Annotated in this window: 38 protein-coding genes (2 of these 38 only partly in view); 16 read left to right on the top strand and 22 right to left on the bottom strand. The window is 61.5% G+C overall.

The window, feature by feature from the left end; genetic code table 11:
* Both ACQKEN_RS02075 and putA read right to left on the bottom strand, forming a co-directional pair.
* On the bottom strand, window positions 1-271 hold the 5' portion of the coding sequence (locus ACQKEN_RS02075; RefSeq protein ID WP_427683304.1) for an acyl-CoA dehydrogenase. The gene continues 1,532 nt to the left of window position 1, outside the view; only the first 271 of its 1,803 coding nucleotides appear in the window; its start codon is at window positions 269-271; its stop codon lies off the left edge, out of view.
* A gap of 218 nt (window positions 272-489) precedes the next feature.
* Complete coding sequence (gene putA, locus ACQKEN_RS02080) at window positions 490-4,443, bottom strand: trifunctional transcriptional regulator/proline dehydrogenase/L-glutamate gamma-semialdehyde dehydrogenase (RefSeq protein ID WP_427683306.1); 3,954 nt, start codon at window positions 4,441-4,443, stop codon at window positions 490-492.
* A 431-nt stretch (window positions 4,444-4,874) separates the two neighbouring features.
* On the opposite strand from putA, the gene putP reads away from it, so the two are divergent.
* Window positions 4,875-6,359 carry a sodium/proline symporter PutP gene (gene putP, locus ACQKEN_RS02085; protein ID WP_427683308.1) on the top strand — a complete coding sequence of 495 codons (1,485 nt, stop codon included), beginning with the start codon at window positions 4,875-4,877 and terminating at the stop codon, window positions 6,357-6,359.
* A gap of 57 nt (window positions 6,360-6,416) precedes the next feature.
* Here the strand turns inward: putP and ACQKEN_RS02090 are convergent, their stop codons facing one another.
* Window positions 6,417-7,088, bottom strand: coding sequence for a polysaccharide lyase family 7 protein (locus ACQKEN_RS02090; RefSeq protein ID WP_427683310.1), 672 nt, complete (start codon window positions 7,086-7,088; stop codon window positions 6,417-6,419).
* Between the two features lie 315 nt (window positions 7,089-7,403).
* Between ACQKEN_RS02090 and ACQKEN_RS02095 the strand changes: the two genes are divergently transcribed.
* From ACQKEN_RS02095 to ACQKEN_RS02105, 3 genes are read left to right on the top strand one after another with little or no spacing between them, the layout of a single operon-like run.
* Window positions 7,404-9,545, top strand: a complete 2,142-nt coding sequence (locus ACQKEN_RS02095; protein WP_427683311.1) for a putative bifunctional diguanylate cyclase/phosphodiesterase — start codon at window positions 7,404-7,406, stop codon at window positions 9,543-9,545.
* A 57-nt stretch (window positions 9,546-9,602) separates the two neighbouring features.
* The gene (locus ACQKEN_RS02100) at window positions 9,603-10,103 is read left to right on the top strand and encodes a YgjP-like metallopeptidase domain-containing protein (protein ID WP_427683791.1); all 501 of its coding nucleotides are present in this window, start codon (window positions 9,603-9,605) and stop codon (window positions 10,101-10,103) included.
* 31 nt (window positions 10,104-10,134) lie between these two features.
* Entirely contained in the window at window positions 10,135-10,431 is a 297-nt protein-coding gene (locus tag ACQKEN_RS02105) for a winged helix-turn-helix domain-containing protein (RefSeq protein ID WP_427683313.1), read from the top strand.
* Between the two features lie 79 nt (window positions 10,432-10,510).
* On the opposite strand, the gene ACQKEN_RS02110 is transcribed toward ACQKEN_RS02105, so the two are convergent.
* Complete coding sequence (locus ACQKEN_RS02110; RefSeq protein ID WP_427683314.1) at window positions 10,511-10,969, bottom strand: GNAT family N-acetyltransferase; 459 nt, start codon at window positions 10,967-10,969, stop codon at window positions 10,511-10,513.
* 205 nt (window positions 10,970-11,174) lie between these two features.
* Here ACQKEN_RS02110 and ACQKEN_RS02115 point away from each other — a divergent pair, with 205 nt between their 5' ends.
* Window positions 11,175-11,912, top strand: a complete 738-nt coding sequence (locus ACQKEN_RS02115) for a substrate-binding periplasmic protein (RefSeq protein WP_427683316.1) — start codon at window positions 11,175-11,177, stop codon at window positions 11,910-11,912.
* Here ACQKEN_RS02115 and yccS read toward each other — a convergent pair.
* The 12 genes from yccS to ACQKEN_RS02175 form a co-directional block, all read right to left on the bottom strand.
* Window positions 11,893-14,100, bottom strand: coding sequence for a YccS family putative transporter (gene yccS / locus ACQKEN_RS02120; RefSeq protein WP_427683318.1), 2,208 nt, complete (start codon window positions 14,098-14,100; stop codon window positions 11,893-11,895). The two genes, ACQKEN_RS02115 and yccS, sit on opposite strands and share 20 nt — an antisense overlap.
* 257 nt (window positions 14,101-14,357) lie before the next feature.
* A complete protein-coding gene (locus ACQKEN_RS02125; protein WP_427683319.1) occupies window positions 14,358-15,536 on the bottom strand; it encodes an NAD(P)/FAD-dependent oxidoreductase in 1,179 nt (392 codons plus the stop codon).
* 213 nt (window positions 15,537-15,749) lie between these two features.
* Window positions 15,750-17,129 carry an ATP-dependent RNA helicase DbpA gene (gene dbpA, locus ACQKEN_RS02130; protein ID WP_172610483.1) on the bottom strand — a complete coding sequence of 460 codons (1,380 nt, stop codon included), beginning with the start codon at window positions 17,127-17,129 and terminating at the stop codon, window positions 15,750-15,752.
* An 86-nt stretch (window positions 17,130-17,215) separates the two neighbouring features.
* Window positions 17,216-18,658, bottom strand: a complete 1,443-nt coding sequence (gene mdtD / locus ACQKEN_RS02135; RefSeq protein ID WP_427683321.1) for a multidrug transporter subunit MdtD — start codon at window positions 18,656-18,658, stop codon at window positions 17,216-17,218.
* Between the two features lie 197 nt (window positions 18,659-18,855).
* Window positions 18,856-20,181, bottom strand: a complete 1,326-nt coding sequence (locus ACQKEN_RS02140; RefSeq protein ID WP_427683793.1) for a TldD/PmbA family protein — start codon at window positions 20,179-20,181, stop codon at window positions 18,856-18,858.
* Window positions 20,181-21,623 carry a TldD/PmbA family protein gene (locus tag ACQKEN_RS02145; RefSeq protein WP_427683323.1) on the bottom strand — a complete coding sequence of 481 codons (1,443 nt, stop codon included), beginning with the start codon at window positions 21,621-21,623 and terminating at the stop codon, window positions 20,181-20,183. Before ACQKEN_RS02145 ends, ACQKEN_RS02140 begins: the two co-directional genes overlap by 1 nt.
* A gap of 258 nt (window positions 21,624-21,881) precedes the next feature.
* Entirely contained in the window at window positions 21,882-23,585 is a 1,704-nt protein-coding gene (gene betA, locus ACQKEN_RS02150) for a choline dehydrogenase (protein ID WP_427683325.1), read from the bottom strand.
* Window positions 23,586-23,771: 186 nt separating this feature from the next.
* On the bottom strand, window positions 23,772-25,244 hold the full coding sequence (gene betB / locus ACQKEN_RS02155; protein ID WP_427683327.1) for a betaine-aldehyde dehydrogenase: 1,473 nt from the start codon (window positions 25,242-25,244) through the stop codon (window positions 23,772-23,774).
* A 74-nt stretch (window positions 25,245-25,318) separates the two neighbouring features.
* The gene (gene betI / locus ACQKEN_RS02160) at window positions 25,319-25,912 is read right to left on the bottom strand and encodes a transcriptional regulator BetI (protein WP_122533875.1); all 594 of its coding nucleotides are present in this window, start codon (window positions 25,910-25,912) and stop codon (window positions 25,319-25,321) included.
* Window positions 25,913-26,278: 366 nt separating this feature from the next.
* The gene (gene choV / locus ACQKEN_RS02165) at window positions 26,279-27,460 is read right to left on the bottom strand and encodes a choline ABC transporter ATP-binding protein (RefSeq protein WP_427683328.1); all 1,182 of its coding nucleotides are present in this window, start codon (window positions 27,458-27,460) and stop codon (window positions 26,279-26,281) included.
* Window positions 27,457-28,305: a choline ABC transporter permease subunit gene (choW, locus tag ACQKEN_RS02170; protein ID WP_172613019.1), complete on the bottom strand. Its 849-nt coding sequence runs from the start codon at window positions 28,303-28,305 to the stop codon at window positions 27,457-27,459. Before choW ends, choV begins: the two co-directional genes overlap by 4 nt.
* 64 nt (window positions 28,306-28,369) lie before the next feature.
* Window positions 28,370-29,317 carry a choline ABC transporter substrate-binding protein gene (locus tag ACQKEN_RS02175; RefSeq protein WP_427683330.1) on the bottom strand — a complete coding sequence of 316 codons (948 nt, stop codon included), beginning with the start codon at window positions 29,315-29,317 and terminating at the stop codon, window positions 28,370-28,372.
* Between the two features lie 476 nt (window positions 29,318-29,793).
* Between ACQKEN_RS02175 and ACQKEN_RS02180 the strand changes: the two genes are divergently transcribed.
* On the top strand, window positions 29,794-31,170 hold the full coding sequence (locus ACQKEN_RS02180; protein WP_427683332.1) for an L-serine ammonia-lyase: 1,377 nt from the start codon (window positions 29,794-29,796) through the stop codon (window positions 31,168-31,170).
* A 459-nt stretch (window positions 31,171-31,629) separates the two neighbouring features.
* Entirely contained in the window at window positions 31,630-32,733 is a 1,104-nt protein-coding gene (locus ACQKEN_RS02185; protein ID WP_074892165.1) for a GlxA family transcriptional regulator, read from the top strand.
* A 37-nt stretch (window positions 32,734-32,770) separates the two neighbouring features.
* On the opposite strand, the gene ACQKEN_RS02190 is transcribed toward ACQKEN_RS02185, so the two are convergent.
* Window positions 32,771-33,037 carry a hypothetical protein gene (locus tag ACQKEN_RS02190; protein ID WP_427683333.1) on the bottom strand — a complete coding sequence of 89 codons (267 nt, stop codon included), beginning with the start codon at window positions 33,035-33,037 and terminating at the stop codon, window positions 32,771-32,773.
* Between the two features lie 331 nt (window positions 33,038-33,368).
* On the opposite strand from ACQKEN_RS02190, the gene ACQKEN_RS02195 reads away from it, so the two are divergent.
* A complete protein-coding gene (locus ACQKEN_RS02195) occupies window positions 33,369-34,208 on the top strand; it encodes a 23S rRNA (adenine(2030)-N(6))-methyltransferase RlmJ (protein WP_427683335.1) in 840 nt (279 codons plus the stop codon).
* Between the two features lie 235 nt (window positions 34,209-34,443).
* Here the strand turns inward: ACQKEN_RS02195 and msrA are convergent, their stop codons facing one another.
* The 4 genes from msrA to aceE all read right to left on the bottom strand — a co-directional run bounded on the left by msrA (window position 34,444) and on the right by aceE (window position 42,751).
* Window positions 34,444-35,106: a peptide-methionine (S)-S-oxide reductase MsrA gene (gene msrA, locus ACQKEN_RS02200; RefSeq protein WP_427683337.1), complete on the bottom strand. Its 663-nt coding sequence runs from the start codon at window positions 35,104-35,106 to the stop codon at window positions 34,444-34,446.
* Between the two features lie 131 nt (window positions 35,107-35,237).
* Window positions 35,238-37,931, bottom strand: coding sequence for a putative bifunctional diguanylate cyclase/phosphodiesterase (locus ACQKEN_RS02205; protein WP_427683338.1), 2,694 nt, complete (start codon window positions 37,929-37,931; stop codon window positions 35,238-35,240).
* Window positions 37,932-38,300: 369 nt separating this feature from the next.
* On the bottom strand, window positions 38,301-39,959 hold the full coding sequence (gene aceF / locus ACQKEN_RS02210) for a dihydrolipoyllysine-residue acetyltransferase (protein WP_427683339.1): 1,659 nt from the start codon (window positions 39,957-39,959) through the stop codon (window positions 38,301-38,303).
* A gap of 146 nt (window positions 39,960-40,105) precedes the next feature.
* A complete protein-coding gene (gene aceE, locus ACQKEN_RS02215) occupies window positions 40,106-42,751 on the bottom strand; it encodes a pyruvate dehydrogenase (acetyl-transferring), homodimeric type (RefSeq protein WP_108119093.1) in 2,646 nt (881 codons plus the stop codon).
* A gap of 384 nt (window positions 42,752-43,135) precedes the next feature.
* On the opposite strand from aceE, the gene glnE reads away from it, so the two are divergent.
* From glnE to ACQKEN_RS02255, 8 genes are all read left to right on the top strand, one after another.
* Window positions 43,136-46,087 (top strand): bifunctional [glutamate--ammonia ligase]-adenylyl-L-tyrosine phosphorylase/[glutamate--ammonia-ligase] adenylyltransferase, encoded by a 2,952-nt coding sequence (gene glnE, locus ACQKEN_RS02220; RefSeq protein WP_427683342.1) that lies wholly within the window; start codon window positions 43,136-43,138, stop codon window positions 46,085-46,087.
* A gap of 247 nt (window positions 46,088-46,334) precedes the next feature.
* Window positions 46,335-47,369 (top strand): lipopolysaccharide heptosyltransferase II, encoded by a 1,035-nt coding sequence (gene waaF, locus ACQKEN_RS02225; protein ID WP_427683343.1) that lies wholly within the window; start codon window positions 46,335-46,337, stop codon window positions 47,367-47,369.
* A gap of 1 nt (window position 47,370) precedes the next feature.
* On the top strand, window positions 47,371-48,435 hold the full coding sequence (waaC, locus tag ACQKEN_RS02230; protein ID WP_427683344.1) for a lipopolysaccharide heptosyltransferase I: 1,065 nt from the start codon (window positions 47,371-47,373) through the stop codon (window positions 48,433-48,435).
* A complete protein-coding gene (locus tag ACQKEN_RS02235; protein WP_427683345.1) occupies window positions 48,435-49,559 on the top strand; it encodes a glycosyltransferase family 4 protein in 1,125 nt (374 codons plus the stop codon). Before waaC ends, ACQKEN_RS02235 begins: the two co-directional genes overlap by 1 nt.
* On the top strand, window positions 49,556-50,362 hold the full coding sequence (gene rfaP / locus ACQKEN_RS02240; protein WP_074892189.1) for a lipopolysaccharide core heptose(I) kinase RfaP: 807 nt from the start codon (window positions 49,556-49,558) through the stop codon (window positions 50,360-50,362). Before ACQKEN_RS02235 ends, rfaP begins: the two co-directional genes overlap by 4 nt.
* On the top strand, window positions 50,362-51,096 hold the full coding sequence (locus ACQKEN_RS02245; RefSeq protein WP_427683348.1) for a lipopolysaccharide kinase InaA family protein: 735 nt from the start codon (window positions 50,362-50,364) through the stop codon (window positions 51,094-51,096). Before rfaP ends, ACQKEN_RS02245 begins: the two co-directional genes overlap by 1 nt.
* Entirely contained in the window at window positions 51,093-51,848 is a 756-nt protein-coding gene (locus tag ACQKEN_RS02250; protein WP_427683350.1) for a lipopolysaccharide kinase InaA family protein, read from the top strand. Before ACQKEN_RS02245 ends, ACQKEN_RS02250 begins: the two co-directional genes overlap by 4 nt.
* 79 nt (window positions 51,849-51,927) lie before the next feature.
* Window positions 51,928-53,379, top strand: a complete 1,452-nt coding sequence (locus tag ACQKEN_RS02255) for a lipopolysaccharide kinase InaA family protein (protein WP_427683352.1) — start codon at window positions 51,928-51,930, stop codon at window positions 53,377-53,379.
* Between the two features lie 4 nt (window positions 53,380-53,383).
* On the opposite strand, the gene ACQKEN_RS02260 is transcribed toward ACQKEN_RS02255, so the two are convergent.
* A protein-coding gene (locus tag ACQKEN_RS02260; protein WP_427683354.1) for a dermonecrotic toxin domain-containing protein crosses the window boundary here: on the bottom strand, window positions 53,384-57,671 show its 3' portion. Its footprint extends 1,763 nt past the window's final position; 4,288 of the gene's 6,051 nt are visible here — the last part of the coding sequence; its start codon lies beyond the right edge, outside the window; it ends in the stop codon at window positions 53,384-53,386.

Raw genomic sequence — 57,671 nt, forward strand, 5'->3', positions numbered from 1 at the left:
GAAAACCGGCTTCCAGAAAGGCATCCACGGCGGGTTTCACTTCCGGGATCAGCACCGCTGCGCCGTTCTCATAGCGCGGCTCGTTCTCGTCGTTTTTACGGTTGTGGGGGGCGAAGTATTTCTCTGCAATGCTGCGCGCTGTGCTGATCGCCGCATCGAAGGTTTCCCGGCTGTGCTCGGCAAAACGCTCGCGTTGGGTCAGCGCCTCGGCGTCCAGCACCTCATACAGCTCGAAAGCCAGATTGCGGGAACTGAGCAGCGTCTCGGACATGGCGGCATACCTTTCTTGGGAATGCCTTCGAGTCTAGGGCCGAGGGGGAGGGGTGAACAGGATGATTGATGCGGGTGATGGAGGTATCAAACGATCAAGGCAGGCTCGCCGAATTCGGTGTAGGAGCGCGCTTGCCCGCGAACGCGTCAGGTCAAACACTGCTGGGGTGTCTGACCGAATGCATTCGCGGGCAAGCGCGCTCCTACAATGGGGCTGCGTTACCCGATCGTCATGAGGCTCGCGTTACCGCCCGCTGCCGCAGTGTTGACGCTCAGCGCACGCTCGATCACCAGACGCTCCAGCGCGATGTTGGTTTCGCCTTTGGACAGGCCGTGAACGCCGACAATAGCGCCGCCTCGTTGAGCGACCTGTTCGCAGATGGCGCGCAGTTGATCGGAATCACCGTGGTGCAATACCGCATCGATGGCGACCTCATCCTTGTTCCAGTCGGCGACCAGCTTGATGCGCGACTGAACGTCCTTCGGCAGGCGATTGCGCAGCGACTTGCCCGGCTCAATGTCCGGCACGATAGCTGTACTGCCCACCGCCATCACGGCGGCCAGTTGCGCCAGCAGATCCGTCTCGTCTTCGGCCAGGCACAGCACGTGCTCACGCGGCAGGATGCTATAGCTGTTGCGCTCACCCGTCGGCCCCGCGAGCGTGCGGGTCACGCCGCTTTGGGATTGCTCGGCGAACTCGCTGCAAAGAGCCTCCAGGTCGCCGAGTTGCTGGCTGCTTGCCCAGGCTTTGAGCGCATTCAGCGGCTTGAGCATTGCCTCTCGCATGCGGGTGTCCGGCGCCTGTTGCGCATCGCGGGCGGCGAAGGATTTCTGCACGGCATCGGCGGGACGCGTCGACAGCAAACGGTACAGGTAGAGCGGGCCGCCGGCTTTCGGGCCGGTGCCCGACAAACCTTCGCCACCGAACGGCTGCACACCCACCACGGCGCCAACGATGTTGCGGTTGACGTACATGTTGCCGGCGTTGACGTTGTCGATGACCTTGGCGATGGTCTCGTCGATGCGTGTGTGTACGCCCAGTGTCAGGCCGTACCCGGAGGCGTTGATCTGTGCGATCAGTTGATCCAGCTCCCGACGCTTGTAGCGAACGACGTGCAGCACCGGGCCGAAGATTTCCCGTTGCAGCTCGTCGAAGCTGTCCAGCTCGATCAGCGTCGGCATCACGTAAGTGCCGCGTTTGATCTCGTCGCTGTCGGCAATGGCGACCTGATACACATTGCGGCCTTTGTCGCGCATCGCCTGAATGTGTTTCTCGATACCAGCCTTGGCTTCCTGATCGATCACCGGGCCAATGTCCACCGACAGGCGCTCCGGGTTACCGAGGCGGCTCTCGGCCATCGCACCTTTGAGCATCTCGATGACGCGATCTGCGGAATCTTCCTGCAAGCACAGCACACGCAGCGCGGAGCAGCGTTGGCCGGCGCTGTCGAACGCCGAAGACACCACGTCGATGACCACTTGTTCGGTCAGGGCCGAGGAGTCGACGATCATCGCGTTCTGGCCGCCGGTTTCAGCGATCAGCGGAATCGGCCGGCCCTGGGCATCGAGACGGCCGGCGACGTTGCGTTGCAGCAAACGGGCAACTTCGGTGGAACCGGTGAACATGACGCCCTTGACGCGATCATCGCCGACCAGCCGCGCGCCGACCGTTTCACCCCGGCCCGGCAGCAATTGCACCACGCCTTCGGGAATACCGGCTTCGAGCAGAATGCGGACAGCCTGTGCGGCAATCAGCGGTGTCTGCTCGGCGGGTTTGGCGAGTACCGGGTTGCCGGCCGCCAGCGCTGCCGCGACCTGACCGCTGAAAATCGCCAGCGGGAAGTTCCACGGGCTGATGCACACCACCGGCCCCAGAGGGCGGTGAGCATCGTTGCTGAAATCGTTGCGTGCCTGTACCGCGTAGTAACGCAGGAAATCCACCGCCTCGCGCACTTCGGCGATGGCGTTGGCGAACGTCTTGCCAGCTTCGCGAGCGAGCAGGCCCATCAACGGTTGAATCTCGGCTTCCATCAGGTCGGCGGCACGCTCGAGGATCGCGGCACGTTCGGCGGGCGGTGTTGCTTGCCAGATCGGTCCGGCGCTGAGGGCGCTGAGCAGCGCGTTATCGACGTCTTCCAGACTCGCTTCCTGCACGTGACCGACCACGTCACGCAGATCGGACGGGTTCAGGACCGGCGTTTCAGTGCCAGCGCTGACCGGGCTGCCCAGCATCGGGCCGGCCTTCCAGTCGTTGTGCGCCGTGGCGAGCAGGGCCGAAGACAGCGAGGCGAGGCGATGTTCGTTGGCCATGTCGATGCCGGCGGAGTTGGCGCGCTCACTGCCATACAGGTCGCGGGGCAACGGAATGCGTGGATGCGGCAGGCCGAATCCGCCTTCCTGGGTGGCCATGCGCTCGATGCTGGACACTGGATCGGCCACCAATTCCTGTATTGAAATCGATTGATCGGCGATGCGGTTGACGAAGGACGTGTTGGCGCCGTTTTCCAGCAGTCGACGCACCAGATACGCCAGCAGCGTTTCGTGGGTGCCGACCGGTGCGTACACGCGGCACGGTCGGTTCAGCTTGCCGTCAGCGACTTTGCCTACGACCTGTTCATACAAGGGCTCGCCCATGCCGTGCAGGCACTGGAACTCGTACTGGCCGGGGTAATAGTTCTGACCGGCGATGTGGTAAATGGCCGACAACGTGTGGGCGTTGTGGGTCGCGAACTGCGGGTAGATGACTTCCGGCACCGACAGCAGTTTGCGTGCGCAGGCGATGTAGGAAACGTCGGTGTAAACCTTGCGCGTGTAGACCGGGTAGCCTTCCAGGCCTTCGACCTGAGCGCGTTTGATTTCGCTGTCCCAGTACGCGCCTTTCACCAGACGGATCATCAGGCGATGGCGACTGCGGCGCGCCAGGTCAATGACGTAGTCGATCACGTAAGGGCAGCGCTTCTGATACGCCTGAATCACAAAACCGATGCCGTTCCAGCCGGTCAGTTGCGGTTCGAAGCACAGGCGTTCGAGCAGATCCAGCGACAGCTCCAGGCGATCGGCTTCTTCGGCGTCGATGTTCAGGCCGATGTCGTATTGCTTGGCCAGCAGGGTCAGCGACAGCAGACGCGGGTACAACTCGTCCATCACGCGCTCGTATTGCGCCCGGCTGTAACGCGGGTGCAAGGCGGACAACTTGATGGAGATGCCCGGGCCTTCATAGATGCCACGGCCGTGGGACGCTTTGCCGATCGAGTGGATGGCTTGCTCGTAGGATGCCAGGTATTTCTGCGCGTCATGCTCGGTCAGCGCCGCTTCGCCGAGCATGTCGTAGGAGTAACGGAAACCTTTCGCTTCGAACTTGCTGGCGTTGGCCAGGGCTTCGGCGATGGTTTCTCCAGTGACGAACTGCTCGCCCATCAGGCGCATGGCCATGTCCACGCCTTTGCGGATCATCGGCTCACCGGATTTGCCGATGATGCGGCTGAGCGAGGAGGTCAGGCCGGCCTCGTTGTGGGTGCTGACCAGTTTGCCGGTCAGCAACAGGCCCCATGTGGCGGCATTGACGAACAGCGACGGGCTGTTGCCCAGATGCGGGTGCCAGTTGCCGGTGCTGATCTTGTCGCGGATCAATGCGTCGCGGGTACCTTTGTCGGGGATGCGCAGCAGGGCTTCGGCCAGGCACATCAGCGCCACGCCTTCCTGGGATGACAGCGAGAATTCCTGCAGCAGGCCCTGAACGATGCCGGCGCGGCCACCAGCGCTCTTCTGATTGCGCAGCTTTTCAGCGATTGATGCCGCCAGCTTGTGGGTGGCATCGGCCATCGGCGCAGGGAGGCGCGCCTGTTCGATGAGCATCGGCACCACTTCAGGCTCGGGACGGCGGTAGGCGGAGGTGATCGCCGCACGCAGGACTGACTGGGGAAGGATGCTCTCGGCGAATTCAAGAAATGCCTGATGGCCGTTGTCGGCGGGCAGGTCACCCTGATCATCGGCATCTTTGCCACCCTGACCACTGAGTTCATTCAGGGTCGCACCGCCCTCGAGCTTCTCCAGATAATTGAAGATCGCCTGCTTGATCAGCCAGTGGGGCGTCCGGTCAATGGAATGCGCCGCCGCTTTCAAGCGCTCGCGGGTGGGGTCGTCGAGTTTGACACCGAGGGTGGTGGTGGCCATTTCTTATCCTCATGACAGCCACGGTCATGTGGCTTAGCTGCGGCAAGATTAGCTGCGGGATCGAAAGGGTGCAACCGGGTGCAACCGCTTTTTTCAAAGTGTTTCCAGAGTGCCCCGTATTGAGCCAAAGTGGCCATGGCGCGCCCGGTTAGGGTGCCCATTGAATCTCGGCTCTATTGGGCAATTCCCCCGCAAATACTGCGCCGATGGCATTTTGATCTAAATTGTAAAAAAGCCCCGGAATGCCGGTTTTCGGGTTGCACCTGCTCCGGAATGTCCTCTAGGATGCGCCGCTTTGGTGCATTCAAGCGGTGTGCAGCGGCAAGCTCTTTGCCAGCCCGCGACATACGCGAGCGGCCTTGCGCAAACCTGATGCCTCAGGCGAACTTCGCCCTGCTCGCGCCTATAAAAACAACGCCGGAACCTAACCGATGAGTGTCAGCAACCCTACCTTGATCACCTTCGTGATCTACATCGCCGCAATGGTCCTCATAGGACTCATGGCCTACCGCTCCACCAACAATCTCTCGGACTACATTCTCGGCGGGCGCAGCCTCGGCAGTGTGGTTACGGCGCTTTCAGCCGGTGCATCGGACATGAGCGGCTGGCTGCTCATGGGCCTGCCGGGCGCAATCTACATGTCCGGTCTGTCGGAAAGCTGGATCGCCATCGGGCTCATCATCGGCGCCTACCTGAACTGGCTGTTCGTTGCCGGTCGCCTGCGGGTACAGACCGAACACAACGGCGATGCGCTGACCCTGCCGGATTACTTTTCCAGCCGCTTCGAAGACAACAGCGGTTTGCTGCGAGTGATTTCGGCCATCGTGATTCTGGTGTTTTTCACGATCTACTGCGCCTCCGGCATCGTCGCCGGCGCGCGGCTGTTCGAGAGCACCTTCGGCATGTCCTACGAAACCGCATTATGGGCGGGCGCTGCGGCGACGATTGCCTACACCTTCGTTGGCGGTTTCCTGGCCGTCAGCTGGACAGACACCGTGCAGGCGACCCTGATGATCTTCGCGCTGATCCTCACGCCAATCATCGTGCTGTTGGCGACAGGCGGGGTCGACACCACGTTCATGGCGATCGAAGCGCAGGACCCGAGCAACTTCGACATGCTCAAGAACACCACCTTCATCGGCGTCATTTCGCTGATGGGCTGGGGCTTGGGCTATTTCGGTCAACCGCACATTCTGGCGCGCTTCATGGCCGCGGACTCGGTCGGGTCGATCGCCAAGGCGCGTCGTATTTCCATGACCTGGATGATCCTCTGCCTGGGCGGCACCGTCGCCGTGGGCTTCTTCGGCATCGCCTACTTTTCGGCGCACCCTGAGGTGGCGGGGCCGGTGACCGAAAACCACGAGCGCGTCTTCATCGAGCTGGCCAAGATCCTGTTCAATCCCTGGATTGCCGGCGTCCTGCTCTCGGCCATCCTGGCGGCGGTCATGAGCACGCTGAGCTGTCAGTTGCTGGTGTGTTCAAGTGCGCTGACCGAAGACTTCTACAAAGCCTTTCTGCGCAAAAGCGCGTCCCAGACAGAGCTGGTGTGGGTCGGCCGGGCCATGGTCCTGCTGGTGGCGCTGATCGCGATCGCCCTGGCGGCGAATCCGGAAAACCGCGTGCTGGGTCTGGTCAGCTACGCGTGGGCCGGATTCGGCGCGGCATTCGGGCCGGTGGTACTGATCTCGGTGATCTGGAAAGGCATGACCCGCAACGGCGCGCTGGCGGGGATTCTGGTCGGCGCGATCACGGTCGTGGTGTGGAAGCATTTCGAACTGCTGGGCCTGTACGAAATTATCCCCGGCTTTATCTTCGCCAGTATCGCCATCGTGGTCTTCAGCACGATCGGCAAAGGCCCGACGCCGGGCATGCTGACGCGATTTGAAGCAGCGGAAAAAGAGTACAGGGCGGCGTAAGGGCTGCCTGCTCAGGAGCCCGAGCGACACACACGCTCGGGCTCCCTTGCGCGCGCATCAGCTCTTGTTGTGGTCGGCGTCCAGGTTGAAGAACATGGTCTTGCCGCCTTCGCTGGTGTAGCCCGTGTTGTCCTGGGTGTAGACCCCGGCCTTGAAGTACAGCTGCTGTTTGCTCCAGGTGGCGCTGATCCGGTCATTCCAGGCCATGCCATGGGCGGTCACGCTGAGCAGCCCGGCTTTATTAAGGTGGATGACGTAGTTGAACGTCTCGTTAAGGCTGACGTTTTCCGCCACCGTGATCACACGCGCTTTTTTGTCGGTGGGGTGGTAGCGGACCTTGGCGACGATGTTGCCCATGTGCGTCGCTTCCAGGTACTGATATTCGAGCTTCAACAGCGGCTGGGTGCTCTCGTAGACATGAATCTGACCGATGACAACCCTGCCGGAAGACGGCACCTGAAGAACCTTGAGCTTGGCATTCAGGTAATTATCGGCGTCCTGGTAGTACCAGTTGTGCAGCGTGCCGTTGGACCAGGTCTCTCGCAGTTCGGTGCGTGGGTAGATCGCGTTGGCGGTCTTGCTGCCGGTGACCGGTGCCCAGAATGTGATGTTCGATGAGCCGGACTTGAAGTACTTGCCGTCGTAACCTTGAAGCAGTTGTTGTGTCTCGATAGTGGCGGGGGGCGAGCCCACTGGAATGCTCAGATTCCACGTTCCCAAATCAATCATGTCTAGTCGTCCGGTATGTCTCAATGCCAGCAAAGTCGCGGGCGCAAGGGGTTGTGGGGCGCTTTTTATACGGTTCACCGCCGCGTTTGTTAATGCGATTCCGTCGAACGGTTGACGTCAAAGTGCCGCTACTTTTGCTGCAGCTCAGGGCGGTGCTGACATTGAGCGCCATTACCGTTAGTCGGTTGAATGGCACTTTTTAAAGGGCACTGCTATGGCCGCCTTCTTTTTTCGTCAATCGAAGCTAGAGTAATGGCCAATCAGTCCATCAGCGGGGCCGTTCCCCGGGCAGTCAAGTGAATGATGAGTAGCAGCATGGAATGCGTGCAGTCCCTGCCACAAAGTGGCAAATCAGTATTGTTGGTCGTTGATGATTACCCGGAAAATCTGGTGACCATGTGCGCTGTCCTGCAGCGACAGGATCGGGAAATCATCACTGCCGCCTCAGGCATGGAAGCGTTGGGTATTTTGCTGGACCGAGATGTCGATCTGGTGCTTCTCGATGTGCAGATGCCGGACATGGATGGCTTCGAAGTCGCCCGCCTCATGCGTGGCAGCCTGCGAACCCGGTTGACGCCGATCATCTTCCTCACGGCCAACGAACAATCCCGCGATTCGGTGCACAAGGGCTACGCCAGCGGCGCAGTCGATTACCTGTTCAAACCGTTCGACCCCAATATTCTCAGACCCAAGGTACAGGCGCTTCTGGAGCAGCAGCAAAATCGGCGTGCCCTGCAGAAGCTGAGCCGCGAGCTGGAATCGGCGCGGGCCTTCAATGCATCGGTGCTGGCGAACGTGGCCGAAGGCATTCTTGTCGTCACCGAAGACGGCGTCATCAGCTTCGCCAATCCGGCGATCTGCCGTTTGCTGGGCATGACCGACGGCGAGCTGCGCGGCACTGGTTTGTGCGCTTATCTGCACGAGCCCAGCGTCGGCGAATGGTCCGACTCCGGCTTTTATCATCACTATCGCCGTGCCGACACCTACCGCGTCCACGATGCCGTGCTGCGAACGCCCGAGGGTCGCCAGGTCCCGGTCGCGTTGTCGTGCGCGCCGCTGCCCGCCGAGCAGCGCGCCATGGTGCTCAGCGTGCTCGACATGTCGGTGGTGCGTGACCTCTACCGTCAGCTCGAACATCAGGCCGTGACGGATTCCCTCACCGGCCTGCTCAACCGCCGTGGTTTCTATCAGACGGTCGAAGGGATGCTGCTGCGCAACGAGCACGCGGGCAAATACCTGGTCGTGTTGTACCTGGACCTCGACGGCTTCAAGGATGTGAATGATTCCCTGGGCCACGACGCCGGCGATCAGGTGTTGCAATGGGTCGGCGCGCAATTGAAAGACTGCCTGCGTCCTTACGATGTGCTTGCGCGCATGGGCGGCGACGAGTTTGTGGTGGTCATCGACGGGCTGGACTTCCCCGAGCACGCCGCCAAGGTCGCCGAGAAACTCATCGAGCGGGTTTCCGCGCGGCGCATGATTGACGGGGTAGAGGCCACACTCGGCGCGAGTATCGGCATCGCGGTTTACCCGGACTGCGGCACCAATCTGGATGGCCTGCTGCGTGCGGCGGACATCGCGATGTACGAAGCCAAGCGCGCAGGGCGCCAGCAGTACCGTTTCTTCGATCAGTACATGAATGGCCGCGCACGCTCCCGTCTGATGCTCGAAGAGAGCGTGCGCACGGCGATTGATGGCAAAGACTTTTCCATGGTCTACCAGCCGCAGGTCAACGTGGTCACCGGCAAGACGCGGGGCTTCGAGGCGCTGCTGCGCTGGCATCATCCGGACGCGGGCGACGTGCCGTCAGGTGTGTTTATTCCGCTGCTGGAAGAGACGCGGCTGATCAACAAGCTCGGCAGCTGGATTTTCGAACAGGGTGCGGCGCAGCGCCAACGCTGGAGCGACGTATTCCCGGACGATCTGGTCATGAGCGTCAGCGTAAGCCCTGCGCAATTCAGCCTGCCGAACCTGGCGGCGGAGCTGCAGCGCGCGATGCAGATACACGGCCTGAAACCTCGGCAGCTGGAAGTCGAGATCACCGAGCCGTCGCTGGTCCACAATCTGGTGCACAGCCGCAAGCAACTGCAGGACCTGCATGACATCGGCGTGCGTGTGTCGCTGGACGATTTCGGCGCAGGCGACAGCTCCCTTGCCCATCTGCGCAACCTTGATCTGGACACCCTGAAACTCGATCGGCACTTCATTGGCGGCATGCTGGGATCGTCCCGCGACCTGGCCGTCGCGCGCAGCATCATTGACCTATGTCGCATGCTCGATATCGAGGTGGTTGCGGAGGGCGTCGAAACCTACGAGCAGTATGAGTGGCTGGTCGACAACGGCTGTCAGATCATTCAGGGCTTCCTTATTGCTCATCCGATGCCGCCCCTTGAGGCAGAGCGTTTTGTCGAGCCGGTCGATCTGCCGGTCGCGTTACAGCTGCTCGGGCAGGACTGACGCGGTAGACTCGCGCTTTTCCCGCTACCCGATCCGACCATGACTGTCACCACGCCCATGCCGCTCAAATACCTGCAGGCCTATCCTGAAGGTCTGCAGGATCAGGTTCGGCAACTGATCGCGCAGAACCGGCTGACGGATTACCTGCAGCAGCGCTATCCCGATCGTCACGAAATCCAGAGCGACAAGGCGCTGTACGCCTATGCGCTGTCGCTCAAACAGGAATACCTGCGCAACGCGCCGAACATCGACAAAGTGCTGTTCGATAACCGCCTGGACCTGACCCACCGCGCGCTGGGCCTGCACACCACCGTGTCGCGGGTGCAGGGCGGCAAGCTCAAGTCCAAGAAGGAAATCCGCGTGGCGGCGTTGTTCAAGGAGGCCGCGCCGCAGTTTCTGAAGATGATCGTGGTCCACGAACTGGCGCATTTCAAAGAGTCGGATCACAACAAGGCCTTTTATCAGTTATGCGAACACATGCAGCCGGGCTATCACCAGCTGGAATTCGACCTGCGCATCTACCTGACCTGGCGGGACATGCAGACGACGGCGCGCTGATCAGCCGCTAACGCTTTTCAAGGAAGTTTTGATGGAAGTCAGCAAGACCAAAAGCAGTTTTTACCGCCGCCTGTATGTCGCGTATCTGATCGACAGCGGCATCGCCAGCAGCGTACCGGCCCTGACCGATGTCACCGGCATGCCCCGTCGCACCGCCCAGGACACCATCGCGGCGCTGGCTGATCTGGATATTGTCTGCGAATTCGAACAACTCGATGGCGCCCGCAATCATGCCGGCGGTTACCGGATTCGTGACTGGGGCGCGATTGACCGCCGCTGGATCGAGGGCAATCTGCAGGCCCTCAAGATGGTGCTGGGGTATCCGTGACGGCGTGTCAGGGGCGTTGACTCAAGAGCTTCCCGGCTAAAGCCGGTCCTACGAAGGGCGCCAGGGCCCGCGCGCCGGATCAGTCCAGATCCCGACGCATGCTGATGTGGGGAATGCCGTCCTCGACGTACACCTCGCCCACCGGATTGAAGCCGTAGCGGCTGTAGTAACCCTGCAAATGGGCCTGGGCCGACAGAAAGATCGGCTGGTCCGGCCATTGGCGTTCCGCGTGCACCAACGCCTGAACCATCAGCTCATGGCCCATTCCCTTGTTGCGCATTGACGGTGCGGTCACCACGCGGCCGATGGTCACGTCGCCGTTCTGCTGGATCGGGTCAAGCAAACGCAGGTAAGCGACCAACTGATCATTCTGCCAGGCCATCAGATGGCAAGTATCGCCCAGCAAATCCTGACCATCGACGTCCAGATACCAGCATTTCTGCTCCACCACGAACACCTGCGCCCTCAGTTGCAGAACGGCGTACAGCTGCTCTTTTCCAAGGTCGGTATGGTGTTTGCAAATCCAGTTGATAGACATGACGCCGGCCTGCGAGAAGAAGTGGATGCAGGATACTAAACGCATATCGGCGCCAGCCCAAATTCGCGGCGAGCAGGGCTCGACACTGATTCAATCAACGGTGCGTCATTTTGTTGAACTGCGGCACAAACATCGCCGTGTTATGAGTTGTGCAATGCGCAAAATGCGTCTTCACTGAAGGCCAGTTGCCACAAGGAAGCTGAGCATGTCGCGTTTGCTGTGCGCCGCAGGGCTGTTGGGAATGATGCTGATAGCCCAGGGCGCTGTCGCGCAGACACTGCGTCTTGCCGGCGATGCATGGGCGCCTTATGCCGACGTGTCATTGCTGCACGACGGGCTTTCCACCGACCTGATTCGCACCGCGCTGGGCCGCGCCGGCTATGACACCGAATACGAGCAGGTCCCCTGGGCGCGGGCGATACACGGGCTGAGCGAAGGGCGATACGACATCGTTATCAACGCCTGGTACAGCGAAGACCGCACGCGCATCGGGGTTTTTTCCGCGCCGTACCTGATCAACCGCCTGCGCTTCCTGAAGCGCAAAGACGCCTCCATCGACTTTCAGAACCTGTCGCAGCTGCACGGCTATTCGATCGCCGTCGTGCGCGGATACGCCTATTCGCCTGAATTCGACGCCGATGCCGAGCTGAAAAAGGTGCCGGTGGCGGGTTTCTCGACCGCCGTCAGAATGCTTGCAGCGGGCAGGGTCGACCTGACGGTGGAAGACGAGTACGCGGCGCGGTTCGCCCTCAATCGCGAGCCGGCGGACGTGCAGGCCAACGTTGAATTCCTGCCCAGGTCACTGAGCGAGAACAGTCTGCACATGCTGGTCAGCATCAAGCGGGCGGATCATCAGCAGATCGTTCTGGATTTCGACAAGGCAATCGCCGACATGAAAGCCGACGGCACGTACGACAGGCTCATCAAGCTGCACGGTCTGTGATGTCGGGTTCTTTGACCGGTTCTTTGATCAAGTGCGCTGCCAGGGTGCGCAGTGGCCCTAACTGACTGCAGATCAGCGCCAGTTGGGTTTGCACCAGCCGTTGCCCCTCGTCGATTTCTTCCGGCATCTGTTCCAGGCTCGTCGCCAGCGCTTCTTCGGCATCGCTTTGCACCGCCACCGGCTCACGCATCGCCAGGCTTTGGGCGATTTCATCGATGCTCGCGGCAAGGCTGGCACCGGCGCCTTCAATCAGATGCTCGCGTACTTCGGGCGGCAGCGGTGCGTCCCGATGCGCGCCCAGACCCGACAGGTAACTGAGCAAGGTGTGTGACAGCACCAGGAAGCGGAAACCCACGTCGGCCTCTTTGCGGAAATGCCCCGGCTCCATGAGCATGTTGGCCAGCGTGGTGGAAAGCGCCGCGTCGGCGTTATGGGCGTTGCGGCGGGCGAGTCGATAGGCCAGATCGTCGCTCTTGCCGTTTGCGTATTGCTGCATGATCTGGCGCAGGTAAATGCTGTTGCACGACAGCGTGTTGGCCAGCACCTTGTTCAGCCGGCGACCTTGCCAGTCGGGCAGGAACAGGAACACCGCCAGGCCGGCGATGAGGCTGCCCAGCAGCGTGTCCAGCAGGCGCGGCAGGAATACGCCGTAGCCGTCGCCGACCTGATTGAAGCAGAACAGAATCATCACCGTAATCGCCGCCGTCGACAGCGTGTAGCGCGTGGTGCGGTTGACGAAGAACACCACGCCGGCCAGCACCGCGCACATCGACTGCAGGACTGGCGTGGTGATCAGGTCGAACAGAATCCAGCCCGCCGTCAGGCCAATCGCGGTGCCGATGATCCGCTGCCCGAGTTTGCGCCGCGTGGCGCCGTAGCTTGGCTGACAGACGAACACCGTGGTGAGGATGATCCAGTAGCCCTGGGACGGGTGAATCAGGTGAACCATGATGTAACCGATGACCAGCGCCAGCGGCAGGCGCAGGGCGTGACGGAACAACAGCGAGGTCGGGGTCAGTTGCAGGCGCAGGCGCGTCCAGACGTCCTTGAGGTTGCGCGGCGAGCGGTCGAGCAGACTGCTGTCGGTGGCGTCCGCCAGGGCGTCGGGGTTGCTCGCATCACTGAGCAGCCGGTCGAGGGTGCCGAGGTTATTGGCCAGCGCCCGCAACGAACGCAGCAGCCCGCGCCACGCCGGGTTGCTCTGAATGCGCAGGTGTTCGAGGGAGGCGCGCAGATCATTCAGCGCGTGGGCGAAGCTGTCGTCATAGATGAACGGCTGGCGCAGCTGGATCGACGCCGACAGGTCACGGCAGGCGCGACCTTGCTGGCGCAGCAGGCGCTGGCAGCGAAACAGCACGTCGCTGTGGAAGAACGCTTCGGCCAGGGAGTTGTAGGGATAGTGCGACGAACTGGCGCGCTCGTGGATGTCCTGCGCCAGGAAGTACAGCTTCAGGTAGCGACTGACCTTCGAGCCGGGGCGACCGCTGCCGACGCGGTTAAGGATGATTTCCTTGGTCACGTTGAGCGCGCCGACGACCTTGCCGTTCTGCTTGGCAAGCTCAAGGCGCTTGGCTTCGATATCCAGCGTACGGATCGGCTCGAACAGCTCTGATTTGAGCTTCAGGTACAGGCCCAGCTCGCGAAACAGGCGGGCCAGCGCCTGCTGCACCGGCTGATTGGAAAACAGCATCTGCCACAGCACCGACAGCAGGCCGTACCACGCCGCGCCCGCGACCAGCAGCATGGGCTCGTGCCAGAAATCGGTGACTTCGCCGCCGCGCTGATCGACGCCGATCATGGTGTAGACCGAGAGAATCAGCGTCGCATAGGCAATGGCGCCATAGCGCTCGCCCAGCGCGCCGAGCATCGTCAGGCAGAAGGCCGCGAAGGCAAAGGCGCAGATGAATATCACGGGGTAGGGGAACAGCAGCTCCACCGACAACGCCGCGATGCTGAAACACACCAGCGTCACGGCCAGCGCATTGAGGCGGCCTTGCCAGCTGTCATCGGTTTCCGACAGGGCGCTGGCGATAATCCCGAGGAACAGCGGGATCAGTTGGGACATCTCGTTCTGGTACCAGCACAGCGCCATGCTGCCGGTCAGCGCGATGAAAACCCGCACGCTGTAGGAAAACTTGTCCAGCGCCCAGAGACGGCGGAATGTATTGCGCAACGATGTCGATGCCATGAACGCTGACGGCCTTGTTCGCGATTGATTTTGCTGAGGGATATGTACAGCGCCGGATGCGCGCTGTACATCCGGTTAGCAAAATTTATTCCGTGATGCTCACCGTGGCGTCTCTGAAACAGGGTTCTGAGTGCTGGTCTCGGTCATTGTAGGAGCGCGCTTGCCCGCGAAGACGTCAGTGACTTCAGCACAGGTGTTGGCTGACCCACCTCAATCGCGGGCAAGCGCGCTCCTACAGTGTTTGATGTCGCCGCAAGCTAAACGAACTGCGCCGCCGCGTACGCCGAGGCCCAGGCCCACTGGAAGTTAAAGCCGCCCAGATGCCCGCTGACATCCAGCACCTCGCCGATAAAGTACAGGCCGGGCGATTTAAGGGATTCCATGGTCTTCGACGACACTTCACGGGTGTCGATGCCGCCCAGTGTCACTTCGGCCGTGCGATACCCTTCGGTGCCCGCCGGCACCACCTGCCAGCTCGCCAGTTTGGCGGCGACGTCGGCCAGTTCGGCGTGGGTGTACTGCTTCATCGGCTTGGACACAAACCACTGCTCGGCAATCAGGGTGGCCATTTTCTTGGTGAAAATCTCGCCGAGCAGCGTCTTCAGTTCGCTGTTCGGGCGTTCGGCCTGTTGCTCGGTCAGCCAGCTGTGGGCGTCGTGGTCGGGCATCAGGTTGATTTCGACCGTATCGCCCGGCTGCCAGAAGGACGAAATCTGCAGGATCGCCGGCCCGCTCAAGCCACGGTGGGTGAACAGGATGTTTTCGCGAAAGCTGACGTCGTTGCAGCTCACCAGGCAATCGACCGACGTGCCGGTCAGTTCGGTGCACAGCTCTTTCAACTGATCGGTGATGGTGAACGGCACCAGGCCCGCCCGGGTGGGCAACAGTGTGTGGCCGAACTGCGTGCCGACCTGATAGCCGAAACCGGTAGCGCCCAGTGTCGGAATCGACAGGCCGCCCGTGGCAATCACCAGCGACTCGCAACGGAGTTCACCCAAGGTGGTTTTCAGCAGGTAACCGTTTTCGACTTTCTCGATGCTCTGCACCGAAGTGTCCATGTGCAGGCTCACGCTGGCGGTGTCGCATTCAGCGAGCAGCAGACCGAGGATGTCGCTGGATTTGTTGTCGCAGAACAGCTGGCCGAGTTTCTTCTCGTGGTACGGCACGCCGTGCTTGCCCACCAGCTCGATGAAATCCCACTGTGTGTAGCGGGCCAGCGCCGATTTGCAGAAATGCGGGTTCTGCGAGAGGAAGTTGGCGGGCTCGGTGTACAGGTTGGTGAAGTTGCAGCGACCGCCGCCCGACATGAGGATTTTCTTGCCCGGCTTGTTGGCGTGATCGATCAACATGACCTTGCGCCCGCGCTGGGCCGCCGTGAATGCACACATCAAACCTGCGGCGCCGGCGCCGATGATCACAACGTCAGTAACGGGCAAAGCGGTGTCCTCGGAGTATCGGGAAGAAGATCGTGCCAACGCTCTGCGTTGGCAATGCATACCGTGACGCTCGGCGTCACCCTTGGGCGCAGAGCGCCCGGCCCGGTGTTACCACGCAGAGCGTGGGAACGATCAGCTCACTCCTACAGGGGGTGCGCGGCCTTGTAGGAGTGAGCTTGCTCGCGATCAGGGGGCGACGCGGTACTGGGTGGGTTAAAGAATCCGTACGCGCAACGATTTGCCCTTGATCTTGCCGTTGTTCAAACGCTCCAGCGCCTGCTTGGCCATGCTGCGTTCCACGGCGACGTAGGCCTGGAAATCAAAGATCGCGATTTTGCCCACCTGGGTGCCGGGAATGCCTGCCTCGCCCGTCAGCGCGCCCAGAATGTCGCCAGGGCGCAGTTTGTCTTTGCGGCCCGAGCCAATGCACAGGGTGGTCATCGGCGGCAGCAGCTTGCCGCCTTCCTTGCGTTCCAGTTGGTCATACTGCTGCCAGTTGAGCGGCGCTTTCTGCAGCTCTTCAACGGCGCGGGCGCGCTGGCTTTCGCCGGGCGCGACGAGGCTGACGGCGATGCCGGTCTCACCCGCACGACCGGTACGGCCGACGCGGTGGATGTGGATTTCCGAATCCCGCGCCAGCTCGACGTTCAGCACCATGTCCAGACCATCGATGTCCAGACCGCGCGCAGCAACGTCAGTGGCCACCAGCACCGAGGTGCTGCGGTTGGCGAACATCGCCAGCACCTGGTCGCGGTCGCGCTGTTCCAGATCGCCATGCAGGCCGACGGCAGACATGCCCTTGGCGGTCAGGTGATCGACCACTTCCTGAACCTGCTGCTTGGTGAAGCAGAACGCCACGCAGGACTGCGGACGGAAATGATCGAGCACTCGGACCACCGCTTCGAGACGTTGCTCGGGGGCGATTTCGTAGAAGATCTGCTCGATCTGGCTGTCGGCGTGGAGCGCTTCGACCTTGACGGTCTGCGGATCGCGCATGAATTTCGAGGCCAGCTGCTTGATACCCACCGGGTACGTGGCCGAGAACAGCAGGGTCTGGCGACGCTTGGGCGTCTGCTCGATGATGTCGGCGATGGCGTCGTAGAAACCCATGTCGAGCATGCGGTCGGCTTCGTCCAGCACCAGTGTGTTCAGGCCATCCAGCACCAGCGAACCCTTGCGCAGATGCTGCTGGATGCGACCCGGTGTGCCGACGATGATGTGCGCGCCGTGCTCCAGCGAGCCGATTTGCGGGCCGAAAGACACGCCGCCACAGAGAGTCAGCACCTTGATGTTGTCTTCGGAACGCGCCAGACGACGGATTTCCTTGGCCACCTGATCGGCCAGCTCACGGGTAGGGCAGAGCACCAACGCCTGACAGCCGAAGTAACGCGGATTGATCGGATTGAGCAGGCCGATGCCGAATGCAGCGGTTTTGCCAGAGCCCGTCTTGGCCTGGGCGATCAGGTCCATCCCCTTGACGATCACCGGCAGGCTCTGCGCCTGAATCGGCGTCATCTCGGCATAACCAAGGGACTCCAGGTTAGCCAGCATGGCGGCGGAAAGGGGCAGTGAGTTAAAAGCGGTGTTAGTCACGGGACGGGCCTGCAAAACAAAATGTCGCGCAGTGTATCAGGTCGCGACCCCTGCCTTGGGGCGGCGCGCGATAAATGGTGAGTGCATCACGCCTCGATCTCGGGCTCCGGTTGTGGTTTGCGCGCCGGTGCTTCGGGCGCCATGCGGGGCGACAGTTGCAGGAAGATCGACGCTGCCAGCATTGCCAGCACGCCGACACACAGGAAGGTCAGCTGAAACGCGCCGAGCACGTCGCTGACCTCACCCGTCGCCACGTCGTCGCTGAATCCGCCCAGCAACGCGGCCGCGCAGGCGACGCCGAGACTCAAGGACAACTGCGCGACCACCGACAGCAAGCTGTTACCACTGGCGGCACTGGCGTCGTCAAGATCGATCAGCGTTACCGCGTTCATCGCCGAGAACTGCAGCGAGTTGACCCCGCCGAGAAACGCCAGATGAATCAGCAGCAGCCAGTACGGCGTGTCGGCACTGATCAGCGCCATGCTCGCCAGCAGAATACCCAGCAGCAGGGTGTTACCGGTCAGCACGATGCGATAACCCAGCCGTTCGATGGCTTTGGTCGCCAGCGGCTTGGCGAACATTGCCGCGAGGGCCAGGGGAATCATGCTCATGCCCGCGTGAGACGGCGAGTAACCCAGGGCAACTTGCAGCATCAGCGGCAGCAGAAAGGGCAGGGCGCCGCTGCCCAGACGCGCGAACAGATTGCCCATGATGCCCACCGCAAAACTGCGGGTCTTGAACAATTGCGCAGAGAACAGCGGCGCGTCCACGTGACTGGCGCGCAACCAGTACGCGGCGAGACACGCCATGCCGCCGAACAGCAGCATCACCACCCGCAAGTGCGGCAAGTGCAGTTCGCCCAGGCCTTCCAGGGCAATGGTGATGAGCACCATCGACGCGCCAAACAGGCCGAACCCGACCAGATCAAAACGTGTACGTCCGCCGCCCTGAAGATCGGGGATGAATTTGCGCACCGCAAAACAACCGAGAATCCCCACCGGAAGGTTGATCAGGAAGATCCAGTGCCAGCTCAGGTATTCCACCAGCCAGCCACCAACGGTCGGGCCCATCAGCGGGCCAAGCAGGGCGGGCATGGTGATGAAGCTCAACGTGCGCACCAGCTCGGTCCTTGGATAGGCGCGCAGCACGATCAGCCGGCCGACCGGCATCATCAACGCGCCGCCGAGCCCCTGAATCACCCGTGCCCCGACCAGCATGCCGACGGAGTTGGACACCGCGCACAGCAACGAGCCGAAGCTGAACAAAAGGATTGCGCTGAAGAAGATGCGCTTGATGCCGAAGCGGTCGGAAATCCAGCCCGACGCGGGGATCAGCAGGGCGATGGTCAGCATGTAGGCGATGATCACCGACTGCATGCGCAGCGGGTCTTCAGACAACGAGCGAGCCATGGATGGCAGCGCGGTGTTGAGGATCGTGCCGTCCAGGCTTTGCATGAAAAAGGCGATGGCGATGACCCATGGCATCCAGCGCAGGGTGCGGGCGTCCAGCTGCGGTGTTGAGGTCGGCATGTGAATCGAGGGTCCTTGTGGTTGCTCGTGCTTGATCGGTTGTTGCTATCGCGGGCTGCCTGTCGCGCGGCATGTCCCGCTTGTGGTCGCATTCCGTAGGAGCCGGCTTGCTGGCGAACGCATTACACCAGACACGCTTGAGGTGACTGACCCTCCGCTTTCGCCAGTAAGCCGGCTCCTACAGATAGACGTCGGCGTTACAACGTCAGCGTCAACCCACTCAACAGCGCGCCGGGCAGCAGATTCGAGGCGGTCTGGCGCTGACTGTAGGTGCTCGTCGACAGCAGGAGTTCCCTTTCTGTGGTCAGTTGTTCCAGCGCCGTGCCCAGCAGCGCGAAGATACTGTCGTCGAAGCGCATGGTGTTGACCGGTGCCTTGATTTGCCCGTCTTCGACCCAGAACGTGGCGAAGCGGGTCATCCCGGTGATGCGCCCGGCGGTGCGGTCCGAGAAATTCAGGTACCACAGGTTGCTGATGTACAGGCCCGTGCCCAGTGCTTTCAACACCTCATCCAGCGCCAGCGAACCACCCGCCATGCTCAGCGCGCTCGGCGACTCACCCCAGCCTGCGCCGTTGGCGACAAGGTCATATTCGGCCGCACTGCGCGAATCGATCATGCGATCCCGGGCCACGCCTTCGGCCACCAGCGTCAGGTCCATCCGCGGATAACCTTCACTGGAGAACGCGGGCGACAACGAGCCGCTGACCTGCTCGTTCAAACTCACCAGCGGACTCAGCGTGGATTGGCCGTCGTACAGCCGCTGCAAGGGGCTGGTCTTGTCCGCCAGCGACTGCGCGGAGAATCCACCCCAGCACAGCATGCCCATGACTTCTTCCAACGCGGCAGGCGCCAGATAGGCGCGGTATTGCCCGGGCGCAAGGGCATGTGCCGGGCGTCCAAGGAACGTCAGTTGCTCACGGGCCAGCGCAAAGCGCCGTGCGAAGCCTTCGTCAGTCCAGGTGTGGCCGGCGTAATTGGCTTTCACTGCCTGGCCGTTCTCGTGGAACAGGCTCCAGTCGAAATTGAAGCTGTTGGCCTGATGCCAGCCCAGCGCACCGCCGGAACTGGCGAAGCCGCGATAGATCGGCCCGGCCGCGTAAATACCGACCAGATCCATCCCCTCGCCCAGTTGCGCGATCTGCTCGACGACATGGGCGCTGTCCGGCAACGGCGTCTCCTGCACGTTGCTGCTCTGCCAGGCCTCGTCGTTCAGTTGCAGATAAGGGTCTTCCGGCAACAGCGTCAGCGTCTCGCGCAATTGAATCAGGGCTTCGCTCAGGCGCTGTCGATCGACCTCGCCATCGCCCGACAGCGTGAGGTTCAGATTGGCGTGGCGGCCTGCGGCAATCAGTTTGAAGGTCACGCTGGCCTGCTGCACATGGCCAGCCTGACGCACTTTGGCGTGATTGAAGCGGATGAAGTCCGACGCTTCGGCGTCGTAGCTGAGGGTGTAACGCTCGTCCGCCGTGACTGCGCCGTGCAGCCATTCAGCCAGGGCCTTGAATTGCGCTTGACGGGACATCATGCGTCACCTCCGAAAACATCAACGCTCGCGAACACGCAAGCGGGCGAGGCATGCCCCACGCGTATCACTTGATTGGGCTCGCCTTTGCCACAGTTGGGTGTGCCGAGGACCTTGAAGGTGCTGGCGTCGCCGACCGCGCTGAGGTTGCGCCAGAACTGGGCGGAGATCGCGCGGTAGTTGGGGTTTTTCACCACGCCCTTGATTTCACCGTTCTCGATCAGTTGACCCCACTCGCAGCCGAACTGGAATTTGTTGCGAGCATCATCGATCGACCACGAGCGGTTGGTGCTCATCAAAATGCCGTGCTCGATGCCACCAATGAGCTGCGCCATCGATTTGTCGCCCGGTTCGATATTGAGGTTGGCCATGCGGTCGATGGGTGCGCGGTTCCAGCTGGATGCGCGGCTGTTGGCGACGCCTTCCATGCCGCTGCGGTATTGCGACAGCGCGCCGCCCAGCGGCCTCACCAGTACGCCGTTCTTGATCAGAAACTGCTTGCTGGCTGGCGTGCCGTCGTCATCAAAGCCGTAGCTCGCCAGTTGCTCGGGGATTTCAGGATCGAACGTCACGTTGAGCAGGCTTGAGCCGTATTGCAGGCTGCCGAAGTCGCTGGCTTTGACGAAGCTGGTGCCGGCGTAATTGCGCTCATCGCCGAGGATGCGGTCCAGCTCCAGCGGGTGGCCGATGGATTCGTGGATTTGCAGGGTCATCTGGTCGGGTGTCAGCAACAGATCGCGCGGGCCGGAGGGCGTGTTCGGCGCCATGACCAGTTGCAGCGCCTGATCGGCGACGTTGACCGCCGCGCCAATGATCCCGCACGACGCGATGACTTCCGCGCCGCCTTGCTGGCCGAAGTTTTCGCGGCCGAGGCTACGGGTCTGGCTGTCCTGCCCGTCATACGCTGTGACGGTCAAGCCTGGGAAGACGAAACGCTGGGCCTGACGAATTTCGGCACCGGCGTTGTTGAGGTAGATCTGCTCGACGTTCTCGAGCCCCAGGCTCACCTGCCAGTTGACCAGACGCTCGTCCCTGGGCACCGATGCCGATTCGGCATTCAGCAGCGCGTAGCAATCGCTCAGCGAGGGAAATGCGCTTTGCAAGTTGGGGGAAAGGTAATCGGCACGAGCAGTGGCGACAGCATGGTCGCGCAGGTCGAGGAGGAAGTGCGGGGCCAGTTGCCGCGCTTGAATCTCAGCCTGCTCCAGCGCCGATTGAAGCCCGCGCAGGGAGATGTCGTTGGTCGCCGCGTAGGCTTCAACGCCATTGACGCGCACGGAGAGCATCGCGCCTTCGTCGATGCTCAAGTGCGGCGGCTCGGCGACGTTCTTGCGCACTGACAGATGCTGGCTGGTCTGTTTGACGTAGCGCAGGGAGAAAAACGGGGCGCTGCTCTGCAGGGCGGCGAACCGCTGTTTGAGCTGAGCGGAGAAGTCGAACATGCAGGAAGGCTCCTTGGCGATTCGGAGAGGCAACGGCCCGAATCATAGCGCGGATGATCACTGCAGCGGGGGAGGGTTGTACGACGCGGGCATGGGATTTACCCACTGTGGGACCGGCTTTAGCCGGGAATGCGTCAGGCGTCACACCGCAAAACCGAGGGTGTAGCCACTGGCCTCTTCCCGGCTGAAGCCGGTCCTGCTGAGAAATGTGCGCCGCTAGCGGGACCGGTTTTATCCGATCCCAGTGATTGGCGTTTATTACTGCGCCAACGGACCCACTTCACGCATCGGCTTGCCACGCACTGGCGCGTCGCCTGCGACGTAGTAATCAGCAGTGCTGCGTGGCAGTGGGGCACGACCGCGGATCTTGTCGGCGATTTTCTCGGCCATCATGATCGTCGGTGCGTTGAGGTTGCCGGTGGTGATCAGCGGCATGATCGACGCATCCACCACACGCAGTCCCTCCATCCCGTGCACACGGCCCTGACCATCGACGACAGCCATTTCATCGGTGCCCATCTTGCACGAGCAGGACGGGTGATACGCGGTCTCGGCGTGCTCGCGGATGAACGTGTCCAGCTGCTCGTCGCTCTGCACATCGATGCCCGGGCTGATTTCGCGGCCACGGTATTGGTCCAGCGCTGGCTGCTGCATGATCTCGCGGGTCAGGCGAATGCCGTCGCGGAATTCCTGCCAGTCCTGCTCGGACGCCATGTAGTTGAAAAGAATGCTCGGGTACTCGCGAGGATTCTTCGACTTCAACTGCACGCGACCACGACTCGGCGAACGCATCGAGCCGACGTGCGCCTGGAAACCATGCTCCTGCACGCCCTTGCTGCCGTTGTAGTTAATCGCGACCGGCAGGAAGTGGTACTGAATGTTCGGCCACTCGAATTCCTTGCGCGAACGAATGAAACCGCCCGCTTCGAACTGGTTGCTGGCGCCGATGCCTTTGCCAAGGAACATCCACTCGGCGCCGATGGCCGGCTGGTTCCACCACAGGAGCGACGGGTACAGCGAGACCGGCTCTTTGCACGCGTACTGCAAATACATTTCGAGGTGGTCTTGCAGGTTTTCACCGACGCCCGGCAGGTCATGAACGACCGGAATGTCGAGCTTCTTCAGCAGCGGCGCGGGGCCGACGCCGGAGCGCTGCAGGATCTGCGGCGAGGCAATTGCGCCGCCGCACAGCAGGACTTCCTTGCGAGCGCGGGCTTCGATGCGGGTGTCGCTGTCGCCGACCATGTAGGCCACGCCGACGGCGCGCTTGTTGTCGAACAAAATACGGTCAGTCAGCGCGTGAGTGACGATGGTCAGGGTCGAACGCTTCTTCGCTTCGTCCAGGTAGCCACGGGCGGTGCTGGCGCGACGGCCGAACGGCGTGACGGTGCGGTCCATCGGGCCAAAGCCTTCCTGCTGATAACCGTTGAGGTCGTCGGTGCGCGGATAACCGGCTTGCACGCCTGCTTCAACCATCGCGGCGAACAGCGGATTGTTGCCGGCTTTCGGCGTGGTGACGCTGACCGGGCCTTCGCCACCGTGGTAATCGTTCGGACCGATGTCGCGGGTTTCGGCCTTGCGGAAGTACGGCAGGCAATCGAGGTAAGACCAGTCTTCCAGCCCCGGGTTTTTCGCCCAGCCGTCGTAGTCCATGGCGTTGCCGCGGATGTAGCACATGCCGTTGATCAGCGACGAGCCGCCCAAACCCTTGCCACGACCGCATTCCATACGGCGGTTGTTCATGTGTGGCTCTGGCTCGGTCTCGTAGGCCCAGTTGTAGCGACGGCCTTGCAGCGGGAACGCGAGCGCGGCCGGCATCTGCGTGCGGAAGTCGGCGCGATAGTCCGGGCCTCCAGCTTCAAGCAACAGCACGGTGACGCCTGCGTCCTCGGTGAGACGGGCTGCCAGGGTGTTACCGGCCGAGCCGGCGCCGATGATGATGTAGTCGAATTCCTGGGACATTGAAATGTTCCCTCTTTGAGATTTGTCAGGTATGAAGCGGATGTACGTGGATTAAGCCCCGTAGGAGCCGGCTTGCTGGCGAACGCGGTGGGTCAGTCAACGGAAATGTCTCTGATCCATCGCATTCGCCAGCAAGCCGGCTCCTACAAGGACGTCGCGGCCGTCTGTGGAAGCGCGGCGGCCAGATCAGAACACCGACGCGTAATCGCCCAGCTCGACCTGTACCGATTTGATCCGGGTGTACTGCGCCAGGGAGCTGATACCGTTTTCGCGGCCCACGCCCGACTGCTTGTAGCCACCGACCGGCATTTTCGCGTCGGACTCGCCCCAGGCGTTGATCCAGCAGATACCGGCTTCCAGTTGATGGATGACGCGGTGCGCGCGGTTCAGGTCCTTGGTTACGATGCCGGCGGCCAGACCCATTTCGGTGTCGTTGGCGCGACGGATCACTTCTTCTTCGGTGTCGTAGCTGAGGATGCTCATGACCGGGCCGAAGATTTCCTCTTTGACGATGGTCATCTCATCGGTGCAGTCGGTGAACACGGTCGGCGCGACGAATGCACCGTTGCCCAGCTCGCCCTCGGTCAGGCGGTCGCCGCCGATCAGCAGGCGCGCGCCTTCTTCCTTGCCCTTGGTGATGTAGCCGAGCACGTTTTCCATGTGCGCGAAGCTCACCAGCGGGCCGAAGTTGATGTTGTCGTCCTGCGGGTTGCCGACGCGGATGCGTTTGACGCGCTCAAGGATTTTCGCTTCGAAGTCGGCCTTCAGGGCGCTCGGTACGAACACGCGAGTGCCATTGGTGCAGACCTGACCCGAGCTGTAGAAGTTCGCCATCATCGCGATGTCAGCGGCGCGATCCAGATCGGCGTCGTCGAAAATGATCAGCGGTGATTTGCCGCCCAGCTCCATGGTCACTTCCTTGAGCGACGAGCTCGAAGCGCTGGCCATGACTTTCTTGCCGGTCTGCACGCCGCCGGTGAACGAGATCTTCTCGATGCGCGGGTGCTCGGTCAGCCAGCTGCCCACGTCGCTGCCGGCGCCAGTCAGCACGTTGAATACGCCGTCCGGCACGCCGGCTTCGGTGTAGATCTCGGCCAGTTTCAGCGTGGTCAGTGAGGTGACTTCGCTTGGCTTGAAGATCATCGCGTTGCCGGCTGCCAGCGCCGGGGCGGACTTCCACAGGGCGATCTGGATCGGGTAGTTCCACGCGCCGATGCCGACGGTGACGCCCAGCGGCTCGCGGCGGGTGTAGACGAACGAGGTGTCACGCAGCGGAATCTGCTCGCCTTCAATGGCGGGCACCAGGCCGGCGTAATACTCCAGCACGTCGGCGCCGGTGACGATGTCGACGTATTTGGTTTCGGAGATCGCTTTACCGGTGTCCAGGGTTTCCAGTTCGGCCAGCTCATCGTTGCGTTCACGCAGGATGTCGACGGCACGACGCAGGATGCGCGAGCGCTCCATGGCGGTCATGGCGGCCCAGATTTTCTGACCCTTTTCAGCGCTGACAACGGCGCGTTCGACGTCTTCCTGAGTTGCGCGCTGCACCTGGGCCAGGACTTCGCCATTGGCCGGGTTGATGGCGTCGAAGGTCGCGTTGCTGCTCGCGTCCACGTAGCCGCCGTCGATGTAGAGTTTTTGCAGTTCGAAACGGGCCATAAAATCCTCGCAGTAATCTGGGTGGGTGACGACCGAGTGCGCCGTGCGCTGCCTTGGTCGTGATGCCGGCTGCTTCAGCTCGGCGCTTTTGCCAGTTGAAAGTCCATGTACTCGTAGGCGATCCGTTGCGCTTGTTCGGTGTCGAAGGCGTCGCCCGAAAGCGCGCCGCGCAGCCACAAGCCGTCGATCAATGCCGCCAGCCCCCGGGCTGCGCTGCGTGCTTCGTCCAACGGCAATGCGCGACGGAACTGGCAGCAGAGGTTGGAATACAGGCGGTGATCGTTGATCCGCTGCAGCCTGTGCAGCGAGGGCGAGTGCATGCTGGTTGCCCAGAAGGCGAGCCAGGTTTTCATCGCCGGACCGTTGACCTGACTGGAATCGAAGTTGCCCTCGATGATCACTTTCAGGTGAGCCCGCGGGCTGTCGTCGTTCAATGCCCGGCGCCGCTCGGCGACGCTGGCGATCAGCGCATTCATCAGGTGGCGCATCGTCGCTGCAATCAGGCCGTTCTTGTCCTGAAAATAGTGGCTGATGATGCCGTTGGAGACCCCCGCCAGTTTGGCGATCAGCGCAATGCTGGCATCGCCCATCCCGACCTGATCGACCGCCGTCAGGGTGGCCTGGATCAACTGCTGACGCCGAATGGGTTGCATACCGACCTTGGGCATCTGTGGGGCTCCTTGATGTGCCGGGTGATCGTGAGTGGCTGGAAACGGCAACCACTGTAAAGCTTTTTAATTGAACGTTCAATCAACAAAAAGTTGCAGGCGTGCGCAGTTTGTTTGAGGTTCGTTCGGAACACTTTTCGAAACTGGCAACTGTAGGAGCGTGGCTTGTCCCGCGATCTGCCGGGCACCGGCAGCAATGTGTGGAAATGCGGTAAGGCTCATACCCGCAGTCATCCAATCTGCGACGGGTTCCCATCGATCGCGGGACAAGCCACGCTCCTACAGACTTCTGGCGTTCGGCGATGGGTATTCGACGCGAATCCGTAGGAGCCGGCTTGCTGGCGAATGCGTGCGTCAGGCGCCGCCTCAGCCGTGATTCTTGCCCAGCAATGCGTGGTACAGCTCGCTGTCACCGAGGATGCCGACCAGCTGGTTGTTCTCCTGCAAGACCAGTTTGTTGCCGGTGTGATAGCGGATCTGCAGGGCGTCACGCATACCGATGTCTGAATGGACGACGGTCGGTTTGCGGCCGAGGGTTTCCACCGACTGGCCAGGCTCCCAGCTTTGCAGATCAAGGGTCGCGCCATGCTGGTGGGCGCCGGTGATGGCGTTGCCGTCGGACAGATCAATCCATGTGTCGTCGCTCGGGTCCAGGCAGACCTGAGAACCGTTGATGCGCGTGCACTGGGTGATCGGGCGCATCAGGCTGCGACCGCACAGCACGTTGAGCGGGTTGGTGTGGGCAACGAATGTCCGCACGTATTCATCGGCGGGGTTGAGCACGATCTCTTCCGGCACGCTGTATTGAATGATCCGACCGTCCTTCATGATCGCGATGCGGGTGCCGAGCTTGAGCGCTTCGTCCAGGTCGTGACTCACGAAGACGATGGTCTTGTTCAGCTTCTTCTGCAGCGCCAGCAGTTCATCCTGCAAGCCCTGACGGATCAGCGGATCGAGGGCCGAAAACGGCTCGTCCATCAGCAGAATGTCAGCATCCATCGCCAGCGCCCGGGCCAGGCCGACACGCTGCTGCATGCCGCCCGACAGCTCGTCCGGCTTCTTGTTGCGCCATTGGGTCAGGCCGACCAGCTCCAGCTTTTCGTCCACCAGTGCGCGCCGCTCTTTCTCGGGACGGCCCTGCATTTCCAGACCAAAGCTGATGTTCTCGCGCACCGTCAGCCAGGGCATCAGCGCAAACTTCTGGAACACCATCGCAATGCGCTTGGTGCGCATCATCTTCAGCTCGGCGGGGGTGCAGGCAGCGATGTTGATCTGCTTGCCTTCGTGCTCGACGAACAGCGAGCCGCGACTGACCGTGTTCAGGCCGTTGATGCACCGCAGCAAGCTGGATTTGCCGGAGCCCGACAGCCCCATCAGTACGCAGATCTCGCCTTTGTTGATCTCCAGCGTGGCTTTTTCGACGCCGACGATCTGGCCGGTTTTCTTGAGGATTTCAGCCCGCGTAAGGCCCTGGTCCAAGAGCTTGAGTGCCTCACGCGGGTCTTTGGAGAAGACGACGTCAACCTGATCGAATTTGATGATGCTCATGCGTCGGCCCTCACTTTGGCGTCCGGTTGTTTGCAGATCCGGTCGAGCATGATCGCCAGCAATACGATCGCCAGGCCCGCTTCGAAGCCCAGTGCGATATCAGCAGTGTTCAGTGCGTTGACCACAGGTTTGCCCAAGCCATCTGCGCCCACCAGCGCGGCGATCACCACCATCGACAGCGACAGCATGATGCACTGGGTGATGCCGGCCGCGATGCTTGGCATGGCATGGGGCAGTTCGATGCGGGAGAGCAGTTGACGGCGCGAGCAGCCGAAGGCTTTGCCGGCGTCGAGGAGTTCTTGCGGGACATCACAGATGCCCAGATACGTCAGTCGGATCGGCGCAGCGATCGCAAACACCACCGTCGAAATCAGGCCCGGTACCACGCCGAGACCGAACAGGGTCAGGGTCGGGATCAGGTAAACGAAAGTAGGCACCGTCTGCATCAGGTCGAGGACGGGTCGCATGCAGGTGTAAAACATCGGCTTGTGCGCGGCAATGATGCCCAGCGGCACACCGATCACCACACAGACTGCCGTGGCGAACAGCACCTGGGCCAGGGTCTCCATGGTTTCCTGCCAGTACCCCAGGTTGAGGATCAGCAGAAAGGAAATGATCACAAATGCGGTCAGGCCCCATTTGCGCTGAATGAAGTGGGCGAGCAGGGCAACCAGGCCGATCAGCACGAAGGGGTTGAACCAGGTCAGCCCGCCGGTCAGACCGTGAATCATGGTTTCCAGTGACGAAGCGATGGCGTCGAAGGTACTGGCGCCGTGCTGCGTCAGCCATTCGACGAAGCCGGCGATGTACTCGCCCAGAGGGATTTTATGATCAGTCAGCATGATGTCGGTTGTCCGCGTGCGGGATGAAAAGAGGACAACAGGCGGGCGTACCCGCCTGCCTGTCGAGTTACTTCGTCAGCTCGGCTTTTGCGGCTTCCAGGCCAGGTTTTCCGTCCACGGTGGTGACACCCGCCAGCCAGGTGTCGAGTACTTGAGGGTTGGTTTTCAGCCACGCCTTGGCGGCCGCTTCAGGCTTCATCTTGTCGTCGAGGATGTTGCCCATCAGCGCGCTTTCCATCGGCAGCGTGAAAGACAGGTTCTTCAACAGTTGACCGACGTTGCTGCACTCGGTGGTGTAGCCCTTGCGCACGTTGGTATAAACGGTGGCTTTGCCGAAGTCGGGGCCGAAGAAGTCGTCGCCGCCGGTGAGGTATTTGATTTTGAAGCGGGTGTTCATCGGGTGCGGTTCCCAGCCGAGGAACACCACGTCGGTGTTGCGTCGCGAAGCGCGGTCGACCTGGGACAACATGCCGGCTTCGCTCGATTCGACTACCTTGAAACCCGCGTCTTTCAGGCCGAAGGCGTTCTTGTCGATCATGCTCTGGATCAGGCGGTTGCCGTCGTTCCCCGGCTCGATGCCGTAGATTTTGCCGTCGAGTTCTTTCTTGAATTTGACGATATCGGCGAAATCGTGAAGCCCCTTGTCGTAGAGGGCCTGGGGAACGGCGAGGGTGTACTTGGCGTTCTCGAGGTTGGCGCGGACGGTTTCGACGGTGCCGGCGTCGCGGTAGGCCTTGATGTCGTTTTCCATGGTCGGCATCCAGTTGCCGAGGAAGATGTCCATGTTCTTGCCATCGGCCAGCGATTTGTAGGTCACCGGCACGGAAATCATCGTGGTTTTGGTTTTGTAGCCCAGCGACTGCAGCACGACGCTGGTAACGGCGGTGGTCGCCGTGATGTCGGTCCAGCCCACATCGGAAAAATTGACCATCTGGCAAGCAGCAGGCTCTGCGGCCTGGGCCAGGACAGGGAGACTCAGCGCAACGCCCAGTAACAGCCTTTGTGAACCTTTCATGTTGGACTCCTTTGGTGTTTTTTTCTCGGCATCAACCGCAGTTGATGCGTTTTATGGTGTCGGCGAGTCAAGTTGGGAAAACAGCTCCATCACTGCGTCTGGCGATTGAGTCGACAACGATCATGTAACAGGGAAAAACAAACGCCTACAGGGGGCGTCGTATCCAGTACACAGGGCGTCGTATCCAGTATCAGTGACGTCGCTTACAGGTTTTTTCCCTGCTCGCCGAATGATTCCCGGGACAAAAGCAGAGTGACGATACGGCAAAAAGTGCCCGAATCGGCAGCCGATCGTGCTCAGGCGCCGGTTAAAGCAGGCGCGACGTTGGTGGGCATGGGTGAGTCGGTGTGAGACGCCGCCCTGCAAAACAAAAGGCTGATGATGCCGCCATCTCGATGGATCGCTGCTTGAGCGTAGCAGCTCCGTCGCCGGCCGCGCGGCGCGCCGGGAGCCCTGTTTTCGGAGGTTTGCGGTTAATGGCTATCAGCGTGTTCGACCTGTTCAAGATCGGTATCGGCCCCTCCAGCTCACACACCGTCGGCCCCATGCGCGCGGCAGCCTTGTTCGTTCAGGGGCTGCGCGAACGCGATCAAGTGACTCAGGTGCAACGTCTCGAAGTACGGCTCTACGGCTCGCTCTCGGCAACCGGCGTCGGCCATGGCAGCGACAGCGCGGTGATCATGGGCCTGATGGGCGAATGGCCCGATGCGATTGACCCTGCACTGATCGGCCAGCGCATTGCCGAACTGCGTGAAACCGACACCCTAAAGCTCAATGGCGATTGCCCGATCCCTTTCATCTGGCAGCGCGACATGCTGCTCATCGACGAAAACCTGCCGTTCCATCCCAACGCCATGACGCTGGTCGCGTTCAATGAGCAGGGCGAGTTTCATCGCGACACTTATTACTCGGTGGGCGGCGGTTTTGTCGTCGATGAAGCCCAGGCCGCCAGCGGCGTGCTGGATCGCGACGAAACCGTGCTGCCCTATGATTTCTCCAGTGCCGATGAACTGCTGATGCTTTGCGAAACCCACGGTTTGCGAGTGTCGCAGCTGATGATGGAAAACGAGAAGGTCTGGCGCAGCGAAGACGAAATCCGCGCCGGGCTCATGCACCTGTGGCGTGCCATGCAGGCATGTGTCGAGCTGGGCTTGAAGCACGAGGGCATCCTGCCGGGCGGCCTGAACGTACGTCGTCGTGCGGCGCGTCTGCATCGCAGCCTTCTGGAATTGAACAAGCCGAACGTGATTGGCTCGACGCTCAGCGCGATGGAGTGGGTCAACCTGTTCGCGCTGGCCGTCAACGAAGAAAACGCCGCAGGAGGGCGCATGGTCACGGCGCCCACCAACGGCGCGGCGGGGATCATTCCGGCGGTACTGCATTACTTCGTCAAATTCAGCGACGAGGTCAGCGAAGCCAACGTGGTCGATTACCTCTTGGGCGCCGCAGCCATCGGCATTCTGTGCAAAAAGAACGCGTCGATCTCAGGCGCCGAAGTCGGCTGTCAGGGCGAGGTCGGTTCGGCGTGCGCCATGGCGGCGGCCGGTCTGGCGGACATCCTGGGTGCCACCCCGGCGCAGCTGTGCAACGCGGCTGAAATCGGTCTGGAACACAACCTGGGCCTGACCTGCGATCCGGTGGGTGGACTGGTTCAGGTGCCGTGCATCGAGCGCAACGCCATCGCTGCGGTGAAAGCCATCAATGCTGCGCAAATGGCCTTGCGCGGCGACGGTCAGCACTTTATCTCGCTGGACCGGGTCATCCGCACGATGCGCGACACAGGCGCCGACATGCACGACAAATACAAAGAGACTTCGCGCGGCGGGCTGGCGGTCAGCGCCGTCGAATGTTGAGTCGGTAACGTCCCTCCCAGGGTAGAAGCAGGTACGCACGTAGCCGCCTGCTCGCTTTTCGCCCACGGCCCAATGAGGCCGCTACGTTTTGGCGCGTGCTCACCCTTGAGCTGGCAGGATGCCCTCTGAATCTGCGGCCTGACGCTCGCCGCCGATCACCCCCGTGCGTCGGGTGACACTCCCGGACCGCCTGCCGATTCGATGGTTCACACAAGTGCTACGGATTTGCTCATCCCTCCCGCAGCGTCTACGGCTCAGCCATCACGAGGTCGCGATTTGAATCGTGGTGTCGCTCCCGAATAGACGCTTCGCGACGTCGCTATCGGGAGTTGTTGAATGCTCATTCAAGTTTAGGCATGGCAATTGCGTTGCAATGAATAAGCCCTCCACAGATGAGGGCGATACAACGAAAGCCTCTGCCGAGGCCTTCAACCGTTTTACGCGTGAGGAGAAAGTGTGATGACTACGTTCAACTCCGGGGCTCAACCCCAGAACCGTGCGCCCCAATCCATCGGCTTCCTGCTGCTGGACAACTTCACACTGATCTCCCTCGCGTCAGCGGTCGAGCCATTGCGTATGGCGAATCAGCTTTCGGGCCGTGAGCTGTATCGCTGGACCACACTGACCGCTGATGGCGGCCAGGTCTGGGCCAGCGACGGTCTGCAGATCACCCCTGACGCTGCCATGCACAAGGCGCCGGTGCTCGACACCGTGATCGTCTGCGGTGGCGTCGGCATTCAGCGCACCGTCACCCGCGAACACGTCAGCTGGCTTCAGAGCCAGGCGCGCCAGTCCCGTCGTCTGGGCGCGGTGTGCACCGGCAGCTGGGCACTGGCCTGCGCGGGTTTGCTGGACGGGTTCGACTGCAGCGTGCACTGGGAATGTCTGGCCGCGATGCAGGAAGCGTTCCCGCGCGTTGCCATGAGCACGCGCCTGTTCACCCTCGACCGCAACCGTTTCACCAGCTCCGGCGGCACCGCGCCACTGGATATGATGTTGCACCTGATCAGCCGCGATCATGGCCGCGAACTGTCCGCCGCCATCTCGGAAATGTTCGTCTACGAACGCATCCGCAACGAGCAGGACCACCAGCGCGTGCCGCTCAAGCACATGCTCGGCACCAATCAGCCGAAGCTGCAGGAAATCGTCGCGCTGATGGAAGCCAATCTGGAGGAGCCGATCGATCTGGACGAACTCGCGGTGTATGTCGCCGTGTCCCGGCGTCAGCTGGAAAGGCTGTTCCAGAAATACCTGCACTGCTCGCCATCGCGCTATTACCTCAAGCTGCGCCTGATCCGCGCCCGCCAGTTGCTCAAGCAAACGCCGATGTCGATCATCGAAGTGGCCTCGGTCTGCGGCTTCGTGTCCACGCCGCACTTCTCCAAGTGCTACCGCGAATACTTCGGCATCCCGCCCCGGGACGAGCGCGTCGGTTCCAACACCGCCCAACAGGTGGCAATGCTACCGATCCCGCCGTCGCTTGTTCTCGCGCCGTTGTCCGGGCCGCTGTCAGCGCTGAGTCAGGCGCGTAATGAATCAACGTTTGCGAGTGTGCGGTTGTAGGGCGACGTTCCCTTCCGTATCACCGCGTAAGGTTAGCTCAGGCCTGCGCCTGGCCCTGCTTGTAAGCGGCCAGCGCCGGCAACAACTGTTGATCAATCGCCTGGCGAACGGCCGGTAGAATTGTCGCGCTGCCGGTCAGCAGTTTCTCAACCAGTTGCCGCAATGCCCGCGCGCGGTCGTTGTTAAGACCGCACACCGCTTGGCTACACGCCTGTTCGGCACTGACGCCGGAGGGCACGTCGAGACCGATCGCCCTGAGTTGGCTGATCAGGTCGTCCTGGTCGATCAGGTCTGCATGCATCATGACGTGCGCTCCGTCTGTTGAGATTGATCCGATTCTGGTGCCGTGCGTGTTGGCTCGGCAAGGGCTGGCTCGGTGGATGTCTGGCATGCGTATAACCGTGTCGTTTTCGGCTATGTAACCGTTTAGTTCATTCGGCATAATCGCCCCACTTACATTGCGCAGACTACGGTTTGGTCACCCTCTGGACCGCGCAACTGCCTCACCCCGGTTTTGTAACGGCTTAACCGGGGATTTTTTTGCCTGCCGTTTGGGCTCCCTCCCTCGGCAGGGCATGAGCGGTCTGCGCAACTTCGGCTGTTTTGATAAACTCCGCAGCCTTCCAGGAGCCGCCATGAATTACCGTCACGCCTTTCACGCCGGCAACCACGCCGACGTCTTCAAACACATCGTTCTGACTCGCTTGATCGCGCTCATGTCGCGCAAGGAGCAGCCACTCGCTTATCTCGACACCCACGCGGGCATCGGCCTGTATGACTTGCAGGGCGATCAGGCCACACGCACCGGCGAATGGATCGAAGGCATCGGCCGCCTCTGGGATGCCGACGATGTGCCTGAAATGGCGGCGGGTTACATCGACGCGATCCGCCACATGAACCGCAAGACCGGCGAACTGCGTTACTACCCGGGCTCGCCCGAACTGGCCCGCCGCATCACCCGCGCACAGGACCGCGTACTGCTCAACGAAAAGCACCCCGAAGACGGCGCGCTGCTCAAAGACAACATGAAATACGACCGCCGTGTCGCCGTGCACCTGGGCGAAGGCTGGCACGTGCCCCGCGCCTTGTTGCCGGTTCACGAGAAGCGCGCAGTGATGCTGATTGATCCGCCGTTCGAGCAACTGGACGAGATGAAGCGCTGCTCCGTCGCTCTCAAGGAAACCATCGCGCGGATGCGCCAGACCGTCGCCGCCATCTGGTACCCGATCAAGGACCAGCGCGCGCTCAAGCGTTTCTATCAGGAACTGGCCGAAACCGGCGCGCCGAAGCTGCTGAGGGTCGAGTTGTTCGTGCATCCGCTGGACACGCCGAACAGCCTCAACGGCTCCGGCCTGGCAATCGCCAATCCGCCTTGGGGACTGGAAGAAGAGTTGCGCGAGTTAATGCCATGGTTGGCCAAGAAGCTCGGCCAGACCCAGGGCGACTGGAAGATGAATTGGTTGATTGCGGAATAACCGCCCGCCACTCGTTTCAGTGGGACCGGCTTCAGCCGGGAATAGGCCAGTCTGGGTGACTGATTCGCTCTAACCTCTGTAGGAGCCGGCTTGCTGGCGAAGGCGTTGGGTCAGCGACGATGATGTTGACTGATCCGACGCATTCGCCAGCAAGCCGGCTCCTACGGGTTTTGTGTACGCCTTCCTGGCTTAAGCCAATCCCACCCAGTCCATGCGGTGTGTCAGCGGTTCTGGCTCAGTTCCCCGCCAGACTCGGCGGCATGCATACGCCGGTGCCGCCAATACCGCAGTAGCCCTGGGGATTCTTCGCCAGGTATTGCTGGTGATACGCCTCGGCGAAGTACACGGTGGGCGCCTGGTCGATGTCGGTGGTGATTTCTCCCAGGCCGGCCTTGGCCAGTTCAGCCTGATACACCTCGGCGCTGGCCTTGGCCGCCTGCAGTTGCTCAGGCGTTGTGGCGTAAATAACCGAGCGATACTGGGTGCCGATGTCGTTGCCCTGACGCATGCCCTGTGTCGGGTTGTGCAATTCCCAGAACATCGCCAGCAGTTGCTCATAGCTGACCTTCGCAGGCTCATACACCACGAGCACCACTTCAGCGTGGCCTGTCAGCCCCGAGCAGACTTCTTCATATGTCGGGTTCGGCGTGAATCCGCCCGCGTAACCCACGACAGTGCTGACCACGCCATCCCGCTGCCAGAAGCGACGTTCCGCACCCCAGAAGCAACCCAGGCCAAAGATGGCGAACTCGACGTCGTTGAAGAACGGCCCGAGCAGAGGACTGCCGTTGACGAAATGGGTTTCTGGCAGAGCCATGGGTGTTTCGCGACCAGGCAGTGCCTGCTGGGCGGTAGGGAGAGCGTTTTTATTCACAAGAATTTCCGAGCGCAAGACCATGAGGCACATCCTCTCTGGGGCAGGACAACCAACATGCGTTGTCAGTGAAAACCGTATATGGGGTCAGAATCGGCTGATGCAAATGCAGGGCGGCAAGTGTGCCGCACTGATGTGATGCGGGGAAGGGGGGCTCAGGCCAGCGGGCCACGCGGGTAGCGACGCAATTTCTCGATCAGCTCTTCGCCCGGAATCGGCTTGTCGAACAGATAGCCCTGACCGACATCGCAGCGGTGGCGACGCAGGAAGGCCAGCTGTGCCGCCGTCTCGATGCCTTCGGCGACTACGGTCAGCTTGAGGTTGTGGGCCATGGCGATGACCGCCGAGGTGATTTCCATGTCGTCCTGATCATCCGGAATGTCCCGAATGAAGCTGCGGTCGATCTTGATCACGTCGATGGGGAATTTCTTCAGGTAACTGAACGACGAATAGCCCGTGCCGAAGTCATCCATCGCCAGGGTCAGGCCGAGGGTCTTCAGCGACTCGAGTTGCAGTCGCGTGTCCTCGGTCGCCTCCAGCAGCAGGCCTTCAGTCAATTCCAGCTCCAGCAGCGACGGGTCGAGCTGTTCGTCACGCAGAATGCCGGCCAGCGACGAGACCAGCTCCGGATCGGAAAACTGCTTCGGCGACACGTTGATGGCCACATGCAATTTGCCGTATCCGGCAGCGGTCAGTTGTTTGCTCATGCGGCAGGACTGGCGCGCGACCCATTTGCCGATCGGGATGATCAGGCCGGTCTCTTCGGCGACGCTGATGAACTGGTCCGGGCGGATCATGCCTTTCTCCGGATGATTCCAGCGCAGCAACGCTTCCATGCCCAGCAAACGGCCACTGCGCAGGCACAGTTTCGGCTGGTAGAAGACTTCAAGTTCGTTCTGCGTCAGGGCGCGGCGCAGGTTGTTCTCGACGAACAGCTTGTAGCTCGCCTCGGCGTTCAGCGCTTCGGTGAACACCTGCACTTGATGCTTGCCGTTGGCTTTGGCCTTGTGCAGCGCCAGGCCTGCGTTTTTCATCAGCGTCTGCGGATCGCGGCCATGGATCGGCGCGCAGGCCAGCCCCACCGAGCCGGTGACGCTGATCAACTGATTGTCGACGAACATGGGCTTGTCCAGCGTGCTCAATACCTGGCTGGCCACCCGTTGGCCTTCCTCGGGACTGGTGTCGTCGAGCAGTACAGCGAATTCGTTACTGGCAAAGCGCGCCAGAATACCGGTCGGGCTCAGGCTATTGCGCAGGCGGCGGGCGAGGCTGATCAGCAGTTTGTCGCCGGTCTGGTGACCGAGGCTGTCGTTGATGCGCTTGAAGTTGTCGATGTCCACCAGCAAAAGACTGATCGGCGTCGCGACGTCGCGGGCAAAGTGCTCGTCCAGGGTTCGGATGAACGCCGGGCGGTTGCCCAGACTGGTCAGATTGTCGGTGTACGCCAGGCGCTCGATCCGCTGCTGGGAGAGCTTGGCTTGGGTGATGTCTTCGTAGATGCCGATGTAATGGGTCAGCTCGCGGTTGTCGCCGTAGACCTTGGAAATCGACAGCTGGCCCCAGTACGGTTCCAGGTTTTTGCGTCGGCTCTTGAACTCGCCCTGCCAACTGTTTCCGCTGACCAGGCTCGAATTCGCGTCGAGCAGCAATGCGCTGAGATTTTCCAGCGCCGGCAGCTCAGAAAGGCGATGCCCATGAACCTCATCGGCCGGGTACTGCGTGATCTCGGTGAAGCTCGGGTTGACGTACTCGACCACGCCGTCGCGATTGACCAGCAAAAACGCATTGGCGCTCTGCTCCACCGCACGCTGAAACAGGTGCAGGGCGCTGGTGGCGGTGCGGCGGTTGTGGTTGTTGATGGCATGGGCAAACTGATCTGCCAGCTCACCGGCAAAGGCAATCTCATCGGACTGCCATTCCCGTGGCGTCCCGGTCTGCTCCAGGCACAGCACGCCGACGACCTGGCCATCAATGCGCACGGCGGCGTCGAGAATGGCGGTGATGTCCTGGGTGCGCAGTCGCTGAACCAGCTCGCGGGTACGCGGATCCTGCTCGACATCGTTGACGTCGATGGCGCGGCTGGTGTGCAGCACGTCCAGGTAGCTGGGGAATTCGCTGATATCGATCGCGTCGGTCTTGGGGAACGTGCTGGTATCGCGGCGATACTCGGCAATCGGCTCAAGGGTCTTGCCGTTGAGGTTCCACAAGCTGGCGCAGGAAATGTTGTAGATCTCGCAGGCGCTTTTGGTGATCAGCTCAGCGGCTTCCTGCAGCGAATTGTTCGAACTGTAGCGATGGCGCGCCAGGCGCAGAATCAGGCTTTGCTGCCCGCGGACCCGCTCCAGGTGCAGCAACTGTTCGTGCTGGGCCCGTTGATTGAGCTCCAGCGCTATCTGCAGACGCGAGTTCTGTACTTCCAGATCGGGGCTGATGATCAGTTCGCCGGGTTCGACCTGCTCACCGACTACCATCAGGTAGCCGCGCAGCAGGTGCCGATTGTGTTGCTTGTACCCTTCACCGATCTCCACCAGACCCAACGGGCCGCGCGTCGTGTGCAGGGTGTAGCGAATCAGGTAATGAGTGCCGCCCGCCAGTTGCATCTGCACGGCGTCGTGCAGTTGATAGCGCGCTTCGGGCTCCATGAGGCTGGCGTAAGGCGTACCCACCAGCGCGCAGAGTTCGACGGCGGGCATGCTGAATTGTTTTTCGCAATTCGGATCCAGATAGAGCATGGCCCAGCTGGGTTCATTCAGCCGCTCGAAACGCAGCATGCCGAGCCGCGAGGGCACCGGTAATTGCGTCACGACCTCGGCCGCCGGTCTACCGGCAGCATCAGGTTGGCTTTTCATGAAGGAACTCGCTTTCAGGGTGCTGTCGCGCACGGGCAAGGAGCCCGTCTTTAAGTCGCGTGCCGCAAGGTTGCATCATGGCGAACGGGCTGACAAGTCAGCGCGATGGCTTAGTGCTATAAATCTGTCGGCAGACGGTTGATTTACTGGAGGTAATTGGTCGGATTGTCGGGGTGAGGGTCGAGCGGCTGGTGTTTGTGCATGATCAGTTATCGGCAGCGCTACCGAATACTGTAGGGCCTTTGTAGCCGCTGATGAGTCACCTTTAAAAAAGGCAAAAAAAGCCCCGCCAGTGAGCGGGGTTGAGGTACGAGCGTGGCAGCTCGAGAAAGCGAAGGCCCGTTTCGCGTGAAACGGGCCTTGTAAGGCTTACAGCAGAATCGTGCGGATGTCCGCCAGCAATTCGCTCAGACGCTTGGTGAAGCGTGCAGCTGCGGCGCCGTTGATCACGCGGTGATCGTAGGACAGCGACAGCGGCAGCATCAGGCGTGGCTGGAAAGCCTTGCCGTCCCAGACCGGTTGCATGGTGGCCTTGGACACACCCAGGATCGCGACTTCCGGCGCGTTGACGATCGGCGTGAAGCCGGTCCCGCCAATGTGGCCCAGGCTGGAAATGGTGAAGCAGGCGCCTTGCATGTCGTTGGCCGACAGCTTTTTGGAGCGTGCTTTTTCCGCCAGCTCCGCCGCTTCGGCCGCCAGTTGCAGCAGGCTCTTCTGGTCGACGTTCTTGATCACCGGGACCAGCAGGCCTTCCGGCGTATCCACCGCGAAGCCGATGTTGAAGTACTTCTTGCGAATGATCGCTTTGCCGCTTGGCGCCAGCGAACTGTTGAAGTCCGGCAGTTCCTTGAGCAGATGCGCGCTCGCCTTGAGCAGCAGCGGCAGTACGGTCAGCTTCACACCGGCTTTTTCAGCCACGGCTTTCTGCGCGATACGGAAAGCTTCCAGGTCGGTGATGTCGGCCTGGTCGAATTGCGTGACGTGCGGAATGTTCAGCCAGCTGCGATGCAGACCGGTTGCGCCCAGTTGCATCAGACGCGTCATCGGCACTTCTTCGGTTTCGCCGAAACGGCTGAAATCGACTTCCGGAATCGGCGGGATGCCCATGCCGCCGGCAGCGCCGCCAGCAGCAGGCGCGTCCTTGGACTTGGTCATGATCGATTTGACGTACGCCTGCACGTCTTCTTTCAGCACGCGACCGTGGGGGCCGGTTGCCGAAACAGCGTTCAGCTCGACGCCAAACTCGCGCGCCAACTGACGAACAGCCGGGCCAGCGTGAACCTTGGCGCCATTGTTCGCAGGTGCAGCGGCAGGCGCGGGCGCGCTGTCAGCCTTCGCTGCCGGAGCAGCCGCGGCCGCTGGAGCCGCCGCTTCAGCCTTGGCCGGAGCCGGGGCAGCAGTCTGAGCAGGCGCAGCAGCAGGTGCAGCACCCGCCACTTTCAATTTCAGGATCAGATCGCCGGTGCCGACTTCGTCTTCGACCTTGACGCTGATGCTTTCGACAACGCCTGCGGCGGGAGACGGGATCTCCATCGAGGCTTTGTCGGATTCCAGGGTGATCAAGGATTGATCAGCTTCGATGCTGTCGCCCACTTTGACCATCAGCTCGATGATGCGAGCCTTGCCCGACGAACCAATGTCCGGAACGTGAATGTCCTGAACGGTATCGGAAGCAGCAGGTGCAGCCGCTGCGGCAGGCGCAGGTTCGGCTTCGGCTGGCTTCTCGGCAGGTTTTTCAGCGGCAGCGGCAGGCGCGGCAGCAGCAGGTGCAGCAGCAGGCTCGGCCGCCGCTTCGCCTTCCACTTCCAGCTCAAACAGCTCGTCGCCTTCTTTCAGGCGGTCGCCCAGCTTCACTTTCATCGCCTTGATGACACCGGCTTTAGGCGCAGGGATTTCCATGCTTGCCTTGTCCGACTCCAGCGTCAGCACGCTCTGGTCAGCTTCGATGCGATCACCGACCTTGACCATCAACTCAATGACTTCACCTTCACCGTTGCCGATGTCGGGTACGCGAATTAACTCACTCACAATGTCTCTCCTTAGGAGAACCTGTTCCTCGACTGCGCCGATTCATCTGCAACGAAACAGCCTGGATGCTCATTTACCGAAGTAAATTCCGCATCGGCGGCTGTTTCGCGCACATTTCAGCGCTCTATTCGATCGTTACGCAGACCTTAGCAGTCCAGCGGGTTGCGCTTTTCAGGATCGATGCCGAACTTGGCAATGGCTTCCGCCACGACTTTAGGTTCGATATCGCCGCGATCGGCCAAGGCTTCCAGGGCGGCCAGCACCACGAAGTGACGGTCAACTTCGAAGAAGTTGCGCAGCTTCTTGCGGCTGTCGCTACGGCCGAAACCGTCGGTGCCCAGCACTTTGTATTCCTTGGTCGGAACCCACTGACGGATCTGGTCAGCGAACAGTTTCATGTAGTCGGTCGAAGCGATCACCGGACCTTTACGGCCGTTGAGGCATTCTTCAACGTAGCTCAACTGTGGCTTCTGACCCGGCTTCAGACGGTTGCTGCGCTCTACGGCCAGGCCGTCGCGACGCAATTCGTTGAAGCTGGTGACGCTCCAGACGTCCGCGCCAATGTTGAACTGCTCGCGCAGGATCTTCGCCGCCTCGCGTACTTCACGCAGGATGGTGCCCGAACCCAGCAGCTGCACGTGATGCGCGGCTTCCTTGGTGTCTTCTTCCAGCAGGTACATGCCCTTGATGATGCCTTCCTCGGAACCGGCCGGCATGGCAGGTTGCGTGTAGGACTCGTTCATCACGGTCAGGTAGTAGAAGACGTCCTGTTGTTCTTCGAACATCTTCTTCATGCCGTCCTGAATGATCACCGCCAGCTCGTAGCCGTACGTTGGATCGAAGGTGCGGCAGTTCGGGATGGTCGAGGCCAGGATGTGGCTGTGACCGTCTTCGTGCTGCAGACCTTCACCGTTCAGGGTGGTACGACCCGCGGTGCCGCCGATCAGGAAGCCACGGGTGCGGCTGTCGCCTGCGGCCCATGCCAAGTCGCCGATACGCTGGAAACCGAACATCGAGTAGAAGATGTAGAACGGAATCATCGGCTGGTTGTGGCTGCTGTACGAAGTACCCGCCGCGATGAACGACGACATCGCACCGGCTTCGTTGATGCCTTCCTCGAGGATCTGACCTTTCTTGTCCTCGCGGTAGAACATCACTTGTTCTTTGTCGACCGGCTCGTACAGTTGGCCTACGGACGAGTAGATGCCCAGCTGGCGGAACATGCCTTCCATACCGAAAGTACGGGCTTCGTCCGGGATGATCGGAACGATGCGCTGACCCACTTCCTTGTCCTTGACCAGTTGGGTCAGGATGCGGACGAAGGCCATGGTGGTGGAAATTTCGCGGTCGCCTGAGCCGTCAAGGATCGCCTTGAGGGTTTCCAGTGGCGGAGTCGGCAGGCTGAAGCTCTGTGCGCGACGCTGTGGCACGAAGCCGCCCAGTGCAGCACGGCGCTCGGCCAGGTAACGCGCTTCGGCGCTGCCTTCTTCAGGCTTGAAGAACGGCAGGGCTTCGAGCTGATCGTCTTTGATCGGGATGTCGAAACGGTCACGGAAGTGACGCAGGCTGTCGACGTCGACCTTCTTGGTGTTGTGCGCAGTGTTTTTCGCTTCACCGGCACCGGTGCCATAACCCTTGATGGTCTTGGCCAGAACAACAGTCGGCTGACCCTTGTGGTTCACCGCTGCGTGGTAAGCCGCATAGACCTTGTACGGGTCGTGGCCGCCACGGTTGAGTTTCCAGATTTCGTCGTCGGACATATCCGCAACCATCGCCTTGAGTTCTGGCGAGTTGAAGAAGTGTTCGCGCACGAAAGCGCCGTCTTTGGCTTTGTAGTTCTGGTATTCGCCGTCGATGACTTCGTCCATGCGGCGTTGCAGGATGCCGTCGACGTCCTTGGCCAGCAGTGGGTCCCAGAAACGGCCCCAGATGACTTTGGTCACGTTCCACTGAGCACCGCGGAACACGCCTTCCAGTTCCTGGATGATCTTGGCGTTGCCGCGAACCGGACCGTCCAGACGCTGCAGGTTGCAGTTCACGACGAAGATCAGGTTGTCGAGCTTCTCGCGACCGGCCAGGGCAATGGCGCCCAGGGATTCCGGCTCGTCGGTCTCGCCGTCGCCCAGGAAGCACCAGACTTTCTGCTTGCCTTCAGGGATGTAGCCGCGGTGCTCCAGGTACTTCATGAAGCGCGCCTGGTAGATCGCCTGAATAGGACCCAGACCCATGGAAACGGTCGGGAACTGCCAGAAGTCTTTCATCAGCCACGGGTGCGGATAGGACGACAGACCGTTGCCATCGACTTCCTGACGGAAGTTGTTCATCTGGTCTTCGGTGATGCGGCCTTCCATGAACGCACGGGCGTAGACGCCTGGCGATGCGTGACCCTGGAAGTAGATGAGGTCGCCGCCGTGTTCGTCGGTCGGGGCCTGGAAGAAGTAGTTGAAGCCGATGTCGTACAGGGTCGCACTGGAAGCGAAGCTGGAGATGTGGCCGCCCAGATCCGGGTCGCCGATGTTGGTCTTGACCACCATCGCCAAAGCGTTCCAACGTACCAGCGAGCGAATGCGGCGTTCCATGAACAGGTCGCCGGGCATGCGTGCTTCGTGGGTAACGGGGATGGTGTTGCGATAAGGCGTGGTGATGGCGTAAGGCAGTTGCGAACCACTTCGTGTGGCCAGCTCACCCATGCGGGTCATCAGGTAATGAGCACGGTCTTCGCCTTCTTTGTCGAGAACCGATTCCAGGGCGTCCAGCCATTCCTGGGTTTCGACGGGATCGAGGTCTTGCATGGCTTGCTCCAGGGCGGAAAGGCTTCCAGAATCGGTTGCCTGAGTTTGTTACGACTGGCCTTGTGGGCAGACGATGTAAATTCTTGGATGGCCGGATCGGTTCCCGGCGTTGTGTAGTTTTACTACAAATCTCGGGCTAATTCAGCTTTTTGACTTGTATATACAGTAGTAAAACTACAGCGGAGCGCTGTTTTCGCTCGTGGTGCAGTGTCCGGTAAAGCAGTGTTGTCGGTGCAAAAATCTGACGAGTCGCCTGATAGATCATGCTGGCAGCCAAGAATCGCTAGCCATCAGCAATTTTTAACCTTTGTTCGACAGTCCGTCCGGTGCGTGTGTACAACCGACGGGGTGGACTGGCATTTGAACGCCGATCAAGGATAGACCATGAGCCTTCCCCTGCTGGCCGAGCTGCCGGCTGTCCTTCTGCCGTTGCTCACTCGCGCCCGCCAATCCTGGCGCACCGCGCTCGATTCCCTGACAGATGAAGCCAGGCGCCCATTCCAGACTTGGCCCGAGTCGCGGCTGCAGGCGTTTGATCGCGTCTGTGCGGCCAGCGATTTTGTCGCCGATCAGGTTTCGCGCGATCCGCTGATGCTGCTCGACCTCGCTGAATCCGGTGAGCTGGAGCGCAGTTTTGCGCCCGGCGAGCTGCTTGGGCACATCGCCAATGCAGTCATTCAGGCTGCCAGCGAGGATGAACTGGGGCGTAATCTACGTCGTCAACGCACGCGCCAGCAAGTGCGAATTATCTGGCGGGATCTGACCCGGCAGGCCGATCTGGTGGAAACATGCCGCGATCTCTCGGACATGGCAGATGGCTGCATCGATCTGGCTTACAAGTGGCTGTACGAGCGGCATTGCCAGCAATTCGGCACGCCGACCGGCCGTCGGACCGGCGAGGCGCAGCAGATGGTGATCCTCGGCATGGGCAAGCTGGGCGCCGTCGAGCTGAACCTGTCGTCCGACATCGATCTTATTTTTGCGTATCCCGAAGGCGGCGAAACCCAGGGCGTGAAGCGCCCCCTGGACAACCAGGAATTTTTCATCCGACTGGGTCAGCGATTGATCAAGGCGCTGGACCCGGTCACCGTCGATGGCTTCGTCTTTCGCGTCGACATGCGTCTGCGCCCGTATGGGTCTTCCGGGGCGTTGGTGCTCAGCTTCAACGCGCTGGAGCAGTATTACCAGGACCAGGGCCGCGACTGGGAACGCTACGCCATGATCAAGGCGCGGGTGGTCGGCGGCGATCAGGAGAAGGGCAGCGAATTGCTCGACATGCTGCGGCCGTTTGTCTATCGCCGCTATCTGGACTTCTCCGCCATCGAAGCGCTGCGCACCATGAAGCAGCTGATCCAGCAGGAAGTCCGGCGCAAGGGCATGGCCGAAAACATCAAGCTGGGGTCCGGCGGCATTCGTGAAGTGGAGTTCATCGCCCAGGCGTTCCAGCTGATTCACGGCGGTCGCGACCTGAGCCTGCAACAACGGCCGCTGCTCAAGGTGCTGAAAACCCTTGAAGGCCAGGGCTATCTGCCCGCTGCCGTCATTGATGAACTGCGTGAGGGCTATCAGTTTCTGCGCTACACCGAGCACGCCATTCAGGCGATCGCTGATCGGCAAACCCAAATGCTCCCCGACGACCCGCAGGATCAGGCGCGCATCGCCTTCATGATGGGTTTTGCCGATTGGACGAGCTTCCATGAGCAGCTAATGTACTGGCGCGGGCGCGTCGCGTGGCACTTTCGTCAGGTCATCGCCGACCCGGATGAGGAAGAAGGCCAAGAGGACCACGGCGAAGAAATCGTCGGTGGCGAGTGGCTGCCGCTGTGGGAAGAATCGCAAAACGAAGAAAGCGCCTGCCTCCAGTTGCAGGAGGGCGGATTCGCTGACGCGCAAAAAGCGCTGAAAAATCTGAGCAACCTGCGCAACAGTTCGCAGTTGCGTTCGATGCAGCGTCTGGGGCGCGAACGGCTCGATGCCTTTATTCCGCGCCTGCTCGCCCAAGCGGTTGAGCACGACAATCCCGATCTGGTGCTGGAGCGGGTGCTGCCACTGGTGGAAGCAGTGGCGCGGCGCTCGGCGTACCTGGTTTTGCTCACCGAGAACCCCGGCGCGCTGCGTCGATTGTTGACCCTGTGCGCGGCCAGTCCGTGGATTGCCGAGCAGATCGCCCGTTTCCCTCTACTGCTCGATGAGCTGCTTAACGAAGGTCGCCTGTTCAGCCCGCCCCAGGCGCTAGAATTGGCCGCCGAGCTGCGAGAGCGTCTGACGCGTATTCCCGAAGACGACCTCGAACAGCAAATGGAAGCGCTACGGCATTTCAAACTGGCGCACCGTCTGCGGGTGGCTGCGTCGGAAATCACCGGCAGCCTGCCGCTGATGAAAGTCAGCGATTACCTGACCTGGCTGGCCGAAGCCATTCTCGAACAAGTGCTGGCGCTCGCCTGGCGCCACACTGTCGCCCGCCATGGTTCGCCACGCCGACCGGACGGGACGTTGTGCGACCCCGGCTTTGTCATCGTCGGCTACGGCAAGGTCGGCGGCATCGAGCTGGGGCACGGCTCGGATCTGGACCTGGTGTTCATTCACGATGGCGATCCCCAGGCTGAAACCGACGGCGCCAAACCGATCGATGGCGCGCAGTTTTTCACCCGGCTCGGTCAGCGGATCATCCATTTGATCACCATCCAGACCAACTCCGGCCAGTTGTACGAAGTCGACATGCGCCTTCGCCCGTCTGGCGCGGCGGGTTTGCTGGTGAGTTCGCTCGGGGCGTTTTCCCGCTATCAGGAGAACGAGGCCTGGACGTGGGAACATCAAGCCTTGGTGCGCGCGCGGGTGCTGGTGGGCAGCACCGATGTCGGCCGGCAGTTTGAGGCCGTGCGCGCGTCGGTGCTGGGGCGTGAGCGGGATCTGCCGAAGCTGCTTCAGGAGGTCAGCGAGATGCGCACCAAGATGCGCGACAACCTCGGCACCCGCACAACGGCGGCAGGCAAGGGGGCGAATGCGTTTGAACCGACGGCCCGGTTCGACCTCAAGCAGGACGCCGGAGGTATCGTCGATATTGAATTTATGGTGCAATACGCGGCCCTGGCGTGGTCCAGAGAGCATCCCTCGCTGCTTCGTTACACCGATAACATCCGTATTCTCGAAGGCCTTGAAGAGGCCGGTCTGATGGCCGCCGCTGATGCCGGTCTGCTGCGTGAGGCCTACAAGGCCTACCGCTCTGCCGCTCACCGACAGGCCTTGCAGAACGATCCGGGTGTTGTGGCCGGCGACCAGTTCGCCACCGAGCGGCGTGAAGTGATGCGGATCTGGGGGCAGTTGGGGCTGAGTTAATAAATGAAGGATTCTTCATTGAACTCGCTGGCCTCATCGCGGGCAAGCGCGCTCCCACAGTTGAGCGCGGTCTCCTGTAGGAGCGCGCTTGCCCGCGATGGCGTCAGAGGGTGCGCAACCGGATCCGGAGTTTGGTGGATCCCATCCGGTTCTATATAGCTATGACAGGGAGGCGTCAGGCGGCGTGTGCAAGCATCGCGCAGTCTGATGGGCCTCCCTGCTCGTTTCTGGTCGTTTTTGGATGAGCATGAGAATTCTGATCGTAGGGCCCAGCTGGGTCGGTGACATGGTGATGGCGCAGACGCTGTTTCAATGCCTGAAGCAGCGTCACCCGCAGTGCGAAATCGATGTGCTGGCGCCCGAATGGAGCCGGCCGATCCTTGAGCGCATGCCCGAAGTGCGCACGGCCTTGAGTTTCCCGCTCGGCCATGGCGCGCTGGAGCTGGCCACGCGCCGGCGCATCGGCAAATCCCTCAAGGGCCAGTACGATCAGGCGATTCTGCTGCCCAACTCGCTGAAGTCGGCGCTGGTGCCGTTCTTCGCCGGCATTCCCAAGCGCACCGGCTGGCGTGGCGAGTTTCGCTACGGCCTGCTCAACGACGTGCGTACCCTCGACAAACAGCGTTACCCGCTGATGATCGAGCGCTTCATGGCGCTGGCCTACGACAAAGGCGCCGAGCTGCCGCGCCCGTATCCCAAACCCAGCCTGCAAATTGAAACCTCGAGCCGCGACGCGGCGTTGACCAAATTCGGCCTGAGCCTTGATCGGCCGGTGCTCGCGCTGTGCCCGGGCGCCGAGTTCGGTGAATCCAAGCGCTGGCCTTCCGAGCACTACGCCAAGGTCGCCGAAGCGAAGATTCGTGAAGGCTGGCAGGTCTGGCTGTTCGGCTCGAAGAACGACCATGCCGTGGGCGAAAGCATTCGCGAGCGGCTGATTCCGGGCCTGCGCGAAGAATCCATGAACGTCAGCGGGGGCACTTCACTGGCTGAAGCCATTGACCTGCTGTCCTGTGCGGATGCCGTGGTCTCCAACGATTCCGGGCTGATGCACGTGGCCGCCGCGCTGAATCGCCCGCTGGTGGCAGTGTACGGCTCGACCTCGCCGGGCTTTACGCCACCGCTGGCCGATGAAGTCGAGATCGTACGCCTCGGCATCGAGTGCAGCCCGTGCTTCGAACGCACCTGCCGCTTCGGTCATTACAACTGCCTGCGCCTGCTGGAGCCGGATTCGGTGATCCAGGCCCTCGGCCGTATTGGCGCCGCCCCGGTCGAGGTCGCCTGACTTGCGGGTACTGCTGATCAAAACCTCGTCACTGGGTGACTTGATCCACACCTTGCCTGCGCTGACTGACGCCATGGGCGCTCTGCCGGGCATCCAGTTCGACTGGGTGGTGGAAGAGGGCTTTGCCGAGATTCCGACCTGGCACCCGGCGGTCGCCAACGTGATTCCGGTGGCGATCCGTCGCTGGCGCAAGAACCTCTGGCAGACCCTCAAAAATGGCGAATGGCGCCAGTTCAAACAGCGCCTGCGCGACACCCGCTACGATCTGGTGATCGACGCCCAGGGCCTGCTGAAAAGTGCCTGGTTGACCCGCTACGTGAAAGCGCCCATCGCCGGGCTGGACAAGACCTCTGCGCGGGAGCCCATGGCCGCTCGCTTCTACGATCGCCCCTTCGCCGTTGCCCGCGGCCAGCATGCGGTCGAGCGTTTGCGTCAGTTGTTCGGCCAGGCGCTGGGCTATCAGGTGCCTGCAGGACTGGGCGACTACGGCCTTGATCGTAGCCGTTTGCTCACCGCCACAAATGACGCGCCCTTCGTACTATTTCTGCACGGCACCACGTGGGACACCAAGCACTGGCCCGAACTGTATTGGCGCCAACTGGCCGAGCGCATGATCGGTCAGGGGCTTGAAGTGCGGCTGCCGTGGGGTAATCCGGCCGAGAAAGCGCGGGCCGAACGCATTGCCGATGGCCTTGATAATGCCGTCGTGTTGCCCAAACTCAATCTGGCAGGGGTCGCTCGCGTACTGGCGAGCGCCCAGGGTTGCGTCGCGGTGGACACCGGCCTCGGCCATCTGGCTGCAGCGCTGGACATCCCGACCCTGTCGCTGTTCGGCCCGACCAATCCGGGCCTGACCGGCGCCTACGGCCGGTCGCAGGTGCATCTGGCGGCGGAATACCCTGCCTGCGCGCCGTGCCTGCAAAAGAAATGCACCTACCGACCGACGCCTGAAGATCAGCGCCAGGTCGATACCGAACGCGAGTGGCCCATGTGCTTCACTCGCCTGAATCCCGAGCGGGTAGCGAGCCAGTTAGGCGCGCTATTGCTGGCAAAGGAACATCCCTGATGCAACTGGCCTTCGTGCTTTATAAATACTTCCCCTTCGGCGGCCTGCAGCGCGACTTCATGCGCATCGCCCTGGAGTGCCAGCAGCGCGGCCATCAAATCCGCGTCTACACGCTGATCTGGGAGGGTGACGTACCGCCCGGCTTCGAAGTTCTGGTGGCGCCGGTCAAGGCGATCTTCAATCACCGCCGCAACGAAAAGCTCACCGACTGGATGAATGCCGATCTGGCCAAGCGTCCCGTGGACCGGCTGATAGGCTTCAACAAGATGCCCGGCCTGGACGTGTATTACGCCGCCGACGGCTGTTACGAAGACAAGGCGCAGAACCTGCGCCACGGTCTGTACAAATACTGGGGTCGCTACCGTCACTTCGCCGACTACGAGCGGGCGGTGTTCGCCAAGGACGCGAAGACTGAAGTCCTGATGATTTCCGAAGTCCAGCAGCCGCTTTTTATCAAACACTACGACACGCCGCTTGCGCGCTTTCATCTGTTGCCGCCGGGGATCTCACAGGACCGCCGCGCGCCGCCGAATGCCGCCGAAATCCGTGCTGAATTCCGTCGCGAGTTCAAGCTGGCTGACGATGACCTGCTGCTCGTGCAGATTGGCTCCGGCTTCAAGACCAAGGGCGTTGATCGCAGCCTCAAGGCGCTGGCGGCGCTGCCTGCTGAACTGAAGAAACGCACGCGGCTGTTTGTAATCGGCCAGGACGACCCCAAAGTATTCCAGCTGCAAAGCACAACGCTGGGCCTGGGCGATCACGTCACGTTCATGAAAGGGCGCAGCGACATCCCGCGTTTTCTGTTGGGCGCCGACCTGTTGATTCATCCGGCGTACAACGAAAACACCGGCACCGTGCTGCTTGAAGCGCTGGTGGCAGGACTGCCGGTGCTGGTCAGCGCCGTGTGCGGGTACGCCCATTACATCGCCGAAGCCGACAGCGGTCTGGTGCTCGATGAGCCGTTCGAACAGAACCAGCTCAATCAATATCTGGCCCGCATCCTCAAGGACGACGCCGCGCGCAGCACCTGGAGCCGTAACGGGCTGACATTCGCCGACACGGCTGATCTTTACAGCATGCCGCAGCACGCTGCGGATGTGATTCTGGCGGAGCACCACGGATGAAACTGATCCTTGCTGAACCCTTCAAGAGCCTCTGGGCCGGGCGCGATGCGTTCGAGGCCGTCGAGGCGCTGGAAGGCCAGGTCTACCGCGAACTCGAGAACCGGCGCACGTTGCGGACTGAGGTCGACGGGCGCGGCTATTTCGTCAAGATCCATCGCGGCATCGGCTGGGGTGAAGTGGCGAAAAACCTGCTGACCGCCAAATTGCCGGTGCTCGGCGCGGGTCAAGAATGGGATGCGGTCAATCGTCTGCATGAGGTTGGCGTTCCGACCATGACCGCCGTGGCGTATGGCGAGCGCGGCAACAATCCGGCCATGCAGCATTCGTTCATCATCACCGAAGAGCTGGCGCCGACCGAGAGCCTGGAAGACGTCAGCCTCAACTGGCGCACCGAACCGCCCGAGCCACGCATGAAGCGCGCGTACATCGCCGAAGTGGCGCGGCTGGTCGGCATGATGCACCGCGCCGGAGTCAATCACCGCGACTGCTACATCTGCCATTTCTTGCTGCACACCGACACGCCTGTCACGCCCGATGATTTCAGGCTCTCGGTGATCGACCTGCACCGCGCCCAGACGCGCCCGGCGATCACCCAGCGCTGGCGCAACAAGGACCTGGCCGCGCTGTATTTCTCGGCGATGGACATTGGCCTGACCCGGCGCGACAAACTGCGCTTTCTCAAGGGCTATTTCCAGCAGCCGCTGCGGCAGATCCTGGCCCAGGAATCGGCGCTGTTGAGCTGGCTGGAAGGTAAGGCCGAGAAGCTCTATCAGCGCAAGCTGCGCTATGGGGACGCGCTCTGATGGCGGGCTGGAATCTGGAGCCTGGCTACGCCGCGCTGACGGACGACTTCGGCACCCTCGACGCCGTGTTCGCCCTCAAAGGCGAGCGCCTGACTCGGGATCCGCTGTCGGAAGTCATCCGCGTCGAGCGCGGTGGCGTGAATTACTACGTCAAGCGCTACGTCGCAGCGGGCAAGGGTTTGCGACGGTACCTGGGACGGCCACGGGTCAAGTCCGAATGGCAGAACCTCAAGCGCTTCGCCAAGTGGGGCATCCCGACGGCGGAAGTCGTCGCCTGGGGCCTTGAGCGCAACGGCGCTGCGTACGATCGCGGCGCACTGATCACCCGCGAACTGCCGCGCACCGAAGACCTGTCCGAACTGGCACGGGTCAACGACACGCGCCTGGACAGCCGCTCATGGGTCAATGGCGTCAGCCAGCAGGTCGCGCGCTACACCCGAACCATGCACGACCATCACTTCACCCATAACGATCTGAAGTGGCGCAACCTGCTGGTGGACGATCAGGCGACGGTGTTCCTGATCGACTGCCCCAACGGCGCGTTCTGGGTCAGCTTCATGCTGCGCTACCGCATCACCAAAGACCTCGCCTGCCTGGACAAGGTGGCTAAATATCACCTGTCGGCCACTCAGCGCCTGAGGTTCTATCTGCAATACCGTGGGCGCGAACGCTTGAATGATTCTGACAAAAAGCGCATCCGCCACATCGTCAGTTTTTTTGAGGGCCGCGAATGAGTGTTTTCATTGCTGACGCCGATCGGGGGCTGCTGGAGCGGCACGGTCTGGCGGACTTCGATGCGTTGTGGAACGTCGAACTCGACGCGGTGGATGAGCCCAACACCGGTCGCGGCGGTTGGAGCAGTGTGTTTCGCCTGGAGCTGGAAGGCTCCGGTTATTACCTCAAGCGCCAGAGCAACTACCTGACTTACACCCTGCATCACCCGTTTGGCGAGCCTTCGTTTTCCCGTGAATTTCGCAACATCAGCCTGTATCAGAAGCTGGGCATCCCGGCGCTGCATGCGGTGTTTTACGCAGACAGAAAAGTCGACGGCGAGCGCCGCGCGATTCTGATGACCCGCGCGTTGGATGGCTGGACCGATCTGGACACCCTGTTGCAGGACTGGCACGAGCGGCCGGCCGTCGAGCGTCTGGCGATTCTGCAGGCGTGCGGGCAATTGGCGCGCACGCTGCACAAGGCCGGTCAGGTGCATGGCTGTTTCTACCCCAAGCATATTTTCATGCGGGCGCGGGGCGGCGAGTATAGGGCGCAGCTGATCGACCTTGAGAAGACGCGCAAGTCGATCTTCGGCCAGCGCGACCGGGTCAAGGACATCGAGCCTTTGCTGCGTCGCGCGCCGGTCTGGAACGAAACGGAAATACGCGAGCTGCTCGCGGCTTACCTGCACGCCCCGACCGACAGCGGGCTGGTTGACGCCTGGTGGCAGCGCGTCGCCAAACGCGGCAGCCACAAGCGCCGGGATCGGTGATTTTTGGTTTTTGATGCACACGAGATTCACTGCCTGTCAGGTCTGCGATCTGGGTCTGGCTTGATCAAAGAGGGCGCCGATGCGTTTGTCTGAACTGAAAAACGCCGGTCGCACCCCGGCGCTGCCGATGAACATTGCGCTGGAGGATGCGGCCGGTCCTGCCGAGTTGCAGTTGCTCAGCCTGCTCCGCGTCCTGCCCGGTCAACGGTACGTGGGCGCCGGTATTTGGCGCGGGCGCACGGTGCTGGCGAAATTACTGGTCGGTCCCAAAGCCCCTCGGCATTTCCAGCGTGAGCGCGACGGCGTACAGGTGCTGGCAAAGCAAGGCTTGCCGACGCCGTTGCTGTTGGCCGACGGGCTGCAGGAAGGTGAGGGCGGCTGGCTGCTGTTCGAGTTTCTGGATCAGGCCGAAAGCCTGGGCGATGCCTGGAAAACGGTGGAAAACCTGCCGCCTCTGGCCGATGAGCAGCAGTCGGTGCTTGGTGATGCCCTGGCCGCCGTGGGTCAGATGCACGCCAAAGGCGTATGGCAGGAAGACCTGCACCTGGACAACCTGCTGCGTCAGGGTTCGACCTTGTACGTGATCGACGGCGCAGGCATTCGCGTCGAGGAAGCCGGCAAACCGTTGTCCCGGCAAAAGGTGCTGGAGAACCTTGGCGTGTTCTTCGCCCAGCTGCCGAAGTCGCTTGAGCCGTTCACCGAGGAATTACTGGTCTATTACCTGCTGAGCAACGGCGAGCATGGGTTGCCGGTCGAGGCGCTGCAAAAGCAGATCGACAAGGTACGCAGTTGGCGCCTGCGGGATTACCTGATCAAGATCGGCCGTGAATGCAGCCTGTTCAGTGTCGAAGACGGGCCGTTTGCACTGCGGGCGATTCGTCGCGAGGAAGTTGGCGCAATGCTGCCGGTGCTGGAAAAGGCCGACGCGCTGGTCGATGGCGGCCACCTGTACAAGACCGGGGGGGCGGCCAGCGTCGCCAAGGTGGACGTCGCCGGCCGCGAGCTGGTGATCAAGCGCTACAACATCAAGAGCCTGGCGCACTGGCTAAAGCGTTTCTGGCGACCGTCCCGCGCCTGGCACTCATGGCGTGAAGGCAATCGGCTGCGTTTCCTCGGCATTGCAACGCCCAAACCGCTGGCGCTGCTGGAAAAACGCTTCGTATGGCTGCGCCGCGAGGCGTATCTGGTGACCGAGTTTCTGCCGGGGCCCGACATCATCGAGCGTTTTGCGCCCTATGTGGCCTCGGGCGATGCGCCAGAAGCCGAACTGCAGGCGCTGGATATTTTGTTCGCGCAGTTGATCCGCGAGCGCATCAGCCACGGCGATCTGAAGGGCCACAACGTGTTCTGGCACAACGATCGCTGGTCGCTCATTGATCTGGACGCCATGTGTCAGCATGGATCCCAGGCCTCGTTCGCGACCGCGTTCGCCAGAGACCGCGCGCGTTTCATGCGCAACTGGCCGGCGGACAGCGCGCTGCACCAAGTGCTGGAGCAGCGCATTCCGACGGTTTCAAAAACGCCGGACTGACCCGTCAGCTCACTTGATTGAGGTTCATCTCCACCAAGGCGTCGATCAGCGCCTGCACGTTGTCGAACGGCTGGCGGTGAATCTGCGGCCATGACTCGCGCTCGACGTAGGCTTTGCCTGCGGTATTGAACCGTATCGGCGTGTGCTTGAGGGTGCGGTCTCTCGAGCGATGCACGATCGTCGGTCGCGAGGGGTCGGATTCGTCGAGCAGGAACATACCCGGACTGTGCAATCTAGCGCTGGCCGGTACGGCAAGCTGAGGGCGCTTGGGCAGTTCGATCTCCACAAGGAAGTCATTCTTCACCAGCGCCGCCTCGTGGCCCAGTCCCGCAGGAACCTGCTCTCCCGGATCGATCAGGATGCCGCGGCCCTTGCCATGCGCCACGTCCATCACGCGCACGCCAATCCCCTGTTCCAGCTCGGCAATGCCCGGCACGCTGTTTTTGAAGGTGTTGGCATGGGTTTCACCCGCCAGTGCCATCCACTTGTGCGCTCCCATCACCTCCTGATGCTTGCGTATCGTGCGTGAAGCAAAATAGCTGAACACCTGCTGGCGCGTGGTGCTGGAGTGGGTCGGCAGATGGCGGATGAAGTAACTGGCGGCGCAGTCGATCGCGCGGATTTCAATGCCATGCCGCCTTGCCTGGACCACCAGCCTTTCGAATGAGAAGGCGCCTGTCGGGTCGGTCCGAAACGTTTTGTCCATGCGCTTGAGGTCATGCAGCAGACGTTTGCTCATCAGCCCGGTTTCGGCGAAGCGATCCAGGTCGGCCTGATGGAGATCGGTCAACAAGTGCTCCATATACAGCGTCTTTACGTTCTGGCGCGCCAGATGCTCCATGTTGTCGAGAATGAAGCGCTTGCTGGCGAGCGCCGAGTGGGATTCGCCAATCACCACTCCCGAGGTGTTTTCGTACAACTCTTCGATGAACATGCTCAATGGCGTGTCAGCTTTTACTTCGGGCAGAATCACGCGCTCAGGGAGGGCGAGGTTCAGGACCGAGCGCGCGTCTTTCTGCAGCGTACTTGCCAGTTCAAAGAACCTCTCACGGACCTCCACCAGATGACTTTCCACGAAGAAGTAGTCGGGGTTCAGGCCTCTGTGACGGAAGTTTGCCAGGTCATGAAAGAGGCTCTGCATGTCGACAGGCATCTGGTAGCGGTTGTCGATCAGTGACTGCTGAATGGCGCCCAGCGGGTAGTCGTTGCTCCAGGTGGCGACATCGGCGCGGGTCCAGTAGCCGGCCGGATTCCATTCAAAGCCGTGGTCACCGGTGTAAGGTTTCACCTCGCTCCTGCGATGGGAAACGATGGCGCGGCGGTTAGGGTCCAGGCCCCATGCCATGGGCGAGCGTCGTTCAAGCAAACCATACAGTGCATCGTCCAGCGAGGTGCCGGATGGACTGACAGGTGACGAGGCGCCGGCCACATTGTCGATGTTCGGGTTGCCGACCTGCGCCTTGAAATCCGCACGCGATGCAGCGCTGCTGATGACGGCATCACTGTCTACGGAGATCTGGGTCGGCGTGCCCGACGGCACGTCTTCAACGCGCACGCTCAGTACGCCCTGCAGTTCACTGATGCCGGGCTGTTGCTGCCAGGTGTTGGCGGTCCGGTGGTCGAGCAGGGCGATCCAGCGTCGGCCAGGGTGCGCCTGTACGTCGCCACTGATGACCTTGTTACCGAAGAAAACCGCCATCTTTTGCTGTGCGAGGGGGTCACCTGCAGCGGATGCCACCTCGTTGCCCGCGTAGTCATAACTGACCGAAGAACTGAACGGCCGAACCTCGATGCCGTTCCGGTGCGCCGTTTTGATCAGGTGGTAATAGTCGTACCTGTCGCTGCCGTTTTTGAGTGCGCCCTCGTTCACGGTCTCCAGATAATGCTTGAGCGTGTGGGAGCCGCTGCGTGTCTTGCTGCCGAGCGCCTTGTATTTCTGCAGCTTGTGCGTGTGCTGGTCGGTTTGCAGATGCTCGATGTACAGGACCTCGACCTTGCGTTCTGCCAGCAACGGCATGTTGTCGATCAGCAGCTGTTTGCTGGCGATGGACGTCGGTGCTTCGCCAATCACCAGACCGCTGGATTTCTCCAGTGCGGCCTCGAAGAACGCCTGGGGCGTCACGTCATCTGCCAGGACCGGCAAGTCGGGTTTACCCGGAAGCGGCGGCTGCTCGAAGAATGCCCTGGCGTCGCGGTAAAGGTTCTGGCGCAGGGTCTGATAGGTCGAGCGACCTCCCTGGAAAATGTCCTCGAAAAACTCATGCAGGCCAAAGGGTCCCTCATCGAAGCGCTCAGCCTGCTGCGGGCTCACGATGCCGAAGACGTAGGGCTGCAGCGATTCCGGCATTTCGTAATCGCTCAAGTCGCCCACTGCTGTGGTGGGGCCTGCCGGGGTTTCATCCAGACGGCTGAACGACGGGAACACGCCGCCGCGCAACCCTGCAGCCTCAAGCAGTTGCCATTGCCCCTGGTTGTCGAGGCGCACTGTTTGCCGGCCGAAGAATGCAAACGGGTTGCCTGGGTCAACGATCTGCCAGGCGGCCAGCCGGACGTCGTACTGGACCTGGTATGTCTGCCCTTGCATGGCGATGTAGAAGTTGCCATTAACAACGCTGACCCCTTGCCCATGCGGGCGGTTCAAGGGGAGGGCGTCCGCCAGAGACACATCCACCGCGTGCAGCGGAGGTGCGACGGTATTTGCTGCGACCCCCACCGGCGGGTTGTCCTGCTGCAATGCTCTCCATACGCCAGTCACGTCGGTTTGCGCGTAGCGGCCGGTGGGCTGAAGGGTTTCCGGGATCAGCGCTCGGGTCCGGTACAGCGGGACATGGTGGTGGGCGGATTGAGGCGCAGCCCAGAACAGTTCGTTCTCTACGGCCACTGGCTGCAGCGTCTCGTCGGTGGCATGGGCAACCGAGCGGGCGTGCCTGCCGGCGGCTTTTGGTCCGCGCAGGTCCCTCAGCACGCCGCCCAGCCCTTTGATTCCAGAGTGCAGATCGCCCGCAGCGCCCGCCGTGTTGAGCCAGGCGCTCAGCACATAGAAGCTGGCGGTGGCGTGATCCCGCTCGTCGAGGGCTTTTAATGCGCGATAACCGTCTGCGCTTGCGATGATCATGCCGACGGCAAAACTGGCGGGCGGGAAGGGCAAGGTCACTGCAGTGGCGATCAGCTCAAGGCTGTTCCAGACCTGGCGCAAGAGCATGTCTGCGCGACCGGTCTGGGTGTCCGCGACATCCTGGATCTTGCGCTCGATCACTTGGTTGAAGCACGCGTCATACAGATTGCTGAACGGCTGGTTCGGCAACGCGGGTTTGCGACCACCGCCTTTCTTCAGTTCAGCCAGGGCAAATGCCAGCGGCATCCCTGCCTTCAAGCGGGCACGGCTGAGGTAGTAATCGCCCATGCCTGCACTCAGCAACGTGTTACTGAATGCGCTTAGCGGTCGGAAGGCGCGGCCGTCCGGGGCCTGCGGCGTATACAGCAGAACCTGGTCCAGCGTGCTCGCCTCAGGCGGCGCGAGCAGGAAGCAGCCGTGAATGACCTCTGCACGGGAGGCGATGACCATCACATCCACGTTCAATTGCAGGGGATAGACCGGATAGCGCAGGCGCTCCGCCGGGCTGCTGTGATGCATGTTGAGGATGGAAATGGTGAGCCAGCTCAGTTGCGAGGCGTCGATGTGGCCTTCGAGGAAGCTGCGCAAGGCATCGGCGCGCATTTGCAGTTGCGTCAGCAGCAGGCTCTGTTGACGGCGCCAGTCGTAGCCCTCGCTTGCAGGCGCCAGCAGTTGTCCACGAATCATCGCGATGTACTGATCGGCCAGCCACTGACCGCGAACCGAGCCGGCCACTTTTTCCGGGCTCAGTGGCGTGAGGTCGACGCCCTCGGGACCGCTGAAGGTGGCGGTGGTATCGGCAGCCGGGTTGAGCAGGCCAAGTGTGTCGTCGTAACCGTCGCGCAGCATCTGGGTGTAGGACAGGGTTTCGCGGGGTGTATGAATGATGATGCGGTCAGGGTCCACTGTGTCGCGCGGCAGGCCCAGCAGCGCGTTGATCCTGCGGCGGGCAGTCTGATGAACGTAGGTGTTGAAGTCGGTCACCTGGGTGTGTGGGGCGGCCTGGTAGGCGTCACCCGCCGCGACGATCGCCTCTTCCAGGGCCACCATTTTCTGACGCTGCTCCGTGGATGCCCGCAGGAACCAGTCCGGTGTGTGCAGCCGTTGCTCGGAGAGCATCACCTCAACGCGTGCCGACACCAGCGCGCGCAAGCCGCTGTTGTAATCGGGCAGGGTT

The organism is Pseudomonas sp. NPDC078416 (genome assembly GCF_050268485.1).
Classification (GTDB): Bacteria; Pseudomonadota; Gammaproteobacteria; order Pseudomonadales; family Pseudomonadaceae; genus Aquipseudomonas.

Excerpts from the sequence above, each read along its gene's own strand:
- putA (WP_427683306.1), bottom strand. The coding sequence starts at position 4,443 with ATGGCCACCACCACCCTCGGTGTCAAACTCGACGACCCCACCCGCGAG.
- putP (WP_427683308.1), top strand. The coding sequence starts at position 4,875 with ATGAGTGTCAGCAACCCTACCTTGATCACCTTCGTGATCTACATCGCC.
- ACQKEN_RS02090 (WP_427683310.1), bottom strand. The coding sequence starts at position 7,088 with ATGATTGATTTGGGAACGTGGAATCTGAGCATTCCAGTGGGCTCGCCC.
- ACQKEN_RS02095 (WP_427683311.1), top strand. The coding sequence starts at position 7,404 with ATGGAATGCGTGCAGTCCCTGCCACAAAGTGGCAAATCAGTATTGTTG.
- ACQKEN_RS02100 (WP_427683791.1), top strand. The coding sequence starts at position 9,603 with ATGCCGCTCAAATACCTGCAGGCCTATCCTGAAGGTCTGCAGGATCAG.
- ACQKEN_RS02105 (WP_427683313.1), top strand. The coding sequence starts at position 10,135 with ATGGAAGTCAGCAAGACCAAAAGCAGTTTTTACCGCCGCCTGTATGTC.
- ACQKEN_RS02110 (WP_427683314.1), bottom strand. The coding sequence starts at position 10,969 with ATGTCTATCAACTGGATTTGCAAACACCATACCGACCTTGGAAAAGAG.
- ACQKEN_RS02115 (WP_427683316.1), top strand. The coding sequence starts at position 11,175 with ATGTCGCGTTTGCTGTGCGCCGCAGGGCTGTTGGGAATGATGCTGATA.
- yccS (WP_427683318.1), bottom strand. The coding sequence starts at position 14,100 with ATGGCATCGACATCGTTGCGCAATACATTCCGCCGTCTCTGGGCGCTG.
- mdtD (WP_427683321.1), bottom strand. The coding sequence starts at position 18,658 with ATGCCGACCTCAACACCGCAGCTGGACGCCCGCACCCTGCGCTGGATG.
- ACQKEN_RS02140 (WP_427683793.1), bottom strand. The coding sequence starts at position 20,181 with ATGTCCCGTCAAGCGCAATTCAAGGCCCTGGCTGAATGGCTGCACGGC.
- ACQKEN_RS02145 (WP_427683323.1), bottom strand. The coding sequence starts at position 21,623 with ATGTTCGACTTCTCCGCTCAGCTCAAACAGCGGTTCGCCGCCCTGCAG.
- betA (WP_427683325.1), bottom strand. The coding sequence starts at position 23,585 with ATGTCCCAGGAATTCGACTACATCATCATCGGCGCCGGCTCGGCCGGT.
- betB (WP_427683327.1), bottom strand. The coding sequence starts at position 25,244 with ATGGCCCGTTTCGAACTGCAAAAACTCTACATCGACGGCGGCTACGTG.
- betI (WP_122533875.1), bottom strand. The coding sequence starts at position 25,912 with ATGCCCAAGGTCGGTATGCAACCCATTCGGCGTCAGCAGTTGATCCAG.
- choV (WP_427683328.1), bottom strand. The coding sequence starts at position 27,460 with ATGAGCATCATCAAATTCGATCAGGTTGACGTCGTCTTCTCCAAAGAC.
- ACQKEN_RS02175 (WP_427683330.1), bottom strand. The coding sequence starts at position 29,317 with ATGAAAGGTTCACAAAGGCTGTTACTGGGCGTTGCGCTGAGTCTCCCT.
- ACQKEN_RS02180 (WP_427683332.1), top strand. The coding sequence starts at position 29,794 with ATGGCTATCAGCGTGTTCGACCTGTTCAAGATCGGTATCGGCCCCTCC.
- ACQKEN_RS02185 (WP_074892165.1), top strand. The coding sequence starts at position 31,630 with ATGACTACGTTCAACTCCGGGGCTCAACCCCAGAACCGTGCGCCCCAA.
- ACQKEN_RS02190 (WP_427683333.1), bottom strand. The coding sequence starts at position 33,037 with ATGATGCATGCAGACCTGATCGACCAGGACGACCTGATCAGCCAACTC.
- ACQKEN_RS02195 (WP_427683335.1), top strand. The coding sequence starts at position 33,369 with ATGAATTACCGTCACGCCTTTCACGCCGGCAACCACGCCGACGTCTTC.
- msrA (WP_427683337.1), bottom strand. The coding sequence starts at position 35,106 with ATGGTCTTGCGCTCGGAAATTCTTGTGAATAAAAACGCTCTCCCTACC.
- ACQKEN_RS02205 (WP_427683338.1), bottom strand. The coding sequence starts at position 37,931 with ATGAAAAGCCAACCTGATGCTGCCGGTAGACCGGCGGCCGAGGTCGTG.
- aceE (WP_108119093.1), bottom strand. The coding sequence starts at position 42,751 with ATGCAAGACCTCGATCCCGTCGAAACCCAGGAATGGCTGGACGCCCTG.
- glnE (WP_427683342.1), top strand. The coding sequence starts at position 43,136 with ATGAGCCTTCCCCTGCTGGCCGAGCTGCCGGCTGTCCTTCTGCCGTTG.
- waaF (WP_427683343.1), top strand. The coding sequence starts at position 46,335 with ATGAGAATTCTGATCGTAGGGCCCAGCTGGGTCGGTGACATGGTGATG.
- ACQKEN_RS02235 (WP_427683345.1), top strand. The coding sequence starts at position 48,435 with ATGCAACTGGCCTTCGTGCTTTATAAATACTTCCCCTTCGGCGGCCTG.
- rfaP (WP_074892189.1), top strand. The coding sequence starts at position 49,556 with ATGAAACTGATCCTTGCTGAACCCTTCAAGAGCCTCTGGGCCGGGCGC.
- ACQKEN_RS02245 (WP_427683348.1), top strand. The coding sequence starts at position 50,362 with ATGGCGGGCTGGAATCTGGAGCCTGGCTACGCCGCGCTGACGGACGAC.
- ACQKEN_RS02250 (WP_427683350.1), top strand. The coding sequence starts at position 51,093 with ATGAGTGTTTTCATTGCTGACGCCGATCGGGGGCTGCTGGAGCGGCAC.
- ACQKEN_RS02255 (WP_427683352.1), top strand. The coding sequence starts at position 51,928 with ATGCGTTTGTCTGAACTGAAAAACGCCGGTCGCACCCCGGCGCTGCCG.